At 67.7% G+C, this 57,671-nt stretch carries 41 protein-coding genes, 1 tRNA gene and 1 pseudogene (2 of these 43 cut by a window edge); 24 read left to right on the top strand and 19 right to left on the bottom strand.

Annotated features, from left to right (window positions below; all coding sequences use genetic code 11):
- Positions 1 to 615, top strand: partial view of an NAD(+) diphosphatase gene (nudC, locus tag ACIA76_RS11235; RefSeq protein ID WP_397151122.1) — the 3' portion only. Its footprint begins 297 nt before the window's first position; the window shows 615 of its 912 coding nt (coding positions 298-912); its start codon lies beyond the left edge, outside the window; the stop codon is at positions 613 to 615.
- A gap of 115 nt (positions 616 to 730) precedes the next feature.
- Positions 731 to 2,788, top strand: a complete 2,058-nt coding sequence (locus ACIA76_RS11230; RefSeq protein WP_397151120.1) for a CocE/NonD family hydrolase — start codon at positions 731 to 733, stop codon at positions 2,786 to 2,788.
- Here the strand turns inward: ACIA76_RS11230 and ACIA76_RS11225 are convergent, their stop codons facing one another.
- Positions 2,789 to 3,019 carry a mycoredoxin gene (locus ACIA76_RS11225; RefSeq protein ID WP_397151922.1) on the bottom strand — a complete coding sequence of 77 codons (231 nt, stop codon included), beginning with the start codon at positions 3,017 to 3,019 and terminating at the stop codon, positions 2,789 to 2,791.
- Between the two features lie 179 nt (positions 3,020 to 3,198).
- Here ACIA76_RS11225 and ACIA76_RS11220 point away from each other — a divergent pair, with 179 nt between their 5' ends.
- The 3 genes from ACIA76_RS11220 to ACIA76_RS11210 all read left to right on the top strand — a co-directional run bounded on the left by ACIA76_RS11220 (position 3,199) and on the right by ACIA76_RS11210 (position 6,253).
- Positions 3,199 to 5,343: an ATP-dependent DNA helicase UvrD2 gene (locus tag ACIA76_RS11220; protein ID WP_397151118.1), complete on the top strand. Its 2,145-nt coding sequence runs from the start codon at positions 3,199 to 3,201 to the stop codon at positions 5,341 to 5,343.
- Positions 5,344 to 5,503: 160 nt separating this feature from the next.
- Entirely contained in the window at positions 5,504 to 5,815 is a 312-nt protein-coding gene (locus tag ACIA76_RS11215) for a hypothetical protein (protein WP_397151116.1), read from the top strand.
- Positions 5,816 to 5,986: 171 nt separating this feature from the next.
- Positions 5,987 to 6,253 carry a WhiB family transcriptional regulator gene (locus ACIA76_RS11210; RefSeq protein WP_397151920.1) on the top strand — a complete coding sequence of 89 codons (267 nt, stop codon included), beginning with the start codon at positions 5,987 to 5,989 and terminating at the stop codon, positions 6,251 to 6,253.
- A gap of 270 nt (positions 6,254 to 6,523) precedes the next feature.
- Here ACIA76_RS11210 and ACIA76_RS11205 read toward each other — a convergent pair whose 3' ends face one another.
- Positions 6,524 to 7,132 (bottom strand): helix-turn-helix domain-containing protein, encoded by a 609-nt coding sequence (locus ACIA76_RS11205; protein WP_397151114.1) that lies wholly within the window; start codon positions 7,130 to 7,132, stop codon positions 6,524 to 6,526.
- Between the two features lie 138 nt (positions 7,133 to 7,270).
- Between ACIA76_RS11205 and ACIA76_RS11200 the strand changes: the two genes are divergently transcribed.
- Positions 7,271 to 8,380: an aryl-sulfate sulfotransferase gene (locus ACIA76_RS11200; protein WP_397151112.1), complete on the top strand. Its 1,110-nt coding sequence runs from the start codon at positions 7,271 to 7,273 to the stop codon at positions 8,378 to 8,380.
- 52 nt (positions 8,381 to 8,432) lie between these two features.
- Here the strand turns inward: ACIA76_RS11200 and ACIA76_RS11195 are convergent, their stop codons facing one another.
- The 3 genes from ACIA76_RS11195 to ACIA76_RS11185 all read right to left on the bottom strand — a co-directional run bounded on the left by ACIA76_RS11195 (position 8,433) and on the right by ACIA76_RS11185 (position 12,619).
- Entirely contained in the window at positions 8,433 to 9,776 is a 1,344-nt protein-coding gene (locus ACIA76_RS11195) for an ABC1 kinase family protein (RefSeq protein ID WP_397151918.1), read from the bottom strand.
- A gap of 74 nt (positions 9,777 to 9,850) precedes the next feature.
- A complete protein-coding gene (locus tag ACIA76_RS11190; protein WP_397151110.1) occupies positions 9,851 to 10,753 on the bottom strand; it encodes a hypothetical protein in 903 nt (300 codons plus the stop codon).
- 465 nt (positions 10,754 to 11,218) lie between these two features.
- Entirely contained in the window at positions 11,219 to 12,619 is a 1,401-nt protein-coding gene (locus ACIA76_RS11185; protein ID WP_397151108.1) for a zinc-dependent metalloprotease, read from the bottom strand.
- Positions 12,620 to 12,669: 50 nt separating this feature from the next.
- Here ACIA76_RS11185 and ACIA76_RS11180 point away from each other — a divergent pair, with 50 nt between their 5' ends.
- Entirely contained in the window at positions 12,670 to 13,695 is a 1,026-nt protein-coding gene (locus ACIA76_RS11180; RefSeq protein WP_397151105.1) for a PDZ domain-containing protein, read from the top strand.
- A gap of 6 nt (positions 13,696 to 13,701) precedes the next feature.
- On the opposite strand, the gene ACIA76_RS11175 is transcribed toward ACIA76_RS11180, so the two are convergent.
- Positions 13,702 to 14,298: a PPA1309 family protein gene (locus ACIA76_RS11175; RefSeq protein ID WP_397151103.1), complete on the bottom strand. Its 597-nt coding sequence runs from the start codon at positions 14,296 to 14,298 to the stop codon at positions 13,702 to 13,704.
- Positions 14,299 to 14,421: 123 nt separating this feature from the next.
- Between ACIA76_RS11175 and ACIA76_RS11170 the strand changes: the two genes are divergently transcribed.
- Positions 14,422 to 17,436 carry a UPF0182 family protein gene (locus tag ACIA76_RS11170; protein ID WP_397151101.1) on the top strand — a complete coding sequence of 1,005 codons (3,015 nt, stop codon included), beginning with the start codon at positions 14,422 to 14,424 and terminating at the stop codon, positions 17,434 to 17,436.
- A gap of 87 nt (positions 17,437 to 17,523) precedes the next feature.
- On the opposite strand, the gene ACIA76_RS11165 is transcribed toward ACIA76_RS11170, so the two are convergent.
- Complete coding sequence (locus ACIA76_RS11165) at positions 17,524 to 18,072, bottom strand: transglycosylase family protein (protein ID WP_397151099.1); 549 nt, start codon at positions 18,070 to 18,072, stop codon at positions 17,524 to 17,526.
- A 713-nt stretch (positions 18,073 to 18,785) separates the two neighbouring features.
- Here ACIA76_RS11165 and ACIA76_RS11160 point away from each other — a divergent pair.
- The 6 genes from ACIA76_RS11160 to ACIA76_RS11135 all read left to right on the top strand — a co-directional run bounded on the left by ACIA76_RS11160 (position 18,786) and on the right by ACIA76_RS11135 (position 28,635).
- Positions 18,786 to 18,859, top strand: a tRNA-Met gene (locus ACIA76_RS11160).
- 583 nt (positions 18,860 to 19,442) lie between these two features.
- A complete protein-coding gene (locus tag ACIA76_RS11155) occupies positions 19,443 to 20,000 on the top strand; it encodes an EF-hand domain-containing protein (protein ID WP_397151097.1) in 558 nt (185 codons plus the stop codon).
- 116 nt (positions 20,001 to 20,116) lie between these two features.
- The gene (locus tag ACIA76_RS11150) at positions 20,117 to 21,634 is read left to right on the top strand and encodes a PfaD family polyunsaturated fatty acid/polyketide biosynthesis protein (RefSeq protein WP_397151095.1); all 1,518 of its coding nucleotides are present in this window, start codon (positions 20,117 to 20,119) and stop codon (positions 21,632 to 21,634) included.
- Positions 21,635 to 21,647: 13 nt separating this feature from the next.
- Entirely contained in the window at positions 21,648 to 26,576 is a 4,929-nt protein-coding gene (locus ACIA76_RS11145) for an SDR family NAD(P)-dependent oxidoreductase (RefSeq protein ID WP_397151093.1), read from the top strand.
- Entirely contained in the window at positions 26,573 to 27,601 is a 1,029-nt protein-coding gene (locus tag ACIA76_RS11140; RefSeq protein WP_397151091.1) for a hypothetical protein, read from the top strand. The genes ACIA76_RS11145 and ACIA76_RS11140 overlap by 4 nt, the downstream gene beginning before the upstream one ends.
- Positions 27,598 to 28,635, top strand: coding sequence for an SDR family oxidoreductase (locus ACIA76_RS11135; RefSeq protein WP_397151089.1), 1,038 nt, complete (start codon positions 27,598 to 27,600; stop codon positions 28,633 to 28,635). Before ACIA76_RS11140 ends, ACIA76_RS11135 begins: the two co-directional genes overlap by 4 nt.
- A gap of 16 nt (positions 28,636 to 28,651) precedes the next feature.
- Here the strand turns inward: ACIA76_RS11135 and ACIA76_RS11130 are convergent, their stop codons facing one another.
- On the bottom strand, positions 28,652 to 28,819 hold the full coding sequence (locus ACIA76_RS11130) for a hypothetical protein (protein ID WP_397151087.1): 168 nt from the start codon (positions 28,817 to 28,819) through the stop codon (positions 28,652 to 28,654).
- Between the two features lie 61 nt (positions 28,820 to 28,880).
- Positions 28,881 to 29,306 (bottom strand): MarR family winged helix-turn-helix transcriptional regulator, encoded by a 426-nt coding sequence (locus ACIA76_RS11125; RefSeq protein ID WP_397151085.1) that lies wholly within the window; start codon positions 29,304 to 29,306, stop codon positions 28,881 to 28,883.
- 89 nt (positions 29,307 to 29,395) lie between these two features.
- Between ACIA76_RS11125 and ACIA76_RS11120 the strand changes: the two genes are divergently transcribed.
- On the top strand, positions 29,396 to 30,046 hold the full coding sequence (locus ACIA76_RS11120; RefSeq protein WP_397151083.1) for an MBL fold metallo-hydrolase: 651 nt from the start codon (positions 29,396 to 29,398) through the stop codon (positions 30,044 to 30,046).
- Positions 30,047 to 30,096: 50 nt separating this feature from the next.
- On the opposite strand, the gene ACIA76_RS11115 is transcribed toward ACIA76_RS11120, so the two are convergent.
- Entirely contained in the window at positions 30,097 to 30,795 is a 699-nt protein-coding gene (locus tag ACIA76_RS11115; RefSeq protein WP_397151081.1) for a class I SAM-dependent methyltransferase, read from the bottom strand.
- 93 nt (positions 30,796 to 30,888) lie between these two features.
- On the opposite strand from ACIA76_RS11115, the gene ACIA76_RS11110 reads away from it, so the two are divergent.
- Positions 30,889 to 31,536 carry a TetR/AcrR family transcriptional regulator gene (locus tag ACIA76_RS11110; protein ID WP_397151079.1) on the top strand — a complete coding sequence of 216 codons (648 nt, stop codon included), beginning with the start codon at positions 30,889 to 30,891 and terminating at the stop codon, positions 31,534 to 31,536.
- A 108-nt stretch (positions 31,537 to 31,644) separates the two neighbouring features.
- Here the strand turns inward: ACIA76_RS11110 and ACIA76_RS11105 are convergent.
- The 4 genes and pseudogenes from ACIA76_RS11105 to ACIA76_RS11090 all read right to left on the bottom strand — a co-directional run.
- Positions 31,645 to 31,986 (bottom strand): annotated as a pseudogene (locus tag ACIA76_RS11105) (Rrf2 family transcriptional regulator); the annotation flags it as partial.
- 203 nt (positions 31,987 to 32,189) lie between these two features.
- Complete coding sequence (locus ACIA76_RS11100; protein ID WP_397151077.1) at positions 32,190 to 35,492, bottom strand: hypothetical protein; 3,303 nt, start codon at positions 35,490 to 35,492, stop codon at positions 32,190 to 32,192.
- Between the two features lie 55 nt (positions 35,493 to 35,547).
- Positions 35,548 to 37,005, bottom strand: coding sequence for a carboxylesterase family protein (locus ACIA76_RS11095; protein WP_397151075.1), 1,458 nt, complete (start codon positions 37,003 to 37,005; stop codon positions 35,548 to 35,550).
- Positions 37,006 to 37,095: 90 nt separating this feature from the next.
- Positions 37,096 to 38,061 carry an Lrp/AsnC family transcriptional regulator gene (locus tag ACIA76_RS11090; RefSeq protein WP_397151073.1) on the bottom strand — a complete coding sequence of 322 codons (966 nt, stop codon included), beginning with the start codon at positions 38,059 to 38,061 and terminating at the stop codon, positions 37,096 to 37,098.
- A 156-nt stretch (positions 38,062 to 38,217) separates the two neighbouring features.
- Here ACIA76_RS11090 and ACIA76_RS11085 point away from each other — a divergent pair, with 156 nt between their 5' ends.
- Positions 38,218 to 39,189, top strand: a complete 972-nt coding sequence (locus tag ACIA76_RS11085) for an alpha/beta fold hydrolase (protein WP_397151071.1) — start codon at positions 38,218 to 38,220, stop codon at positions 39,187 to 39,189.
- On the opposite strand, the gene ACIA76_RS11080 is transcribed toward ACIA76_RS11085, so the two are convergent.
- Positions 39,186 to 39,554: a nuclear transport factor 2 family protein gene (locus tag ACIA76_RS11080; RefSeq protein ID WP_397151069.1), complete on the bottom strand. Its 369-nt coding sequence runs from the start codon at positions 39,552 to 39,554 to the stop codon at positions 39,186 to 39,188. The two genes, ACIA76_RS11085 and ACIA76_RS11080, sit on opposite strands and share 4 nt — an antisense overlap.
- Positions 39,555 to 39,981: 427 nt before the next feature.
- On the opposite strand from ACIA76_RS11080, the gene ACIA76_RS11075 reads away from it, so the two are divergent.
- A complete protein-coding gene (locus ACIA76_RS11075; RefSeq protein WP_397151067.1) occupies positions 39,982 to 40,740 on the top strand; it encodes a TetR/AcrR family transcriptional regulator in 759 nt (252 codons plus the stop codon).
- Here ACIA76_RS11075 and ACIA76_RS11070 read toward each other — a convergent pair.
- Positions 40,707 to 41,579 (bottom strand): NAD-dependent protein deacetylase, encoded by an 873-nt coding sequence (locus tag ACIA76_RS11070; RefSeq protein WP_397151065.1) that lies wholly within the window; start codon positions 41,577 to 41,579, stop codon positions 40,707 to 40,709. The genes ACIA76_RS11075 and ACIA76_RS11070 overlap by 34 nt on opposite strands.
- Before the next feature lie 97 nt (positions 41,580 to 41,676).
- On the opposite strand from ACIA76_RS11070, the gene ACIA76_RS11065 reads away from it, so the two are divergent.
- The gene (locus ACIA76_RS11065) at positions 41,677 to 43,158 is read left to right on the top strand and encodes a bifunctional phosphatase PAP2/diacylglycerol kinase family protein (protein WP_397151063.1); all 1,482 of its coding nucleotides are present in this window, start codon (positions 41,677 to 41,679) and stop codon (positions 43,156 to 43,158) included.
- Positions 43,159 to 43,207: 49 nt separating this feature from the next.
- Here the strand turns inward: ACIA76_RS11065 and ACIA76_RS11060 are convergent, their stop codons facing one another.
- Both ACIA76_RS11060 and ACIA76_RS11055 read right to left on the bottom strand, forming a co-directional pair.
- Positions 43,208 to 45,046, bottom strand: a complete 1,839-nt coding sequence (locus ACIA76_RS11060; protein WP_397151061.1) for an Hsp70 family protein — start codon at positions 45,044 to 45,046, stop codon at positions 43,208 to 43,210.
- A 55-nt stretch (positions 45,047 to 45,101) separates the two neighbouring features.
- Positions 45,102 to 46,025, bottom strand: a complete 924-nt coding sequence (locus tag ACIA76_RS11055) for a LysR family transcriptional regulator (RefSeq protein ID WP_397151059.1) — start codon at positions 46,023 to 46,025, stop codon at positions 45,102 to 45,104.
- Between the two features lie 486 nt (positions 46,026 to 46,511).
- Here ACIA76_RS11055 and ACIA76_RS11050 point away from each other — a divergent pair, with 486 nt between their 5' ends.
- Both ACIA76_RS11050 and ald read left to right on the top strand, forming a co-directional pair.
- Positions 46,512 to 46,952: a hypothetical protein gene (locus ACIA76_RS11050; protein WP_397151057.1), complete on the top strand. Its 441-nt coding sequence runs from the start codon at positions 46,512 to 46,514 to the stop codon at positions 46,950 to 46,952.
- A gap of 176 nt (positions 46,953 to 47,128) precedes the next feature.
- On the top strand, positions 47,129 to 48,238 hold the full coding sequence (gene ald / locus ACIA76_RS11045) for an alanine dehydrogenase (RefSeq protein ID WP_397151055.1): 1,110 nt from the start codon (positions 47,129 to 47,131) through the stop codon (positions 48,236 to 48,238).
- A gap of 67 nt (positions 48,239 to 48,305) precedes the next feature.
- On the opposite strand, the gene ACIA76_RS11040 is transcribed toward ald, so the two are convergent.
- Positions 48,306 to 48,803, bottom strand: coding sequence for an Lrp/AsnC family transcriptional regulator (locus ACIA76_RS11040; protein ID WP_397151916.1), 498 nt, complete (start codon positions 48,801 to 48,803; stop codon positions 48,306 to 48,308).
- A gap of 506 nt (positions 48,804 to 49,309) precedes the next feature.
- On the opposite strand from ACIA76_RS11040, the gene ACIA76_RS11035 reads away from it, so the two are divergent.
- The 3 genes in view from ACIA76_RS11035 to ACIA76_RS11025 are tightly spaced (at most 18 nt apart) and all read left to right on the top strand, a layout consistent with a single transcriptional unit that may run on beyond the window.
- Entirely contained in the window at positions 49,310 to 50,131 is an 822-nt protein-coding gene (locus tag ACIA76_RS11035; RefSeq protein WP_397151052.1) for a lysostaphin resistance A-like protein, read from the top strand.
- 18 nt (positions 50,132 to 50,149) lie between these two features.
- Complete coding sequence (locus ACIA76_RS11030; RefSeq protein ID WP_397151050.1) at positions 50,150 to 53,446, top strand: beta-ketoacyl synthase N-terminal-like domain-containing protein; 3,297 nt, start codon at positions 50,150 to 50,152, stop codon at positions 53,444 to 53,446.
- A protein-coding gene (locus tag ACIA76_RS11025; RefSeq protein ID WP_397151048.1) for an amino acid adenylation domain-containing protein crosses the window boundary here: on the top strand, positions 53,430 to 57,671 show its 5' portion. It continues 1,140 nt past the right edge of the window; the window shows 4,242 of its 5,382 coding nt (coding positions 1-4,242); it begins with the start codon at positions 53,430 to 53,432; its stop codon lies off the right edge, out of view. Before ACIA76_RS11030 ends, ACIA76_RS11025 begins: the two co-directional genes overlap by 17 nt.

The following is a 57,671-nucleotide window of genomic DNA, read 5'->3' as shown; positions in this document are numbered from 1 at the left end:
GTCGGCATCGCACTCGAACTCGACGATCTGACCCTGGGCGTGCTGTCCACCGCACTGGCCCTGCTGAACTGGCACGACAGGGCGAAGTTCAGCGCGATCGACGGCACCCCGACCCGACCCGCCACCGCCGGGTGGACGCGGGTCTCCGAGGCCGGGCACGAGGAGTTCCCGCGGATCGATCCCGCGGTGATCTGCCTGGTGCACGACGGCGGCGACCGCGTGCTGCTGGCCCGCCAGCACACCTGGCCCGAGGGCATGTTCTCGCTGCTGGCCGGCTTCGTGGAGGCGGGCGAATCGCTGGAGCGCTGCGTGGAACGCGAGATTCGCGAGGAGGTCGGCGTCGAGGTGCGCGAGATCCGCTATCTCGGCAGTCAGCCCTGGCCGCTGCCGCGCTCGCTGATGCTCGGCTTCGCCGCCGTCGCCGATCCGGAGCAGCCGCTGGTCTTCTCCGACGGCGAGATCGCCGAGGGGCACTGGTTCACCCGCGCGGAGGTGCGCGAGGCCCTGGCCCGCGGCGCCTGGGGTTCGAAGGGATCCGAGGGCGCGCGTTTGATGCTGCCGGGCTCCATTTCCATCGCCCGCACGATTATCGAATCCTGGGCTGTCCCGAACTGATCGGGTGTGTTGGCCGCCATTTCGGTGCATCCGACCGTAATCTGTAACCCCGCCAGGGCATTTCGCCCGACCATTTCGAGAGATCGACGATCATTTCGAGAGGTGGGTCACGGATATGCGGTGCGCGCTTCGTCTTGTCGCGACGGCGGCCGTCGCCGCGATGATTCTCCCGCTCTTGGTCGCGACCCCGGCGAACGCGTCACCGGTCGCGACCGGCCCCGACGGCGGCGCGGCCGGAGCCGCATGGACCGTCGCCGAGGACGGACCGCAGCAATACCCGAACATCAATATCCAATGGGATGTACCGATCACGATGAGCGATGGCGTGGTGTTGAAGGCGAATGTCTATCGTCCCGCCGATGCCGCCATGCGCCCGATCGATATGCGGACACCGGTGATCGTCAATCTCACCCCGTACACCAAGTTGGTATCCGATCTCGCCGACCACGCGCTCTCGATTCCGTGGCTGTCGGATGCGGTGCTCGACCTGGTGCGGCAGATCGATTTCGGCGGCACACCGTTCTCGGGCATCACCGATATCACGAAGGCCCTCGCCGGTGGCGAGGTACGGAACTTCGCGGTCGACCGCCAACTGATCGAGAGCGGCTATTCCCAGGTCGTCGTCGACACCCGTGGCACCGGCTTTTCGCAGGGTGTCTGGGATGCGCTGGGCGAGCGCGAGCAACGGGACTCCGTCGAGGTGATCGACTGGGCGTCGACGCAGCCGTGGTCGGACGGCAATGTCGGCATGAGCGGCATGTCGTATTCGGCGATCAATCAGATGCAGGCCGCCGAATTGCATCCGCCCGCGCTGAAGGCGCTGTTCCCCATCGTGCCGGGCAGCGATCTGAACCAGGATGTGCTGGCGCCGGGCAACGGATTCGGCCTCACCTTCATCACGCTGTGGCTGTCGGCGATCAATCTCACCAAATGGCTGCCGAATGTGCAGTCGATCCTGACCGGAACCTTCGATATGACATGGTTGGAGGACCGCCTCGGCAGCCCGCTCACCATGATGGATGTCGAAGTCGACGCCTATGACAGCCCGCGGCCGGACGATCTGAATCCATTGACCAGAGAGGTGCTTACCGAATTCTCGCCGGTTCGCCGGGCGTGGCTGGGCGATCCGAGTCAGGTGCGGGTGCCGACCTTCGTCGTCGGCGGCTGGCACGACCTGTTCACGTATTCGGAATCCAAGATCTACAACCAGATTCCGCTGCCGCCCGGCCGGAAACAACTGCTGATGGGCAACACCTATCACATCAGTTCGGGCAGCGAATACGGTAAGCCGGGTCTGCCGCCGCGGCTGGATGTGTTGCAGCGGGCGTGGTTCGACAAGTGGCTCAAGGGAATCGATAACGGCATCGACGGCTACGGCCCGGTGACGCTGTATCAGCAGGGCACCGGCGGCTGGGCGACCCAGGACGGGTTCGGGACCGGCGCGCCCGCCGAGGAGGCGAGCGAGTATCGGCGGATGTACTTGTCCGCCAACCGAAGCGGCACCGCCAACAGCGTCTACGACGGCTCCCTGACCGCCGGACCGAACGACGATACCGCGCGGCTGACCGTCGCCCCGGGCCTGTCGACGGTGTGCTCCAACGATGCCGCACAGGCCACCGTGGGCGGACTGTCGATCATCAATGCCTGCGGTAAGGATTCGCGCATCGCCGAGCTGAACGGCCTGACCTTCACCAGTGCGCCGGTGGCCGGGGAGACCACGATCTCCGGCCCGATCGCGGTGCGGCTCAACACCGTTCAGGACGCCGCTGACGGCTACTGGACGGTGACGGTCAACGATGTCGCGCCCGACGGGCAGTCGACGGTACTGTCCTCGGGCCAGCTCCTGGCCTCGACCCGGCAGATCGACGACGCTCTCAGCGCGCGCTCGGCGGACGGCGACTACACCGACCCACGCCCCTACGCCTCCCTGGCCCTGCGCGAACCCACGGTCCCGGGCACTCCGACGACATTGGATATCGCTCTCGCGGCCACCCGGGCCGTCCTGAGTCCGGGGCACCGCCTGCGGGTCGACGTCTTCGCCGGGAACTTCCCCAAGGCGCTCCCGATCACGACCTATCTCATCGATACCGGTCTACGCCCGGAGCACGTCCAGTTGGACCCCGGCGCACCGAGCTTCGTCAACATCCCGGTGCGCGGTAATCCCGGCTGGTGATCAGGCGATCTGCGCCAACGCCTGCTTCACCTGCACCAGGCTGGGATTGGTGGCCACGGAGCCGTCGCGGTATTTCACGGTCGGCACGACCTGGTTGCCGCCGTTGACGTTGCCAACGAATTCGGCGGCCGCGGGATCCTGCTCGATGTCGACCTCGGCATAGGTGATGCCGGACTCGTCGAGCTGCTTCTTCAGGCGTCGGCAGTAGCCGCACCAGGTGGTCGAATACATGGTCAAGTCGATAGCGCTCACGGAGCGTTCAACACCGCGGCCGTCGGATCTGTTCCGGGGGCTTGCCCGGAGTTCAGTAAGCGGCCCCGGCCGCTGAGCCACGACGGGTCTCCCACAGGATCGCCCCGGCGATCGGGACTATCAGCGGGCGCGGCCCCGGCTTGTCGGAGCTCGCTGTCATGATGGAGCCCGTGCCCGCCCCGACCACCCCTCCCGCGTCTCGGCTCGACGGACTCGATCCCGAGCAGGCCGCCGCCGTGCGCGCACCGCGCGGTCCGGTCTGTGTGCTGGCCGGCGCCGGTACGGGTAAGACGCGAACGATCACGCATCGGATCGCCCATCTGGTGTCGGCGGGGCATGTGCGGGCCGATCAGGTACTGGCCGTGACGTTCACGGCGAGGGCGGCGGGGGAGCTGCGCAATCGGCTGCGCGGGCTCGGCCTCGGTGGCGAGGCGAATACGGTGCAGGCGCGCACCTTTCACGCGGCCGCGCTGCGGCAGCTCAAGTACTTCTGGCCGCAGATCGTGGGCGATGTGCCGTGGCGGTTGCTCGATGGCAAGTTCCCGATCGTCGCGCAGGCGGCGAGCCGGGCGGGCCTGCCCACCACCACCGAGAGCGTGCGCGATCTGCTGAGCGAGATCGAATGGTCCAAGGCCTCGCTGGTCGCCCCGGAGGACTATCCCGCCGCGGTGGCGCGCCAGCACCGCGAAACTCCCTACGATCCGCAGAAGGTCGCCGCCGTCTACAGCGGATACGAGGAGCTCAAGCAGACCCCCGACGGCCTGCTGCTGGATTTCGACGACCTGCTGCTGCACACCGCGGCCGCCCTCGAGGGCTATGCGGGCGTGGCCGAGGAGTTCCGCGGCCGCTACCGCTGTTTCGTGGTCGACGAGTATCAGGACGTCACCCCGCTGCAGCAGCGGGTACTCGACGCCTGGCTCGGCGACCGCGACGATCTGACCGTCGTCGGCGACGCCAACCAGACCATCTACTCCTTCACCGGTGCGAGTCCGAGCTTCCTGCTGGACTTCTCGCGGCGCTTCCCGGAGGCCGCGGTCGTGCGGCTCGAGCGCGACTATCGATCCACTCCGCAGGTGGTGTCGCTGGCCAATCAGGTGATCGGCGCCGCGCGCGGCCGGATCGCGGGCACCCGGCTGCAATTGATAGGACAGCGCCCCGACGGCCCCGAACCGACCTTCGCCGAATACGACGACGAGCCCGCCGAGGCCGCGGCCGTCGTCAAGGCCATCGCGCGCCTGGTCGGCAAGGGCGTCCCGGCCGCGGAGATCGCGGTGCTCTATCGCATCAACGCCCAGTCCGAGGCCTATGAGCAGGCGCTCGCCCAGGCCGAGATCCCCTATCAGGTGCGTGGCGGTGAGGGCTTCTTCCAGCGGGCCGAGGTCCGCCAGGCCGTGCAGGCGCTGCGCAAGACCGGCAACCGCGATGATCTGCCCGATGCCCGCGGGCCCGAACTCGTCAGCCTCGTCCGCGCGGCGCTGGCCCCGTTGGGCCTGACCGCCACCGAACCCATCGGCGTCCAGGCCCGCGAGCGCTGGGCCGCGCTGGTGGCGCTGGTGCAGCTCACCGAGGAGCTGACCGCGCACGAGGAGGAGCTGGATCTGTCCGGCCTGTTGCGCGAGTTCGCCGCCCGTGCCGAATCCAAGCATCCGCCGACCGTGCAGGGCGTCACCCTGGCCTCGCTGCATGCGGCCAAGGGCCTGGAATGGGATGCGGTATTCCTGGTCGGCCTCGCCGACGGCACGCTGCCGATCCAGCATGTCCTCGGCGAGGGCGGCACGGTCACCAGCGAGGCCGGTCTCGAAGAGGAACGACGGCTGCTCTACGTGGGAGTCACCCGGGCCAGGGAACATCTGCAGCTGTCGTGGGCGCTGTCGCGCACCGCGGGCGGGCGGCGGCCGCGTCGGCGCAGCCGCTTCCTCAACGGCCTGGTTCCGGAGGATTCCCCGGCCTCGCTGATCGCTCGCACCGCGGGTGGTCACGACAGCCGCACACGGAAGCTCCCGTCCTGCCGGGTCTGCGGTCGTTCCCTGCTGAATTCCAGCGATACGGTGCTGGGGCGCTGCGCCGGCTGCCCGGGAGAACCGGATACCGAACTCCTGAGCACCCTCCAGGATTGGCGCCGGGCGAAGGCGGAGGAGTTGGCGGTCAAGCCCTTTGCCGTGCTGAGCATCACCGTGCTCACCGCGATCGCGGAACAGACCCCGCGCGACCAGCGCGCCTTGGCGAAGATACCGGGCCTGGGCCCGCACAAGCTGCAGCGGTTCGGCGATGAGCTGCTGGCGATTGTGCGACGCCGCTACTAGCTGTAGTGCGTGCGGGACTCGGTGTGCAAGACCCTGAAAACTCCAGGTAGAAAATAGGTTGTGCGGTTGTGAGTGACAGCCGTAGGGTGGGAATCACGCACCGGGAGGTCATTCCGGCGCGCACAGTAACCAACGGATACGAGTACGGAAGGAGGCACCGGTGAACGTGATTATCAAGATCGCACCGATCGGCGTTGCGGCGTCGACCGTTTCGTGTGTGCCTGCTTCCCGGGGGGTCCTCGCCATGCAGGGGACCGGTCTGTCCGCCGTCGGCATCTTCGGCACCGAACACAAAGCGCCGAAGTACGCCCACACGACGGATAAGTCCATGCGGAGCTGGCACCCGATCTATGCCCAGGCATTTACCGGCGCCAATCAGGCAGTCGTCAGCCCGACGGCTGACCGCCAGGCAGCACATCTCCGCGACGCACACCCAGCGACCGTGATCAGGAGTCGACACCGACTCAGGTAGGGATCATCTCCCCAAGCCTTCTGGCCACGGATCGCACGAAGCGAAACCGTGGCCACAGTTTTATCGGCTCTCAGCCACCGGCACCGGTTTCGCGACAACCAACCGCTGCACGAGCTGAAGGAGCTAGACGTGTCCACCGCGACAGTTACTCGCGCGACATGCCATTCGACCGTGGCCTCGACCTCCCGCACCCGCGGAGTCGCGCTCACCCTGCCCTGCCGGGTCGGTGACCCCGACCTCTGGTTCGCCGAGAGCCCCACCCAGTTGGAGGAGGCCAAGACGCTGTGCGCGTCCTGCCCGATCCGCAAGGGCTGCTTGGCGGCCGCGCTGGATCGTGCCGAGCCCTGGGGGGTTTGGGGTGGGGAGATCTTCGATCAGGGTGCGGTCATCGCCCGCAAGCGGCCTCGCGGCCGCCCGCGCAAGGTGACAGTGGCGTAAATGGTCACCGCACACGATCGGGAAGGTAATCGGGCCCCGCATCTCTGTCGAGATGCGGGGCTCGTCCGCATTTCCGGTCGAGGGCGTACCGGAGCGACGTGGATCTCCGCGTCGCTGCGGTATGTCCTCGGCGGCGTCGGGCGGCGGGTGCCCCGGCGGTGAGCCGTTGTCCGGCAGGAGTTCTCACCCGGGCGCCGGTGGCGGCGGGACGGCCTCGCGTGGCGCTGGACGGCCTGCGCGCCGCCCGGCGAATGACCGGAGCCCCGGGCCTCAGCGGCGGCGGTGGGGTGGGTGGCGCACGATCAGGCCGTCGGCGACGGCCAGCAGCAGGGTCACGGTGTCGTGGGTGTGGGCCCACCAGCGATGCCGGACCCCGGCCGTGCAGTAGTACGTATCGCCGGTGGACAGTTCGATTTCCGTGCCGTCGGCGATCAGGGTGATCGTGCCGCGGACCACGTAGATCAATTCATCGTTCTCATGGGTGAATTCGCGCCCGCCTCGGCCGGTGCCGCCGGTGAACTCCAGGGCACGCAGGTCGCGGCGGCCGTGGATCAGGGCGCGGACCGAACCGTCGTCGCCCGGCTCCGCTTGGGCGAGAACGGGATCGGCACCCGCGCGGACCACCGGTTCGTCGGGGGTGGGGTCGGCGGCGCCCAGTAGTTCGGTGGCGGTGGTGCCCAGGGCGTCGGCGATGCGTTGCAGCGAGCGCAGACTGGTGTTGGTCCGGCCGTTCTCGAATTGGCTCAGGAACGAGGGGGACAGATCCGTGCGCTCGGCCAGCTGGGCGAGCGTCAGTCGTGCCGCGAGCCGCCGATTGTGCACGACATCGGCCAGGCTGAGTCGGCGTGCCTCGTCGGTGACCACCTTGTCCGCGTGCACAGATTCACCTCTCGACGTTTCGCCTCATTGTCGGTGCTGCACCGACGTAGCCCAGTTTTTACCTCACGATGATCGCAAGTATTCAACGATCCCGTGCAGTACTGAATATTCAGTAAAACTGGATTTTCAGGAGAGACAGTGGAACAGAACACGCTGAAACGCCGCGGAACGGGACTGATCGGGCTGGATTCGGAACTGTCGTGGCCGGGATACACGCTCTACGCGCCGCTGGCCGGGAACGGCATCGTGGACCTGGTCGACCCGAGGGGCGATCTCGCGCACCGCTGGACCCTGCCGTATCGCCCCGGCCGCCATGCCCGGCTGCTCCCCGACGGGCGGCTGGCCTACAACGGCGCGACGCTGGCGATCGAGGCCCCTTTCGCCATGTGGCGCAAGTACAGCGGTGGTTCGATGGCCACCTACGATCCGAACGGCGTGCCGCTCACCGAGTTTCGCGACGACTACCAGCATCACGACGCGCACCACTACGACGACGGCCGCATCCTCTACACCGCGGTGGAGCCGCTGACCGGCGCGGCCGCGCGCCGCATCGAGGGCGGCGTGCCCGATACCGAGGCCGACGGTGTCGTCTGGGCCGATGTCATCCGCGAGGTGGCCGCCGACGGCACGCGGCTGTGGGAATGGCGGGCCGTCGACCATCTCGATCCCGCCGAATTCGGTCTGCAGCCACACTATTGGCGCGAGCACTGGCCGCTGATCAACAGCGTCCACCCGCTCGACGAGCACACGGTGGTGGCCAGCCTGCGCAGCGTCTCGGCGGTGATCACGATCGATCGGCGCACCGGTGCGTATTCGACCCTGGCGGATCGGACCGTCGTGGCCCAGCAACACCATGCGACGCCGCTGGGCGACAACCGGATCCTCGTCTTCGACAACGGCACCTTCCGTACCGGCGAATCGGTCACTTTCAGCCGCATCGTCGAAATCGATATGCGCACAGGAGAACTCGGCTGGGTCTACCAGGACTCGCCACGCGAGGCCTTCTTCACCCCGTTCATGGGCGGCGCGCAGCGGCTGCCCAATGGCAACACCCTGATCACCGAGGCCGCCTTCGGCCGCATCTTCGAGGTGACGGCCCAGGGCCGCATCTGCTGGGAATACGTGGTCCCCTCGTTCACCACCTACCCGGATCCCGGCACCGCCGAGGTGTTCCCGAGCCTGTCGAACGCGATCTTCCGTGCCTATCGCTATACGGCACAGGAGATCCCGTGGCTGGAGTCGCTGTGATCGCCCGGAGTCCGCACACGGGCGATGCCGACACCGCCGCTATGGCGAGAACTCAACTGGCGCTTCGGTATTCGGCGTAGCCGGGTACCCAGTCGTGCATCAGCCGCATGAACGGGACCTCGGCGTCGAGCTGGGCGCAGATGCCGAGGGAACCCATCAGTACTCGGAACACCATGGCGTGTTCGGGCGGCAGCTGCAGCGACCATGAGGTCTTCATCTCCGGGCTGCCGATATCGGTGGCCTTACCCGCCACGCGCTGCATCCACTTGCGGGTGAAGTGGAACGTCTCGGTGCGGATGGGATCGGCGAACGGCCGCAGGAAATCGGCGATCTCCCGATGCGTGATGGATTTGCCCGGCAGGACGAAACCGTTGTCGTACATCAGGACGGTCAGTTCCTCGTACCGATCCTCGACCGCCAGCGCCACCATCCGGCCGAGGATCGGCGGGAAGCCGTCGGGCAGCGGTGCGCACGCGCCGTAGTCGATGACCGCGAGTCGGCCGTCGGACAGCATCATGAAGTTGCCCGGATGCGGATCGCCGTGCAGCAGCCCGGCCATCTCCGGTGCGGAGAAGTGGAATTCGGCCATCCGCTCGGCCGTCCGGTCGCGCAGCTCGCGGGTGCCGTCGGGATCGGCGTTGCCCTGGGTGATGATCGCCGAGACCGGGGTGGCGTCGACCCATTCGGTCACGATCACCTTGGGCGCGCTGGCCACCACCTTCGGGACCACGAAGCGCGGATGCCCGTCGTAGCCCTTGGCGAAGGCGCGCTGATTGCTCGCCTCGATGCGGTAGTCGAGTTCCTCCTCCATGCGCTCGGTGATCTCGGCCAGCACCGGCTTCACATCGGCGGCCTGCAGCAGGTTCGCGACCAGGCCGGACACCCGGTTCAGCGTCTTCAAATCCGCGCGCAACGCCTCGTCCGCGCCCGGATACTGCACCTTTACCGCGACCGCGCGCCCATCCGACCAGATCGCCCGGTGCACCTGGCCGATGCTGGCCGAGGCGGCGGGGGTGTCGTCGAATTCCAGAAACCGCTGCCGCCAGCCCGTGCCGAGCTGCTGATCGAGTACCCGGTGCACGGTCGCCGCAGGCATCGGCGGCGCGGCGGCCTGCAGTTTGGTCAGCGCCTCGCGGTAGTGCTCGCCGAACTGTTCGGGCACCGCGGCCTCCATGACTGATAGCGCCTGCCCGAATTTCATTGCGCCGCCCTTGAGTTCACCCAGCACGGTGAACAGCTGCTCGGCCGCCTTCTGGTTCAGCTGGGCGTTGATCTCGTTCTTATCGCCCCCGGCGAGTTTGCGGCCGAATCCCACGGCGGCACGGCCGGCGATGCCCAGCGGGATCTTGGCCAGCTTGGCATTACGGGACGAGCTGCGGCGCACAATGTCGGACACGTACCCATCATGGCGGACGTACCGCGCGGTGCGCCATGAGAATCGGGTGAACCAGACCGTCGCGGATGGGAGTGTCATCGGTCACACTCCTGCGGCGCCTTGTTCTCGGTGGCCGGGTCCTCGGCGTCCTGACACAGCGTGCGGCAGGCGCAGGCGGCGTGCGCGGTCCAGTGGCGGCGGTCGATGCGATGGGTATCCGGATCCAATTCCAAGGTGGTGTCGAGCGTCTCGGGCGGGCGGGCGGTATCGCCGGCGAGGATGAGTTCGAGGTCGCGCAGGACCAGGGCGGTCGTCGCGGCCACGGTCGCGGGGGAGGCGTGGCCGACCCGGCCGAGCAGCTGACCCGCCAGATGCGGCCAATCGGCGTCGCGATCGCGGCGCAGCAGATCGGCGCAGCGCAGACAGCTGGTGCCGCCGGGCAGCACCAGCGGGCCGACGATGCCGCGTCCGTCCCGGATGCGGACCTGCAGATGCGGGATTCGTTGCAGCACCAGATCGTTCACCAGATGTGGTTCGGGCACCTGAGCGTCGGCGAGGATTACCAGATCCGACGACCGGGCCGCGGCCTTGGCCGCCGGATCGGGATCACGGGAGCGGGTGGGCCGCAGGCCCAGCGTGCGCGCGCCCGTCGCGATCGCCTCCGACAGCGGTCCGCGCCCGTGCACATGCACCGCCCGCACCCGGGTGGCCCGGGGCCAGGGTGACAGCAGCAGCCCCGCCCGGTCCAGCGCCGCGAGCAAAGCCAGTGCCTCGGTGGCGGGGATGCCGACCCGGCCCGCCTGCCAGACGATCTGCGGATGGCTGCGCTCGCCGTCGAGCAGGCGCAGAAAACCCAGTACGGCATCGGGACTCGCGCCCGGTGGCCGCAGCACCATCGCGCGTTCGGGATCCCAACCCAACTGCACCTCTCCCGACGGGCGCCGCAGCACCGCCAGGCGTGGATGCAACATCGGCCCGCAGGGGCGAAATGTGGTCATGCGGGCAAGTATTGCGCCCGCGCCCTGCCTCACCGCCGCCGAAAGGCCTGGTTATCCACAGGAAATGTGCTCATCCACAGGGCATCTCATGAGGACATGGGGTTGTCCGGGCCCCGCTCGGGACCGCCTTCCGGACCGCCTGCGCGACGCCTCCGAACGCGCGCCGAAGAGAATCCCCAGTTTCGTCCACAGTGTTCAGAACCCGAAATCCGATGAGGGAAACAAACTTTCGTCCCCGTTCGAACCCTGACCGAAACTACCAGCAATGCGCGACAATCCGGACGAATCACGCGCCATGAACTTCTGGTAATCCAGACCGGTTGGTCCGGGTCGCCGGTGAACGAGATCTGCGCCCGAATGCGCGTGCCGTCCACGGGATTCAGCTCGATACGCTGCGCAGCCCAGTATCAGCACGCTTCCACGGTCGCGAAGCCCGCGGCGACACATACCGCTTACCCGCGAGGATCAGGCCTGTGCGCTGCCCTCGTCGCCGGGCTCATCGCCCGTGCGGCCCTCGCGCTCGCGCCGCTCGCGAGCCTCGGTCTCGGCCAGCTGCGCCAGCGGATCGTCGAAAACGGCTGTGCCGCCCCCGATCACGCCGTCGATGAAGCCCGCCGGATTATCCAGATCCTCGGAGCTGGGCAGCAGATCCGGATGCGCCCACACCGCGTCGCGGGCCTCGAGCCCGGCATCGGTGGTGAGGCGACGCCACAGCGTGGCCGCCTCGCGCAGCTTGCGCGGGCGCAGTTCCAGGCCGACCAGCGTCGCGAAGGTCTGTTCGGCCGGACCGCCGGTCGCGCGGCGGCGGCGCAGCGTCTCGGCCAGCGCGCCCGCTCCGGGCAGCCGGTCGCCGACGGCATCGGTCACCACGACCTCGACCCAGCCCTCGATCAGTGCGAGCAGGGTCTCGAGGCGTTCCAGCGCGGCCTTCTGTTCCGGTGTGGTCTGGGGCTCGAAGGTGCCCTGCGACAGCAGTTCCTCGAGCTTGGACGGATCGGTCAGCGACATCGGATCGATGTTCTGCGCGGCCTGCTCGATCGCGGAGAAGTCCATGCGGATGCCGCGGGCGTAGTCCTCGACCGCGCCCAGCACCTGGTGGCGCAGCCACGGCACATGCCCGAACAGACGCTGGTGGGCGGCCTCGCGCGCGGCCAGATACACCAGGATCTCGCTCTCGGGCCGTTCCAGGCCCTTGCTGAATTCGGTGATCGCCGCGGGCAGCAGCGCCGCGGTCCCGGCCGGGCCCAGCGGCAGGCCGATATCGGTGGAGGTCAGCACCTCCTGGGCCAGCTGGCCCAGGGCCTGGCCCAGCTGTGAGCCGAAGGCCAGGCCGCCCATCTGGCCCAGCATGCCGATCATCGGGGCTGCGAAGTCCTTGGCCTCGTCCGGCAGCGTGGTCGTCCACATGCCCGAAACCTGTTCGGCGACCGGATCGCACAGCCGCTTCCAGGTGGGCAGCGTCTCCTCGATCCAGTCGTTGGCCGTCCAGGCCACCGTCTTCGTCGCGCCCGCGGGCAGCGTGGTCGCCGCGTCGAGCCATAGTTCGGCCAGATGCGCGGCGTCGGTGACCGCGCGCTGCGCGCCCGAGGTGAGCGGGGTGACGGTCGAACCGAGCTGCTGGCGGGCCAGCCGCTTGGCGATGTCGTAGTTCACCGGGCCCGACTGCGAGCCGGGCTGGCCCATACTGCTGAACATCTGGCCCAGCGACGTCAGCATCTGCCCGAGTTGGGACGGATCGAATCCCGCGCCCGACCCGCCGATCGGGAACCCGAACGGGTTGTTCGCACCCGAACCGGACGGATCGTCCCGCTTGTTGCGGTCGTCATCGTCGTCGCGGTTCGAGAATCCGAAGGGCACGTCGCTCATACCCCAAACCTTACGCGGGTGCCACCGCAGCAACCGCTACTGTTGGCCGGGTGAACCGCCGGATCATGACTCTGTTGGCCGCCCTCGTCCCGGTGCTCGTGCTCGGTGTCGTGGGCAGTGCCGTGACGGTCCCATTCGTCGCACTCGGCCCTGGTCCGACGTTCAATACGCTCGGTGAGGTCGAGGGTAAACAGGTCGTCGACGTCCAGGGCGCACCGGTGGATCCGACCTCCGGCAACCTCAACATGACGACGGTGTCCGTTCGCGACGGGCTGAATATCTTCGAGGCGTTCGGGTTGTGGGCCGACGGGAACTATGGGCTGCGGCCGCGCTCGGAGGTGTACCCGCCCGGAGTGCCGCGTGAACAGGTCGACAAGTCCAATCAACAGGACTTCAAGGACTCCGAGGACAACGCTGAGCTGGCGGCGCTGCACTATCTGAAGTACCCCACGACGGTGAAACTGCGCACAGTCACTCCCGACGGACCGGCCAAGGATCAGCTGCGCGCCGGCGACGAACTCGTCTCGGTGGCAGGTAAACCCGTCACCACATCCTCCGACTTCATCGCCTCGGTGCAGGCCGATAAGCCCGACGAGGTCGTGCCGTTCGTTATCCGGCGCGACGGCGCCGAGCAGACCGTCCAGGTGAAACTCGGTGCGCGCCCGGAGGATGCGACCAAGGGCTATCTCGGCGTGACGCCGCAGGAGATCCCGGTCGGCCCGATCAAGGTGACCTTCAATCTGGCCGATATCGGCGGCCCGTCCGCGGGCCTGATGTTCAGCCTGGCCCTGATCGACAAGCTGTCGAGCGGAAATCTCAACGGCGGCAGATTCATCGCGGGCACCGGCACCATCGACCCCGACGGCAAGGTCGGCCCGATCGGCGGCATCCAATACAAGATGATCGCCGCGCGCGAGGCCGGCGCCGAGACCTTCCTGGTCCCCGCCGACAACTGCAACGAGGCCAAGGAGCGCACCCCGGCGGGCCTGAAGCTGGTCAAGATCGACACCCTGACCACCGCGGTGCACTCCCTGGAGGCCATCACCGCAGGCAAGGACACCCCTACCTGCGGTTAGCCGGAGCTACTGGTCGGGCTCGTTCTCGAGGGTGTTGCGCAGCGCCTCGACCAGGTTGGGGGCGAGGTTGGGCGCGGTGCGCAGGTCGATACCGCCGAAGGGGTCGGCCTCATCCTCGTCGGGGCGGATCTGCAACAGGCACAACGAGACACCGTCTCGCAATACGCCCGCGTACAGCCGTGCGTCGCGCCGGCCCGGATGGGTGACGGCGGCGTCGCGGGCCGCGGCATCGGCGGCGTCGCGGTCGGCCAGTAGCGGGGCGATGGCGTCGTCGAGGGTCTGCTCGGCATCGGGCGGCAGCACCACGATCTGCTGAACCAGTACGCAGCCCCGCACCGCGGGGGGCCAGCTGGTGGTGGCCAGGAATTCGTCGAGCGCCGGCGAGCCGCCGCCGATGTCCTCCGGAAACGGTTCCTGTGCAATCGGAGTCAGTTCGGCGCCATCGTCGAGTTCGTCCTGCAGGGTCGGCTCGGCCGCCACCAGATCCACGGTCGGAACCAGGGCGAACATCTGCGGCGGGCGATCCCACCCCTCCGCGTCGGCGAACTCCGCCACATCACGAATGCAGCGGTAGAGGGCGGAGGCGGGGTTGTCCAGAGTCACGCGCGCAGAGTCTAGGAGATGACGCGAACCGGCCAGTGCGGTCCCCGCCGTTCCCGTTTACGTAAAGTGGGGCGCGAACGGTCCGCAGGGATCATCCGCAATTCGAATTGGGAGTGTGGCACCGTGGGCATGCGCCCCCCGACAGGCTTACCTTCGCTGTCCCGCCGCAGCCGAGTGCTGCTGGTGACGGCCCTTGTCATCGCGGCACTGCTGCTGATCGGGCCCAGGCTGACCGACGCGTACACCAATTGGCTGTGGTTCGGGGAGGTCGGCTTCCGCCGCGTCTACGCCACCGTGTTGTTCACCCGGATCCTGCTGTTCCTGGTGGTGGCCGTGGTGGTCGGCGCCCTGATCTGGCTGTCGCTGCTGGCGGCCTATCGCTCGCGGCCGGTGTTCATCCCGGTCTCCGGGCCCAACGATCCGATCGCGCGCTATCGGACCACGGTCATGGGGCGGCTGCGGCTGTTCGGGATCGGAATTCCGGCGCTGGTCGGCGTGCTGTCGGGTCTGGTGGCGCAATCGAGCTGGGTGACGGTGCAGCTGTTCCTGCACGGCGGCTCCTTCAATATCAAGGATCCGCAGTTCCATCTGGACGTCGGCTTCTACGCCTTCGATCTGCCGTTCTACAAGATGCTGCTGAATTGGCTGTTCGTCGCCGTGGTCATCGCCTTCTTCGCGAATCTGGTGGCGCACTACATCTTCGGTGGGCTGCGGCTGTCGGGCCGCGAGGGCAATCTGACCCGCCCGGCCCGCATCCAGCTCGCCGTGATCGCGGGACTGTTCGTCCTGCTCAAGGCGATCGCGTACTGGTTCGATCGGTATTCACTGCTGTCGAGCACGCGTGAGGAGCCGACCTTCACCGGCGGTTCCTATACCGATATCAATGCGGTGCTGCCCGCCAAGCTGATCCTGATGTCGATCGCGATCATCTGCGCGATCGCCTTCTTCGCCGGAATCGTGCTGCGGGATCTGCGGGTTCCGGCGATGGCGGCGGCGCTGCTGGTGCTGTCGTCGATTCTGGTGGGCGCGGTGTGGCCGCTGATCGTCGAGCAGTTCGAGGTGCGCCCGAACGCGGCGACCAAGGAGTCGGCCTATATCGAGCGCAATATGGAGGCCACCCGGAAGGCGTACGGGCTCACCGATGTCCAGTACATCGATTACAAGGGCGGCAATGCCGGCGGTAACGCCGCCGATCTCTCCCCGGCCGATCAGCAGACCATCCGCAATCTGCGGCTGCTGGATCCGAATCTGCTGACCCAGACGTTCATCCAGCGTCAGCAGCTGCAGAACTTCTACGGCTTCCCCGATCCGCTGGACATCGACCGCTACTTGGTCAACGGCGAGACCCAGGACTACATCGTCGCCGCGCGCGAGCTCGTGCCGCAGAACCTGTCCGGTAACCAGACCAACTGGATCAACAAGCACACCGTCTACACCCACGGCGACGGCTTCGTCGCCTCCCCGGCCAACCGCGTCAACGTCGCGCCGCCCAAGGAGACCGATAAGGCCGCCTCGGCGTCCGGCGCTGCGGCCAACAGCAATTCGGCGGGCGGTTACGGCTATCCGGTCTTCAACATCGGTGATCAGCAGACCGTCAGCGATCTGTTCACGCCGAAGGATAAGCAGGCCATCAAGGTTGATCAGCCGCGCATCTACTTCGGCGAGATGATCTCCAAATCCGATGCCGACTACGCGATCGTCGGCGGCAACAGCCAGCCCGCGCGCGAATACGACACGCCCACCGATCAGTTCACCTACAACGGCAAGGGTGGCGTGTCGATCGGCAACTGGTTCAACCGGCTCGCCTTCGCCGCCAAGTACGCCGAGCGCAACATCCTGTTCTCCGGTGCGATCGGCTCGGATTCCAAGCTCATCTTCAATCGCAATCCGCGCGACCGGGTGCAGCAGGTGGCGCCGTGGCTGACCGCCGACGGCAATGTCTATCCGGCGGTGGTGAACGGCAGGATCCAGTGGATCGTGGACGCCTACACCACGCTCGACAACTACCCCTACGCCCAGCACAGCTCGCTGGACGGCCTGGTCGCCGACAGCATCGACCAGAACACCAACCGGATGCTGCCGCGCAAGGAGGTCAGCTACATCCGCAACTCGGTCAAGGCGACCGTCGACGCCTATGACGGCACCGTGACCCTCTACGAGGCGGATCCGTCCGATCCGGTGCTCAAGGCGTGGGAGGGCGTGTTCCCGAATGCGGTCAAGCCGCAGAGCGCGATCACCCCGGAGCTGCGGGCGCACTTCCGCTATCCCGAGGATCTGTTCAAGGTGCAGCGGGAGATGCTGGCCAAGTACCACGTCAACGATTCGCGAGAGTTCTTCACCAACAACGCCTTCTGGTCGGTGCCCAGCGATCCGACCTCGGATACGCCGACCAACGCCAATCAGCCGCCGTACTACGTGCTGATCGGCGATCCGAAGACCGGTAAGGCGTCGTTCAAGCTGACCAGCGCGATGGTCGGCTACAAGCGCCAGTTCCTGGCGGCCTATATCTCGGTCGGCTCGGATCCGGACAACTACGGCAAGTTCACGGTGCTACAGCTGCCGACGGATTCGCAGACACCGGGTCCACAGCAGGTGCAGACATCGATGACCACCGATGCGCGAGTCTCCAACGAGCGCACGACATTGACCGGTGGCAATACAAACAAGATCAAATATGGGAATCTGCTGACGCTGCCGATCGGACAGGGCGGCATCCTCTATGTCGAACCCTGGTACCTGGAACGCAACGCCGGACCGAACACCGCATCGTTCCCGCAGCTGGTGCGCGTATTGGCCAGCTACGGCGACAAGGTCGGCTATCAGCCCACCCTCGGCGACGCGCTGAACGATGTCTGGGACGGGCTCGGCAGTTCGGCGACCCAGCAGCCGGGTCAGGCGGCGATCAATCCGCCGGGCCAGAACAGTACGAATCCGCCACCGGCGAATCCGGGGAACGTCCCGCCGCCGGTGCTCCCGCCCCCGGCCGGATCGTCCGGTCGGGACGCGGCGGTCAGATCGCTCAACGATGCGCTGAAGAGCGTGCAGGACGCGCAGCACTCCGGTGATCTCGGTCAGCTGGGTAAGGCGCTGGAGAACCTGCAGAAGGCGATCGACGATTACAACAAGGCGGGCGGATAGCCTTCCGAACACGAACGGCGCTGCCATCTTTCACGATGGCAGCGCCGTTCGGTTCCGCGCCTGATATGTCGTCCTGCGCGGGAGCTACTACCGGCCCAGCGAGTCGATGATGCCGCTGTTCTGCTGCACCAGCTGCTGGAACTGATCGCCGAAGCCGAACTGCTTGGCGACCTGGTCGGCGGTGGCCTTGGCCTGGTCGATCAGAGCCTGCCGGTCGGTGGGAGCCGGAGCCGGGGCGGCCTGGACGGGCTCGGGGGCGGGCGCGGGCTGGGAGTCCGCGACATCGTCGGAAGACGCACCCCAGCGCAGGTATCGACCGCATACCGGCCAGGCGCCGGCGCCCTGGGTGTTGAGCACGTTCTCCGCGACGCGGATCTGCTCCTCCTTGCTCGCGTTGGCGGGGCTGCCGCTGCCACCGTTGGCGCGCCAGGTGCTCTGCGTGAACTGCAGACCACCCTCGTAGCCGTTACCGGTGTTGATGTGCCAGTCACCGCCGCTCTCGCATTGAGCGACGCCATCCCAGTCGTGGGCGGCGGCGGAGGCGGTGCTGGACAAGGCGAACGGGACGGCAACAAGAGCACCGGTGACGGCGACGAGGCCGAGGGTGCGACTGCTGAACTTCCGGTTCTGGTTCATGGTGGTTTCCCTCCCTGCGCCCACCGACACGCCGGCGTCTCGCCGAAGCGAGCCTCCCGTCGTGGCCCTGACCTCGAAAGGTCCGGTTCCAACGTCCGGTTTCCCGTCGTGACCCTGTCCCCAGGAGGTCGGGGTTATCCGAACCGCGGGACAGGGTCGCCGGAGTGCAGCAGTTCGGATCGGATGCCCATCACGGTTTGATCCGGGCCGAGACAGACCATAACGAATCAATCTCAACAGATCACGTCTTGATAACAGAGAGAATTGCATGAAACGAATAACTGCCGAAACCGCGTTGATGCAGGTTGGCTATGCTGAATTTCGATAATCCGAACGGTCTGTTATGCACCCGTGATGTGTTCTATATCACTCCGGGATAGTGATATGTATCACGTTTTATGCCACTTGCGCTGGCGACGCGCGCATGTATCGCGCGGATTTCCGGCTCCGCGCCCACGTGACCAGCGCCGACGTACCCGCCCACCCCCGCGGGTGGCGTGTCGCGCCCCGCGCGCGGCCGCCCTGCCCGCCGACCCGACTGCCCCGGTCCCTTAGCCCGCACTAAAGGTGACTCTCGTCACAAACCCCCCTGCAACTCTGGGTTCACCCCGCCTTCATGATCATCCCTGAACCCCTCCCGCGAACCCGAAAACCGGGACTGAGCAGCCGATTTGGTATTCCCCCGAACCCGTGTGTAATGTTGTGTTCACCGACGCGGGGTGGAGCAGCTCGGTAGCTCGCTGGGCTCATAACCCAGAGGTCGCAGGTTCAAATCCTGTCCCCGCTACTAGGGAAAACGGCCCCGGAACTATTGGTTCCGGGGCCGTTTCTATTTGTCTCAGCATCATTCGCGAATCTAAGTTTCTTGCGCGCGGTGGCGTCCACGATGCGTGGTGATGTCCCGCGCCAGGAAGTGCCCGGCTGGTGCGTGGCGGCCGACCGCGCGCAGCCCAGGTTCCGCTCAGCGTCCGATGATCTCGATCAGGTGCTCGTGAACGACGATCGAGGCGTAACGATCGCATCGCGTGCCAGGGGTGCACATCAGGTGTCCCCGTAGGAATCGCGGACCACTTGGTTTATCGCCGTGCGGATCTGGTGGATTTGGTCGTCGGTTCTGCGATCAGGGTGATTGTCGGTGAGAGTGTACCGGGCCGGCGCGGATTCATGGCTGGATTCGTATGCGCGAAATAGTCTGTCGTAGTGAGGGTTTCGCCGTACGGGGTGACGTAGACTGGGATGCGGTGGACTCATCGACGCATCCGCTGGTTCCGCTCGTCGCCTCTGGGTGTGGTGTGCGGGGCTGGTAATCGACCATGAACATCGCGTCTGGTTGTTCCGTTCGCGGTGGGCGAAATCCAAGGGGTTGGACGATGACTGAAACGCTTGGTGATCTGCGCAACCGGAAGTTGGCGAAGCTGTTCGAGATTTTGGATTCGAATGGTGATGGCGTTGTGTCGCTGGATGATTTCGAGGAGTTCGGCGGGCGTGTGGCGACGGTCGCCGGTCAGCGGGATGCGGCCAAGATCGCCGAGATGAAGAATACGCTGAAGATGATTTGGGACGAGTTCGAGTCGGGCGCCGATGGGGATAACGACCGGCGCGTGACCGAGCAGGAGTTCATCGGGTCGCTCCTGACCCCGCAGGCAACCGATCCGGCCAAGTTCATCCAGTTCGTCGGGTTGACTTGCAATCTCTTGTTCGGCATTGCCGATACCGACGGCGACGGCCGAATCAGCGAGGCGGAACATATGCTCGTCGGGCGGGAAGTCATGCGCTTGAGCGATACCGAGACGGCGGAATCGTTCGACAAACTCGACTTCTGGAAGAGGGGCTATCTGACGATGGATCAGTATGTCGTGGCGTACACCGAGTTTCTCACCAGCTCATCATCCGATTCGAACGGGAATTGGCTGCTGGGGAAGTATTGAGTTTCCCAGGCGATACCTCGGTGCGGACTTCGGTCGATCGATCCAATTCTGCCACACCGGTTTTCGCGGGCGAACGGTTGGCTGGTCTGGCGGCTGACGTCCGGCAACGTCTTCACTTGATCGAGCGCGACACCGATGGGTTGCGAGGTGTGGTGGCCGGAGAGAGTGATCCTGCCGGACTCGGTGCTGGATACACGAGTATCGGCATTCTGCCGGAGATGTTTCCCGAATGGCTGGGGGATCGGTCGTTCGGCGAAACCCACGGCGTCCGATTCCCCTATGTCGCAGGTGAAATGGCGTTCGGCATCTCGACCACCCGGCTGGTCATCGCGATGGCCCGCGCGGGAATGCTCGGTTTCTTCGGGGCCGGCGGGGTCGACGTCGTGGCGCTCGACCGCGCGCTGGGAGAGTTGTCCCGGGTGCTCGGCGGCAGGCGGAATTGGGGTGTGAATCTGATTCACACCCCCCGCGGTGTTCCCGACGAAGACCGGGTCGCCGATATGCTGCTGGCTCGGCGAGTGCCCTGTATCTCGTTGTCCGCCTTCTCCGATGTGACCGCCGCGGTTGTCCGGTGCGCCGTATCGGGACTGCGGCAGGATCGAACCGGCGCGATCGTGCGTCCGATTGCCCTGTTCGCCAAGGTGTCTCGGCCCGACGTCGCCGAGCGGTTCATGTCCCCGCCGCCTGCCGCGCTGGTCCGGGTGCTGGTCGAGCGTGGCCTGCTCACCGAGCAGGAGGCGGCGCTCGCGGCCCGGGTGCCGGTGGCGGAGGACATCACCGTCGAGGCGGACAGCGCCGGACATACCGACAATCAGCCGTTGCTGGCGGTACTGCCGGCTGTCTTGGCGGCCCGGAAGGCATTGTGGCGCTCCGGCAATGGGAATGGGGCGGCACGTTCGATCAGGATCGGCGCGGCGGGCGGCCTCGGTGACCCGGCCGCGGTCGCGGCGGCGTTCGCCCTGGGGGCGGCCTATGTACTCACGGGTTCGGTGAATCAGATGTCTGTCGAGGCCGGTGTGTCCGATCGGGCCAAGGCGATGCTGGCCGGGGCGGATATCTCGGACGTCGCGATGGCGCCGTCGCCGGGCATGTTCGAGAAAGGTGTCCGGACACAGGTGTTGCGCCGCGGCACACTGTTCTCGGTGCGCGCCGCGCAGCTGTATCGCGCGTATCGCGCGCACCATTCGCTGGACGATATTCCCGACGGTGAGCGCGCACGCCTGGAAGGCGAGGTCTTCGGTGTGTCCCTGGATCAGGTGTGGCGAGAAACGCAAACACATTGGCGCCATCGTGATCCGGTGACCGCGGACCGCGCACACTCCGATCCGAAGCTCAGGATGGAGCTGGTATTCCGCTGGTACATGTCCCAGTCGGTGCGGTGGGCCGTATCCGGCGCGCCCGATCGGGTCGCGGACTATCAGTTGTGGTGCGGTCCGGCCGCGGGCAGTTTCAACCGGTGGACGACGGGCTCTTTCCTCGCCGATCCCGCGGAGCGCGGTGTCGTGCAGATCGCACTGAATCTGATGGAGGGTGCGGCCGTGCTGACCCGGGCGCACCAGTTGCGCAGTTTCGGTATTGCGCTGCCGGATACGGCATGCGAGTACGTTCCACGCCGCTTGCGGCTGTCATCGTAATTCCGGAGGAGCCATGACCACCGACCCGCGGCGCACGCCGCCGATTGCGATCGTCGGCCTCGGCGCGATCATGCCCGGCGCTCCCGATGTCGATACGTTCTGGCGCAATGTCATCGAGGGCCGCGACCTGATCACCGATGTGCCCGCCGACCGATGGCTCATCGAGGATTACTACGACCCCGATCCCGAGGCGCCCGACAAGACGTATTGCACACGCGGCGGCTTTCTTCCCGATATCGCCTTCGATCCGCTGCGGTACGGTCTGCCGCCGAAGAATCTGTCGTCGACCGATTCCTCACAACTGCTCGCACTCACGGTGGCCGACCGAGTACTCAGCGACGCGGGAAGAGGCGAGGGCCGAATCGACCACGAGCGCGTCTCGGTGGTGCTGGGTAGCGGGATGCTGAAGCTGGGCGGCGAACTCGGTGCCCGGATGAATCGGCCCGTCCTACGGAAAGTCTTGCGCGAGCGCGGTATAGCGGAGGACGAGGTGCGGGCGATCTGCGACGCCGTCGCCGGCCATTCGGTGGGGTTTCAGGAGGCGAGTCTCCCGGGCGTCCTCGCGAATGTGGTCGCGGGCAGGATCGCCAACACCTTCGATCTACACGGTGCGAACTGTACGGTAGACGCCGCGTGCGCGAGTTCGCTGGCCGCGATATCCGCCTCGATCGATGAACTCGCCATGGGCCGAGCGGATCTGGTGATCACCGGGGGCGTGGATACGCTCAATGATCCGTTCATGTTCGTGTCGTTCAGCAAGACTCCGGCGTTGTCGCCGACGGGAGACTGCCGACCGTTCTCCGTCGACGCGGACGGCATCGTTCTCGGCGAAGGGTTGGCGATGTTCGCATTGAAACGACTCTCCGACGCCGAACGCGAGGGGGACCAGATCTATGCGGTGATCACCGGAGTCGGGTCGTCCTCGGACGGCCGGGGCACCTCCATCTACAGCCCACTGGCCAGTGGCCAGGAGCGGGCATTGCGCCGGGCGTATGCCAGCGCGGGGTACGGGCCGGAAACGGTCGGGCTGATCGAGGCTCATGGCACCGGAACCGCGGCGGGGGACAAAGCCGAGGTCGCGGCGCTGCGGGCAGTATTCGGCGAGGCGGCACCGGGCGCGCGGCAGTGGTGTGCGCTCGGATCGGTCAAATCGCAGATCGGTCATACCAAGACCGCGGCAGGCGCCGCGGGCGTACTCAAAGCCGCACTCGCCCTGCATCATCGCGTGTTGCCGCCGACGATCAAGATCGGGGAACCCGATCCGGCGCTGGGACTGGACTCGGGCCCGTTCTACCTGAACACCGTCGCCCGGCCCTGGGTGCACGGTGTCGAGCATCCCCGGCGCGCCTCGGTGTCGAGCTTCGGCTTCGGCGGCACCAACTATCACGTCACACTCGAGGAGTATGTACCCGGCAAAAGCTCTGGGGCACAGGCGATTCGGGGTCCACGATCGCTGTCCCGCCCGACCGAGCTGCTGTTGGTGTCCGCCGATTCCCCGAAGGAGCTCCTCGCCCGTTGCTCGCGGCTCGCCGAGGAGCTGGATCGGCCGCCGTCGGCCGACTCGCTTCTCCGCGCCCAGCAACAGTTCAGGGCGGTCGATACGGTCCGGCTCGCGATGTGCGCAGGACCCGGCGAGCTGGCCGATCGACTCGATGAGGCGATGAGACAGATACGCGCACAACCTGATTCGGACTTCTCGACTCCCGCGGGGACCCATTACGCGGTGGGTAGGCATGATTACGGCCGGATCGCATTCCTGTTCCCCGGCCAGGGCTCCCAGTACCCCGGCATGGGCGCGGACGTGGCCATGCACCTGCCGGTCGCACAGGAGGTGTGGGACCGGCTGGCCGGACCGGAATTGGCCGCGGTCGTATTTCCGCGCCCTGTGTTCGGCGATGCGGAGCGTGCCGGTCAGCGAATGCGGCTGGCTGCGACCGAATCGGCCCAACCGGCGCTGGCCGCGACGAGTCTCGCGTTGCTCGCGGTGCTCGAGACGTTCGGTATCCGCCCGGACTGTGTGGGCGGGCACAGCCTCGGTGAGCTGACCGCTTTACATGCCGCGGGAGCCTTCGACGCGGAGAGCCTGCTGCGGTTGGCATTTCGACGCGGCGAGCTGATGCGCGACGCCGACTCCGACGGCGGTGCGATGCTGGCGGTCGGCATGGCCTATGCCGATGTGGCCAGGCTGATCGAGGAACGCGGCGTCCACGATCTGTGGATCGCCAACGACAACGGTCCTACCCAGGTCGTGCTCGCCGGATCAACGGAAGCTGTCGCCAAGTTCGAGATCGAGCTGGGTGGCGAGGTGCCGACCACTCGGATGGCGACTCTCGGCGCCTTCCACAGCCCTCGCATGGCCTCGGTGGCTGCCCCGATGCGTGATTTCGTGCGCCACATGCGGATTCGGGCACCGCTGCTGGACGTGTATCGCAACGTCGACGGTGCGTGCGCGCCGATCGAACCGGACCTGATACGCCGGTCGCTGGTCGACCATGTGACCGACCGGGTGCGGTTCACCACGATGATCTCCACCATGTACGACGACGGTGTTCGCACGTTCATCGAGGTCGGGCCCGGCTCGGTGCTGACGGGCCTGGTCGGCGCCATCCTGACCGAACGGCCGCATCATCGAATCGCGGTGGACCGTAAGGACCGCAACGGAATCACCAGCCTTTTCAGCGCACTCGCTCAGCTGGCGGCACTCGGCGTGCCGATCACCTGCGACGCGTTATGGGACGGGCACCGGCCCAGCCGCCCTCGCGAACCGGGGATGGGCGTGGCGATCAACGGCGGCAACTACGGTCGCCCGTATCCACCCCCGGATGACACAGTCGGATTGCCGGTGCCGAATCCCACCGACCGCGGTTCCCGGTCGGCGGGGACGATCCGGCCACTGCCGGGGCCGATCCGGACCGCGCGGTTCACAGCGGACCAAGGCATGGTGGAATCGCTGCTCGAGGTGCAGCGCCAGACCGCGCAGGCGCACGCCGCGTATCTGGCGACCGCGGAGAAAGCGCTTGCCGCACTGATGGGTACCGCCGCGTCACCGGACGCCGTCCTGCGCAGTTCCGAGACCGCCCTCGTGGACTCACCGGTCGCGTCGGAGTTCGAACCGGAATCCGAGCTCGCCGTGCGCAGTTCGGAGACTGCCCGCGCCGACCCACCGGTCGCGCCGGAGCTCGGACCGGAATCCGAGCTCGCCGTGCGCGATCCGGCTGCCGCGGAGGATATGACAGCTTTGGTGCTGTCCGTGATCGCGGACAAGACCGGCTATCCGGTGGATATGCTCGCACCGCATATGGAGTTGGAGGCCGACCTCGGGCTCGATTCCATCACCCGCGCGCAGATCGGCGTCGCGCTGCGTTCGCGATTCCCGACACTGGAGCGGCGTGCGGAGTCGATCGACCTGGGTGCCGTGCAGACGGTAGACGATATAGCGACGGCTCTACGGGATCTCACCGCGCCGAAGACTGCTGCCCTGACGGCAGGGCCGCCCTTGCGCCGGTGGCAGACCGTGGCAGTACCCGCGCAGGCGGGCGGCGCGCCGATGGCGGGACTGGAGTCGGGTGTGCTGATCATCACCGATGACGGTCACGGAGTTGCCGCTCACTTGGCCGCAGCGCTCGCGGAGCGGGGAGTCGCCGCGAGAGTGAGTGAGACGGTGCCCGCGGATGCCGCCGGGGTGGTGTTCCTCGGTGGCCTCGCCGACGTGTCCACGGTCGACGAAGCGCTCGTGGTGGCACGCCGCGCGTTCGACACCGCTCGTGCGTTCGCCGGTAGCGGAAGGGTTTTCGTCACAGTGCAGGACACCGGCGGCTCGTTCGGGCCGTGTGTGACCGATCCGGTGCGGGCCTGGCTGGGCGGGATCGCCGCGGTGGCGCGCACCGCGGCCGCGGAGTGGCCGTCGGTGCGGGTGAAGGCGATCGACTGTGAACGCCGAGGACGCGATGCCGTTGCTACAGCACAGGCGATCGCGACCGAATTGCTGTGTGGCGGTGCCGATCTCGATGTCGGACTCGACGGCGACGGCACTCGCCGAATACTCGATCTCACCGAAATCCGTGGACTGCCACCGGAAGACGCCGAAATCGGGCCGAATGATGTCGTCGTCGTCAGCGGTGGCGCCCGGGGCGTCACCGCGACGGCGATCCACGAACTCGCGCGCACCTACCGACCCAAGTTCGTCCTGATCGGACGGACACGGTTGGATGTGGAACCCGCGCTGGCGGAGATCCACACCGAGGAGGATCTGCTGCGGGCACTCGGGGGTCCGGGCATCGCGCTTACCGAGGCCCGGGCACGGGCGCGGGAAGTGCTTGCCGCACGAGAGATCCGCGCGAACCTGGCCGCGCTCGACGAGGCGGGCTCGCTCGCACGCTACGTCGAGATGGATGTGCGCGACCGGGCGGGTGTGACGTCGGCGCTGGACGGGATCCGCGCCGAATGGGGTCCGATCACGGGCGTCGTGCACGGGGCCGGAATCCTCGCGGGGGAGCAGATCACGGACAAGTCCGATGCGCAGTTCGATCTCTGCTTCGGCACGAAGGTCACCGGGCTGCGCGTGCTGCTCGAGGCCACCCGTGCCGATCCACTCCGGTTGCTGTGCGCGTTCTCCTCGGTTGCGGGGCGCTTCGGGTATGCGGGCCAGTGCGACTACGCGATGGGCAACGAAACCCTCGACCACGTGCTGGCCACCGAGCAGGCGGCCAGGCCCGACTGTCTGGTGCGGTCGATCCAGTGGGGGCCGTGGCAGCGTGGCATGGTCACGCCGTTGCTGAAGGAGAGTCTGCTCGCGGCAGGTATCGACTTGATCGAACCGGCGGTCGGCGCGTCGGCCTTTGTCGCCGAACTGGGTTATGCGGCAACCGATCCCCGAGTCCTGGTCGCCGCCGATCCGGCGATTCTGGGGCTGCGATCCGCCGCGGAAGCGATCCCGCGGTGAACGAAAGCCCGGCGTTCGAGGTGATGGCTGCCGCCCCACGCCTGCCGCCGGTGACCGCATCCGCTGCCGACATCGTCTCGGACACCGTGACTCCGATCGATCCCGGCGCGGACAGATCACGCGCGGCATTCGTCGACGCGGTGGTGGAACTACACGCCACTACCACGGCCTTGCACGAGCGATTCCTGCGTAACCAGGCGGACTTCCACGAGAATCTGTGCCGCTTGTTCGCCGCACCGTCGTCTCGCCCGGCGGCCGTCGAGCGGATACTCGACCCGGCCGAACACCCGTGGTTGGCCGACCACCGCCCGAGTGGGACGGTCCCGGTGCTGCCGGGCACGGCAACCGCCGACCTCCTGGCCGGGGCTGCCGCGACCCGAACCGGTTGTGCCGTCACAGGACTCCGCGATGTCACCTTCCGCGACTGGATCACCGTCGTCGAGCCGGTCCGATTGCGGACCGAGGTCAGCGGGTCGCCGAGCGAACCTTTCGTCACCCTGTCGGTCTGGCGGACGTCGCGATATACCCCGGTTGCCACCGGATACGTGGTCTTCGGTGAACAGGCCCGTCCGGTCAGATTCGCACCGTTGGCGGACGCCGGCCCGGTACCCAGCCCGTACGTCGACGGGAGGTTGTTCCACGGACCACGAATGCAGTACCTGAAGACGGTGCGCGCCAACGCATCCGGGACTTCCGGAGTTCTCGACTGTCAGCATGGCAGCGTGCCGGTCGGCACACTGCACCACGGACTGCTCGATGCCGCGATGCACACCATCGCGGCACTACCGCGGCGAAACGACGGCGGATTTCTCTTCCCGTATCGGCTGGACTCCCTGGCGATGTTCGATCCACTGCCGACCACCGGCACCGTGGACGTCGAGAGCCGTTACGCGGGATCGGTCGACGGCCCCTCGGAGCTTCCGATATTCGACCTCCAGTTGTGTTCCGGCGCCGATGTTTTGGCGGCGTTTCGTATGGTTTTCGCACCGCGGCAATCGGGACAGCAGCTTCGGAGGATGCGATGACCGCGCGGACGATCCTGGTGACCGGTGCCTCCGGCGTCGTGGGATCGGCGCTGCTTCGCGTGCTCGACGCACAGGGTCATCGGGTCATCGCACTGGTCCATCACAAGCCGGTCGAGGTCGAATCGGCGCGCGGCGATATCACCCGGCCGTGGCTCGGGCTCGATCCCCGTGACTATCGCGACCTCGCGGCGCGCGTCGACGTCGTGGTGCACTGCGCCGCATCGGTGAACTTCGGGGCGGCACCGAAGACTCTGCACGGGCTCAATGTCGCTGGTGTCGGCAAGGTTTTGCGGTTCGTATCTGATGCCCGTGCCCGACTGGTCCACGCATCGTCGGCCTATGTCAGGCATGCCGATGACGAGACGGTCGCCCTCGGCGCCTACGCCTCGTCGAAGCGCCAAGGCGAAATCCTGGTTCGTGAGTCCGGGCTGCCCGCGGCCACTGCCAGAATCTCAACGGTCATCGGCGACTCCGTTACCGGCCACATCGCGCGGTTACAGGCCTTTCACCACATACTCGGCGCGGCTATGGCGGGTCTGATCCCGTTCGTGCCCAGGGAGCCGGGTATGCGGGCCGATCTGGTGCCTGCCGATCTGGTCGCCGAGGCGCTGGCCGCCATGGCGACCACCGAGCTCACCGATGGCATGTATTGGATCACCGCGGGCGAAGCCGCTGTCACATTCGATCGGATTATCGATATCGCCTTCGCCGTCGCGGTGCAGCGGCATCGGGCCGACGATACGCAACCGAACCTCTACGTCGAGGCATTGAAGCCTCGGATCGTCACTCCCGACACCTACCGGCAGGTGATCGCGATGGTCCGAGCCAACGCCAACCCGGATATCGGATTGGGCAGACTGGCCGATCTGGACAGACTGATCGGCGCGCAGCAGTCGGCGCGATACTTCCCCACCTCGCTCGGTGTACTTCCCGGAAGTCCGCCGCCACCAACCGAATCCGCTATCGAAAAGGCCCTGATCGCCACCTGCCGCTACTTGGCGAGTTTCCCGAAGGAGTACTGGAACGGGCGTTGATCGACGAGTGCCGCGCTCACGAACCTTTCAAGAACCGGAAATAGAACGCCCCGAACACCAGAACGATGCCGACGTTCACCGCCAGCCGCTCCCAGAAGTGGTTCCTGAAGAACAAGACGTCCACGCCGACCACGACGACTATCAGCGCGAGCACGTAGAGCACGATCGCTGTTTGTCTTCCCATGCCCTTGTTCTACTCCCGCGCACAGCCAGCGGTGGGAGCTTTCGTGGTGGCCTCGGTGATTTCACTTCCCTGTCATATGTGCGGTCAGGCGTGTCAGTAGCGAAACGCAATCGCGGAGTCGTCGCTGTTCGTCGGTGTCGAGGGTGTCGTGGATGGCGGTGTCGAGGGAGTCGGCGCGCTGTGCGCGCAGCTGTCGAAGGTGAGCGCGGCCGGTACTTGTGATGTGCAGCAGAACCTTTCGGCCGTCGTCGGGATGGGGCTCGGCGCGGATCAGGCCGGCGCCGAGGAGTTCCTTGACGGACTTGGCCGCCGACTGATGGGTCACCTTGCGACGGTGCGCGAGGTCGGCGGTGGTGTGGGGGCCGCTGCGGTCGAGGTGGCCGAGAATGGCCGCTTCGCCGGGTGCCATGGTGTCGGCGGTTCGCACGGTACGAACCAGTTCCCCGATCGCTTGGCGCAGGTCCTCGGCGAGGGTGTCGTCTGCCATGGCCGCGACTCTACCCGAATCATGCATACCAATTGTACAATTCAGTTGTACAATCTAGCTGTATAGATTGACTGCTGGAGGAGACCCGCATGCAACTCGCCAAGTTCGGCCACGCCTGCGTACGTATCGACAAGCCCGATTGCCGCCTGGTCGTCGATCCCGGCGGGCTCACCGAGCCGCAGGCCCTGGCCGATGTCGATGCGGTCCTGGTCACCCACGAACACTTCGACCATTTCTCCGAGGAGGCATTGCGCCGGGCCGCCGAACGCAATCGCGCCCTGCGGATCTGGACCAACACCGCTGTCGCCGCGCGGTTGACCGGTCTGGGCGACCGGGTGACCGTCGTCGGTGCGGGCGAGGCATTCACCGCGGCCGGTTTCGAGGTGAAGGTCTACGGCACCTGGCATGCGGTCATCCACCGCGATATCCCGCCGGTAGGCAATATCGGTTTCCTCGTCGACGACACCGTGTTCCATCCCGGAGATGCGTTCACCGTCCCGGATACCCCGGTCGACACCCTGCTACTGCCCGTGCACGGTCCCTGGTCCACCACCGGACAACTGATCGACTACGTCCGCGAAGTGGCCCCCGCACGGGCATATGCCATCCATGACGGCGCTCTCAACGACATCGGAACCGCAATGGTCGGCGGCCTGCTGGGCGACAGCGGTCCCGGCACCGGGGCCCCGTACCGGCGCTTGACCACGGGTACTTCGATCGACATCGCCGCCGCGGAGTGACGGCCGAACCCGCTGCGCCCGAGGCATATCCGGTGGCGGCCCCGGTCGCGTTATCGCACGGTGGCGCGACCGACCAGGTAGGGCGCGACGGGTACGGGTATCGGGAGTTGTCCGTCGGCCAGTAGTTCGACATTGAAACCCGCTGCTCGCAAGGCTTCTCGGGTACGTCGGTTGGGGTGGCATCCGTCGGCGCAGATCTGCCAGGGCCGGGAGGCGATGTCCTGGGCGGTGCCGAGCAGTGTGCCGTCGGTGGCGCGGACGTGTTCGAGGACGAGCAGTTCGCCGTCGGGACGCAGTACTCGTTTGAATTCGGCGAGCGCGGCGGGCACATCCTGGATGCTGCACAGCACGAAGGGCGACACCACGGTGTCGAAGGTGTTGTCGGGGAACGGGAGTGATTCGGCGACGCCGTCGAGGAGTTCCAGTTCCACGCCGAGTTCGACGGCCCGGCGGCGTGCCTGTCGGCGCATCAGCGGGTTGGGTTCCACCGCGGTCACCGATGTCACGGCGGATGGTAGGTAGCGCAGGTCGTGTCCTGGGCCGAGGCCGACGAACAGCAGCTTGCCACGTGCGGAGGCCAGGACCGTGACCCGCAGGGGTCGCAGGAACACCGGCTCGGCGGCCGCCATGAGCGCGCTGTACCAGGTGGCGAACAGCGCGCTGCGCACCGAGCGTTGCTTGCCGTGTCCTGTTGTGGCGGTTGAGGTTCCGGCGGTGTGTCGTGATGCGTGCCGGTGCTGGGTTGGCATGGCGCCTCCATGGGTCATATCCGATGACACCGTCAATCAGATGGTGTGCGTCATCAGATTGATCGTCCGCGGGCGCGCTGTCAAGATGTGGGTATGGAGTCGGACCAGGTGGACGGCGGTCGCGTGTACGGCGGCCGGAGTACCGAACAACGACGCGCGCAGCGGCGCGAGCAACTGGTGCGGGCGGCGCTCGAGATCTGGGGTGCGGGCGGCTGGGCGGCGGTCACGATCCGCGGTGTCTGTGCACGCGCGAACCTGATCGACCGCTACTTCTACGAGAACTTCGTCGACAAGGATGCGATCCTGGCCGCGGCGTGGGACCACATGATGGGGGTGCTGCTACAGGATCTGGCCGGCGCCCTGTCCGATACCGAAGCCGTTCCGCGGCACCAGATTCGGGCCGTGATCTCGATGATCGTGCGCAATGTGCAGACCGATCCGGTGAAGGCCAGAGTCGCGTTCGGCAGCGTGGCGGGTAACGACACGCTCGAACAGCGCCGCCGCGACAGCATCCATACCCTGGCCGCCCTGATCGCCTCCTACGGCCACTTCGCGGTCACGGCCCCGGTCGCCGAGTCCGAGCTGCAGATGACCGCGCTGGTGGCCATCGGAGGATGTTTCGAGTTGCTCGATACCTGGCTGGCTGGATCGCTGCCCGTCGAGGCCGAGCAGATCATCGACTTCTGCACCACGATGGCGATCTCGGTCCTCGACCGGTGGGAAACGACCGTGAATACGTGAACCTCACCCCTGCAGCAGGAAGTGCTTGCCGCTCAGTGCGCAACCGAGCTGCATCAGGGCCCCGCCCTCCCGCTGGTATGAACATGGACCGACAATCGACGGTCGAAGCTAGGCGGCCTTCAGGACATCCCGCAGCACGTCCTCGAGCGTGGTTTTGGCCAACTGTTCGCGGAGTGCGGCCTCGACTCCGCTGTAGACCTCGGTCATCGCGGGTCCGATGCCATGGCCCACAACGCATTCGGGGTCCGGCGTCGAGCGGTGCAGAGCGAAGATCGGCCCCGGCTCGATTGCCTCGTAGACATCGAGCAGGGTGATGGCCGCCAAGTCTCGCGACAGCGTCCAGCCGGCACCGGCACCGCGCCGAGAGTCGGTCAGGCCGGCCCTGCGCAGCTCTGCCAGCAGGCGTCGGATCACCACGGGGTTGGTATCGACGCTCGCCGCGATCTGCTCGGAGGTGGCGACCGCATTGCCTCAGCGCTGGTACAGCCCGATCCAGGTCAGGGCGTGCGCGGCGATGGTCAATCGGCTATTGGCACTCACATCGCCGCCTCCATATCGTCCGTTGTGTCGTAACCATGGCTGTTACGACACATTGATCGCAAGCTTCGAATCCTGTCCCCGCTTTCCTTCGATGTGAGGTTCTGATCGGGATGTCATTCGGGCGCTGTGTATATCGCGAGCGCGGCTCGGCGTACGTCGATGTCGGGGTGGGTGCGCAGGCCGGTCAGGAGGTCGGGCCAGGGTGCCGCCCAGCCGAATTCGGTTCCGCAGCGGGCGATCATGGCCACCGCGGCCAGGGCGGTGGGTACGGCCGGGGTCGCGGCCAGTCCGGTGGCGATCGATGCCAGGGCGTCGAGCGGGGTCCTGCCCAGATCGTGAGTGAGGCTGGTGACCAGACGGTCGGCCGGATGGTCGATGAGCGCCCCGATCGCCAGGACCGACAGCGCATCGATCGCGGCCACGGTCCGTTCGGGTTCGGTCCAGCGGATCGCGGCGAGGGTGAGTTCGATGACCTGCTCGTGCCACAGCGGGTCCTCGATGAGTCCGGCGATGACCGGTGCGGCCGCCGGGCGGGCGATGTCGTAGTCGCGCAGCGTGGGGGACAGCCACTGCACCGTGGTCGAAAGTCGTTGGCGAGCAGGCAGATCGCGGTCGGGCATGACGGTTGTCTCGGCGGCACGGAGCCGGTCGACGGCCGCGGTGAGCGCGGCCGGATCGCCGTTCACGGCGACGCCCGCGAGCAGGGTGCGCAGCGCGGTCGTCCACAGGCCGAGTTCGGACAGGTCGGTGAGCCGGGTGAGGAGAACCTCGCCGGTGTCGGGCGGGGCCCAGCGATACCAGCGGGCCAGGGCGTCCAGCGCCTGACCGGCCACCCGATGGTCGGGCGAGGCGGCGAGGTCGCGCAGGAAGATCGCGAAGCGCTCGCGCTGGGGGATGGGTAGCAGCGCGGGCGGGATATCGAGGATCGCCCCGGCCACCTCGGGGTCGGCGGCGGCCTCGCCGAGCAGCTGCCATGCCCCGTCGTGGTCGAGCAGCCAGCGCGTGGCGAAGACCGCGGCGCGGCGGATATCGCGATGCAGGTCCGGCCGGTTCCACAGCGCCCCGATGATCGGCATCGCATCGGGGGCGTGCAATGTCGCCAGCAATCGCACGCCCTCCTTCACCGCGGTGATCTTCGGCGAATCGAGCAGTGGTCCCAGCGTTGTGCCGAGACGAGTCGGCGATATCGCGTAGGCGCAGGTGACGATGCTGCTCACCGCGACCCGGGCGCGATCGTCGCCGACGTATCGGACCAGCACCGCGATCGCCCGCTCGGGTTCGTCGCTGCGCCCCAGCGCGGTCAGCGCGGCCTCGGCCACCGGGAGATCCGCGGTGTCGAGGTAGGGGAGCAGCCGTTCGACACCGCCGGGTAGCAGGCCCAGCTGGCGGACGGCGCTGGTGCGCTCGGAGACCGAGGCCCGCGGCGATCGGGCATAGCTGTCCAATAGCCGCGCGTATCGGTCGATATGCCGTGGCGACCAGCGGTCGAATCCGCCGGGGAACATCGGGACGAACCGAATCCTGGTCGACAGGAACCGTCCCGGTGTCGCCTCGCTGAGCACCGTATCGAGCAGATCGGTGCGGCGGCGCGCGATCTGGGCCTGCACCTGCGGCAGCACGATCAGCGATCGGTCGCGGCGCAGCATCTCGTCCAGATACGCGTCGCGGGTGGCGGGATTGTCGAGCGCGAGCCGTACCGCTCGGCGAACGGTCGAATCATTGTGTGCCGCACTGGCCCGCAGCACCAGCCGCTGCAGTTCCGGGATGTCGTAGGCGCGTCGCCAGAGACCGTCGGCGAGTTCCAGGCTCAGCTCCCAGCGGTCCCGGGCGGCATCGTCGATCAGCCGCGGGCGCAATGCGGCGAACAGCCGATGCTCCATACCAGGAGCCAGATTGCGGTGCAGCCCAGTGAGATTCACCGATATCGACGAATCGGCCAAGCGCGCCATGAGGAGCAGCGCGGTATCGGTGAACGCCGCATCGCCGGTCTGCGCGGCGCGCAACAGCAGCATGCGGGCGAGGACACCGACGGTCGACGCGGTCTGATACGACCGGTCGCGCGCCTGCAGCGCGTCGGTGGCCAGCTGCTCCAGCCCGGGTAGCTGAGCGTTCTCGAACAGGGTGACCGGGACGGTCGTGAGCGCGTGTAAGGCGGTGCGGCGCACTGGATCCTGTTCATTGCGCAACCGGCGCAGCAGATCGAGTAGTTCGCCGAGCACCGCCGGATCGCGGCCCCCGGCGGCCGCCGCCACCAGGAGCGGATAGGCCCGCGCCCGCTCCTCGGCGACGGGACGCCGGATCGCCTCGGCCAGTAGCGGTTTCGCCTCTGCCCAGGGCAGCCTGGCCGTCAGCCGATCGGCGACCTCGGGCACCTCCGCCCCACCCGGACGGGCCAGCAATTCCCGTGCGAGAGCGGCACGTTCGAGCCGCGGCAGCGCATCGAGTGCGAACATGTCGACCTCGCCGGGCGCGATACCGGGCCGCATCAGCACCGGACCGATGACCGCCGTGCGCCGCGACGGCGGCATGGCACGCAGGAACCGCCGCCGATCATGATGCCCGCAGGCGAGATAGAGCTCGGTGAGGCGATCATCGGATAACGTCCGCAGCGCCCGCCAGGCCGCGGGCCCGGCCATCCCGCGCCCGTTGCCGCTGGGATGGCGGATCAATGCGTCCACCGCGGCGGCATCGCCACGGGCCAGCACGCCCGCGACGGGCCGCAGGGACGAGATCGGCACATGCGCGACCGCCTGCGCGGCCAGCGCGAGCAGCCGCGCCGGATCGTGCCCCGCCGCGGCGGTCACATTCGCGGTCAGCCACGGCCACAGCTCGCGCCAGTCGTCGGTTCCGGCATCCGCGGCGCGCGAGCCGATATGGTCGAAGACCGCGTCGATATGCCTGCGCCCCAACGTCGCCCAGCTCGGCACCGCATACGCCAGCTCCGCAAGGACGTCGGTGACGACCGCGCTCGAACAGAACGGCAGCACCTGCGCCGCCTCGCCGTCGCCGAACAGTGCGCGCAGTCGCGGCAGCATCGCGTCGGCCAGCCGCGCTCGGTCGCCGTGGGCCAGGGCGCGGCGCACCGCCTGACGTGCCCGCCGCGACAGTCGCGGCAGTCGATCCACCACGACGCCCGGTTCGACGCCCAGCCGGATCAGCGCCGCGAGCGCCCGCCCCACATCGTCGGGATCCTCCGAATCTGCCTGTATCAGTAGATGATTCCGCTCCCCGGCGACTGTGGCCAGATATATCGCGGTCCGCCGCTCATAGCGGCCGCCGTCGCTCAGATCTCGCAGCAGCCGATCGAATTCGGGTGTTCCCGCCGAGCGCCGTGCCCGCAGCGCCAGCGCCGAAAGCCGTTGCGGCACCGACAGCCCCGCGACCGTCTCCATCAATCGAATTCCGGAGTCAGGCATGTCGGTCACCGTACCGCCGACCGGACGGCCCGCGACCGTTACACGCTGCGATTTCTCAGAAGTATCTGACCGACCGCGGTTGCCAGGACGGGAGTTCGGGCCCGTTCGGGGAGCCGGTGGCGACGAAGGCGGCCAGCGCTCCGCCGAAGAGTGCGGCGAGCTCGTCATCGCGGTCGTCGAGCTCGCCGAGCATGGGCGCGTGGGGATAGGCGTCGAATGTGCCGAACAGGTACGGCAGTTCGGCGCAATGGGTCGCTCCGAGGCCGTACGGATCGGGCCGCGCGCCACGCCCGAAGCGATAGACATAGGGCGAATTGCCCTGTGCCGTCAGCATTTCCGACATCGTGGCGATCGCGTCCGCGCTGAACAGATCGGTTCCCGCGGCGATGAGCACGGCGGCCGGTCCGGCATCCGGCCGCGCGGTCTCGTAGCGGTCGTACCACTGCGATCCGGCCCCGTCGGTCAGGGCGTCGAGCATGCGGATCACCTCGTCGCGAGTGGCCGTCTGGGTCATCGGATCGAACGCGTAGAAGGCGGACATCTCATGCTCGGTGGTCCCCAGCAGCACATCGGTGTTCGCCAGGGCACCGCGCGGCACCGCGTCCTGCCAGGCCTCGAGATGGTGCGCGCCGCCGAGCACGGGATAAAGGGCCGGGGCGATCGACCCCGGCCGGGCACCCTGCGCGGCGAGGCGGGCATTGGCGGCCAACAGCCGGGCCACCGGCAATTCCCGAAGTCGCGCACCAGGATCGGCGTCGGAGGCGATCCCCAGAATGTCCAGATAGGCCGTGGTCGCGCGGGCGGCCTCCGCATGATTCGGTGAGCGCAGGCCCCACGGGCCCGACTGCCCGATCACGCGGCGCACCAGCGGACCGATCGCGGGATCCAGCGCCAGCGCGAGCGCGGAGAACGCCCCGGCCGATTGACCGCCCACCGTGATCAGATCCGGATCACCGCCGAATCCGGCGATATTCGCCGCGACCCAGCGCAGTGCGGCGGCCTGATCCCGCAGACCCAGGTTGTCGCAACCGATTTCGGGCAGATGCAGAAAGCCCAGTGCGCCGAGCCGGTAGTTCGCGGTGACCACGACGATATCGCCGCGCGCGGCCAGCCGGGCGCCGTCGTACCAGTCCCAGCCGCCGCTGCCGCTGGTGAAGCCGCCGCCGTGGAACCACAGCAGGACCGGTCGCGGTGCGTCGGATGCCCCGCGGGGACTCCAGATGTTCAGGGTCAGACAGCCGTCCTCGTCCCAGTCCGGCACCCGGGTGCCCATCACCGCCTCGAGTCGCGAGGGCCACTGCGGCGCCGCCGGACCCGGCCGCCGCGCATCGCGGATCTCGGTCCAGCCCGAATGCTCCTGCGGCGCGGCGAATCTCAGCCGGCCCACCGGCGAGGCGGCGTACGGGATGCCGCGGAAGGCGACGGCGCCCGTCGCGCCGGAGCCGCCGCGAACCTTGCCCGAGGCGGTGTCGACAATGACCGAATCCTGTTCTCCGACAGTGTCTGTGCTCATGGTCAAGGTCTACGTCGCATCGGTCCGCATCGGACATGTTCGCGCGCAGCTGTTCGGGAAATCCGACAGATCAGGTCCATGATTTGCCGATCATGTGACATCGCGCCGCGTAATCCCGGTCCGTTTCACCGTCGACAGGATCGGGACCGTCTCGACGCTCACGATGCCGCTCAGCGGGCCGAGGGTCTCGGTGAGGAAGAGATACAGCGCGTTGGGATCGGTGGTCGCGACGGCGATGAGCAGATTGGTCGCGCCGGTCGTCGCCGCCGCGAACCGGACATGGGGATGGTCGCTGAGCGCACGGGCGGTGCCCTCCAGATCGCTGGGACGTACGGTCAGCCACAGCAGCGTCTCGACCCCGATGCCGAGCAGCGCGAGATCCATCTCGGTGGCGATCCGGATCATCCGAGCCCGCACGAGAGCCGCCAGATGCCGCCGCGCGGTGACGGCGGTGAGCCCCGCCTGCTCGGCCAGTTCGCCGTATCCGGCGCGGCCGTCCACGGTGAGGGCGTCGATGAGTCGATGATCGGCCGCCTGCGGCACGGGCGGATCCGCCGGTGGGAGAGCGGGATTCAGGCTCGCGGTCTCGTCGGCGGACAACAGCCCGCAGGCCCCGTCCAGGGTCGTCGTGAAGACCCGCAGCAGATGCTGCGCGGTCCACGATTCGATCGCCGAGGTGGCGGGCAGATCCCGCAGCAGCAGGCCGTTGCGCGCCTCAGGGCCGTCGAGGAACGCCACGATGCTGATTTCGTCACCGCCGCCGAGGATTTCGACCCAGACGGTATCGGGGCGGCGGGCCAGTGCCCGCGCGACCGCGCCGATCTTGGTGGGGCGGCACCGGATTCGCAGTGCGACCGGGGTGAGGGCCGGGAAACACATCGGATTGCGCACGATCGTGGCGCGCAGAGTGCCGTCGGCGTACAGCGGCGCGGCCCTGCGCAGCACGGTCCGTTCGGACAATCCCAGGCATCGGCCGATCGTGCGCCAGGATGCCCGCGGGGCCTCCAATAGCGCTGCGGCGATTCGCTGTTCGGTCGCGTCGAGACTGTGTCGCATATCCGGATTGTGCCGGGCCGCCGAAGCGGGATACTGAGTGTTAGCTGTGGCTCGAGACGACGATCGGTGATCCAAACGTAACCGACCGATCGGTCAGTTTAGTGTTAGGCTCGCTGTTTCGGCCGACGCACGGACCCGACTGTGGGAGGCGATGCGATGAAAAGGTCTTGGCACACCCTGGGACACGACGAATTGATGCGACTTCTCGATGACGTCGAGTTCCGGCGGTACAACGGTCGTCGCCTGGGTCGCGGCCTGGAGGTGATCTCGGCCGACGGCACGCGGCTGCACGTCGAGGTCTTCGGGCCCGAGGGCGGCTATCCGATCGTGCTGAGCCACGGTGTGGGCGGTTCCATCGACTTCTGGGTCAATCAGATCGAGGATCTGTCCCTGGAGTATCGGGTGATCGCCTACGACCAGCGCGGCCACGGTCGCAGTGAACGGACGCATCGAGGCGGCCACCTCGTCGACCAGGTCGGTGACGATCTCGAGGCCGTGCTGAGCGCGACCCTGCGGCCGGGCGAGCGCGCTCTGATCGCGGGACATTCCACGGGTGGCATCGCCATCCAGTCCTGGGCCCATCGCCATCCCGAACACGTGCGGCGCCGGGCCGACACGATCGCCCTGATCAACACGGTCGCGGGGGATGTCCTGGGGGAATGGGTCGTGCCGGGGCCCAGTTGGACACGATCGCTGCGGACCTGGAGCGGATCCGTCGCGGTCGGCCTGCTCGGTGGGATGCCCATACCGCCGCGGTTCCCCGGTCGGACCGCAATGTTGACCAAGTTCGCCATGTCGCGGTCGGCGACTCCGGCCGCTCGGGCCTTACTGCAGGAGCAGTTCCTGAGCACGGCCGCGACCACCCGCCGGCGCTTCGGCCGCGATCTGGTGGTGCTGCGGTCCGGCAGCATGGATCCGGCCGTGCTGACGGTGCCGACGCTGATCATCACCAGCGCGGGCGATCGGGTGATGCCCGCTCGGCAGGCCTATGCCCTCGCCGAGCAGCTGCCCGAACTGATCGGCGTGGTCGAACTTCCCGGCGGTCACTGCTCGCCCCTGGAACAGCGCGTCGAGGTCAACCGGCATCTGCGCCGCCTGGCGAAGATGTCCTCGGCCGGCGCCCGTTAGGACGGCGGCCCGGCGCCGAGGCCGGGGGCGTTCACGCCGGGGATATCCGCGCCCAGGGAGATGATCTGGTCGAGCGGGCTGCAGATCTGCGTCATCCGCGCGATCCTGCCGTCTCGGATGTGCGGTAGCGGTTCCAGCGTCGCGAGCCGCACGGTGAACGGCGCTCGCTCGTAGCTGTCGAGCATTGTCAGCGCCTCGCGGATCTGTTCGTCTCCGATCATGTCCGTCGGGAATCCGGAGGGGTGATATGGCATCGTCACGCGCGCGTACGAGGCGAACATCGCCACCACACCGTCCACATCGCGGGCCGACAGCCGGGCGACGAACTCTTCGATCAGGCTGTGCGCGGAGAACGTTCCCGCCATCGTCGGGTCCCTTCTGCTATTCCCCGAGCGGAGGGGAAATCGTCTATGGCGAATAGTCCGCAAACCAGATGTTCGAAGTTCGGTGTCGTAGTGAGCGACAGGCCCGGGCCGGAGCCGCGGCCCGGGCCTGTAACGGTCAGAGCAGTATGTTGCGAGAAGTGCCCACCTCCCTTCATTCGTTGTAGGACCCCGGCCGCAACGATCCGACTTGTCAACGCGGCCCGAGAAGCTGTTTCGAGCTATTGGCTAGTAAATGACCAGAGCATTCCGAAACACAAGCATTTCGCACAATTCAGTGGCATGGATCACCGAGAGGACACGCCGGATGAATCGCAATCATCCGTTCGACCTGGGAATAACAACGGAAACGATGATTCGTTAGCGGCGGAATTAACGTTGCTAACGGGGTGGTGTTACCGTTGAAAACATGGACACCGTTCGGTCCGCTGCTGCGGATAACACCCGGGAGCGCATCATCGCGGCGGCTATCGAGCTGTTGGCGGAGGGCGGCCGCGATGCCGTCTCCACCCGGGCGGTCAGCGCGGCCGCGGGAGTGCAGGCGCCGACGATCTATCGGCTGTTCGGGGATAAGCAGGGTCTGCTGGATGCGGTGGCGTCACACGGTTTTCGGGCCTATCTGAACAGCAAGACCGCGGTGAACAAGGATATGGATCCGGTCGATGATCTGCGGGCCGGATGGGATGCGCATGTGGAGTTCGGGCTGGCCAATCCGGCCCTGTTCGCCCTGATGTACGGCGAGGCGCGGCCCGCGGCATCGCTGCCGCCCGCGGCCGTCGCGGCGCTGAAGGTCCTGGGCCGCAAGGTGAAACGGGTCGCCGAGGCAGGGCGACTACGGGTCGAGGAGGAGCGCGCCACCCATCTGGTCTACGCCGCCGGTCTCGGCACCACCCTCACCCTGATCTCGACGCCGCACGAGGCCCGCGATCCGGCCCTGTCCGAACTCACCCGCGAGGCCATCATGGCCGCGATCACCACCGACACCCCGGCGGCTCCGGTCGCGGGCCCGATCGGCGCCGCGGTGGCGCTGCGCGCCGTATTGCCCCAAACCAATTCCCTCACAACGGGAGAGCAGGCGCTCATGCAGGAATGGCTCGATCGCATCGCGGGCCGCCCCGATGCCGCCGTGGCCTTTCACCGCGCCGCGGGAACGCCTGCTTCGCACTGAGTCGGGTCCAGCCGATCCGCCAGCTCGGTGAGGGCGGGAGAGCAGCCGATATCCAGTTTCAGGGTGGCGTAGTCGTCGCCGCGGGTGGGCCCGCGGTTGACGATGACGATCGGGCGTGCGGTCTTGGCGGCATGGCGGACGAAACGCAGCCCGGACATGACGGTGAGCGAGGAGCCCGCCACCAGCAGGGCGTCGGCCCGGTCGACGATGTCGAAGGCGGCGGCCACGCGATCGGCAGGTACATTCTCGCCGAAGTACACGATGTCCGGCTTGAGCATTCCGCCGCAGCGCGCGCAGTCGACCATGCGGAAGGTATCGGTTTCGGTGATCACCGCGTCGGCGTCGGGGGCTACCTCGAGGCCGTCGGTGGTCGCGGCCTCGGCGAAGCCGGGATTGGCGGCCTCGAGCCGCTGCGCCAGCGTCATGCGGGAGATCAGCGATTCACAGGCCAGACAGCGGACACGGGCGTAGGTGCCGTGCAGATCGATCACCCGGCGGTGTCCGGCCTTGGTATGCAACAGATCCACGTTCTGAGTGATCAGACCGGTGACCACGCCGAGCCGCTCGAGCCGGGCCAGCGCGCGATGCCCGGCATTGGGCCGCGAACCGTCCATGCGCCGCCAGCCCACGTGGTTGCGGGCCCAATAGCGTTGCCGGAACACGGGATCCGCGACGAACTGCTGGTAGGTCATCGGGGTGCGCGGCGGTGAGCCGGGGCCCCGATAGTCGGGGATCCCGCTGTCGGTGGACAGACCGGCGCCGGTGAGCACCGCCACCCGTCGGCCCGCGACCAGCTCCGCGAGCCGGTCCGGCCCGATCGAGCGCGTGGGATCGGACATGAACTCAGCGTACGGCCGCCATACCCGCAGTGCCGCATTCCAATCCGCAATGCGCGTCACAGGGGGCGGTGCTGGTCGGGCCGGTACTGTCGGGGCGATGAGCGGGTGGTTGCGGCGCAGGGTTTTCGTGGTCGGACGATTCGATCGGGCAGTCAGCGGCACGGTGGCCCAGCTGCCGATCTCCGCGGTCGACACCGGTATGCGCGGGTTGACCCGGTCGGCGGATCACGGCCTGCTCTGGTTCACCGTGGCCGCGGTGCTCGCGAGCCGCAAGGGCGCACCGCGCCGGGCCGCGGTGCGCGGAGTGGCCTCGCTGACCGGGGCGAGCATTCTGGCCAATATCGTGTTGAAGGCGGTATTCGCACGCCGCCGCCCGGCTGCCGAACTGCTGCCGCCGTATCGCCGCCTGGTCCGCCGCCCCGCCTCCTCGTCGTTTCCGTCCGGGCATGCCGCCTCGGCGGCGGCGTTCGCGACGGCGGTCGCGCTGGAATCGCCGCGTACCGGTCTCGCGCTGGCGCCGCTGGCCGCCACCGTCGCCTATTCGCGCGTGCACACCGGCGTGCACTGGAGTTCGGATGTGCTCGTCGGCGCCTCGGTCGGCGCGGGGGTCGCGCTGGCGACCCGGCGCTGGTGGCCGGTGCGCGAATCGCCGATACATTCCCGTCCGGTGCGCGAGGCGCCGCGGCTCGTCGACGGCAAAGGCCTTGTGCTGCTGGTGAATCCGGCCTCCGGCGATGCGGGATACGATCCGGCCGACGATATCGCCGCGGTGTTACCGGCCGCGCGGCTGCTGCGCACCGAACCCGGCGGGGACCCTGTCGAACAGCTGGAACGGGCGCTGGCCGAACGCACCCAGGACACCGCGGCGGTCGGTGTCGCCGGGGGCGACGGCACGGTGGCGGCGGTGGCCCGGGTGGCGCTGCGGCACGGCCTGCCGCTGGTGGTGGTCCCGACCGGAACCCTGAATCACTTCGCCCGCGATGTCGGGGTGCGCGGCCTGGCCGGGCTGGCCGAATCCCTCGAGGCCGGCGAGGCGGTCGCGGTGGATGTGGCCAGCGTGCGGCTCGGCGACGGCGAACCCCACTATCTGATCAATACCGCCAGTGTGGGCGCCTATCCGGAGCTGGTGCGGCGGCGGGAGCAATGGGAGGGCCGCTGGGGTAAGTGGCCCGCCTTCGCGGCGGCGCTGCTGGTGACGTTGCGGCGGGCCGAACCGATCCGGATCCACTTCGACGGCCGCTGGCACGAGGTCTGGTTCCTGTTCGTCGGCAACGGTCCGTACCACCCGCACGGTGCGATCCCCGCGTTCCGGCCGCGCATGGACAGCGGGCTGCTCGATATCCGTTGGCTGCGAGCCGATCTGCGATTGTCGCGAACCCGGGCGATGATCGCGCTGCTGCTGGCCGCCCTCGGGCACAGCAAGGTCTACGGCGAGCGGATCGTCAGCGAGCTGACCGTGGAACTACCCGATGCCGAGGCCCTGGCCACCGACGGCGAGGTGATCGGGGAGGCGAACCGGCTGCGGTTCGCCGTGGCGGGCCGGATCGCGGTGTATCACCGTCACCTGGCCGGTGAATGAGGGCCGTCGCTGATCCTGTTGTGCAGCCGAGGTTTTCGCGGTCGGCCGATCAGTGGCCGAAGCCCCCCATCGAATGCGCCCCACCGCCACCGCCGAAACCGCCCGCACCGCCGAGGGAGCCGCCCACCGAGCCGTGGACCGATGCGGCGCCGCCCGCCGCGGGCGCGGAGTGATCGGTCGAGGTGGATCCGCCGGTGGTGGATCCACCCGTGGTCGCCGTGCCGCCGCCGCTGGCACCACCGCTGACATCGCCTGCGCCCGAACGAGTATCGCCACCCGCGCCGCCGGTGCCGGAGATATTGCCCGCCTCACCCGTCCCGGATGAGGCAGAACCGGAGGTCGACGTATCGCCGCCGCCGGTAGTGGCGCTGCCACCGGTGGTGGTGCCGCCGCCGGTAGTAGCGCCGCCGCCGGTAGTGATCTCACCACCGGAATGACCGGTCGGCGATGAACCGCCTTGTCCCGCAGTGGAAGTCGACCCACCCTGACCCGAAGTCTGGTCAGTGGAACGCGTATTCGGGATCGTCCCACTGAATCCCGTTGGCGGACCGAAGTTCTGAGAATGATCGGCCCCCGTATTCGCACCGCCCGACGAATCGAAGGGCAGCGGATTCTCGAACCGCGACGGATCGGAATACCCGCCCCCGGTCGCGGAATCCGGCGACGGCACGGGCGCGCTCGCCGCGGGAACCTTGGGAGCCACGGGAGAAGCCATGCCGGGCACCGGATTACGAGGCGCGGGCAACGCGACACCCGCCCCATTCACGGCCTCACCCATCGCGACCGACAGCACCGCATCCGGCGACACGGTCCGCGCCTGCGGCTCGTCGGCGGAATCCAGCGGCGACGACACGTTCGGCGCCCCGCCCGCCACCGGCGACTCCCGCCACATCTCACCCGAACCGGCCGTCGGCGTCAGCAACGCGGCCGTCGCGAGACCCAGCACCGACAGCGCGGCGACCGCCGACACCATCGAGGGGCCCGCGCGCACGATCGACAGGGGCAGTACCCGCGCCGACGGCCGCATCGCCGACCAGGCGGCGCCCGCGGCGACGCAGTGCGCCGGATCGGCCGACATCACGATCGGCGGACCGAGTTCGGCCAGCGCCCGTGCCACCTCCGGAGCCCGAGAAGCACCGCCCACCACCAGGATTCGGGCGATATCGCCGATGCCGAGCTCGGCCGCGCGCAGACAGTCCCACACCACGGCCAGCGAATCGCGCACATGCCAGGCCCGCAGCTCATCGCTGTCGGCGAGCGAGACGGGCAATCGCCGCCCCGGCGGCGACCCCAGCACATCGCCGACGTAGCGCACGATCATGGCGCCGAGCGGCCGGCCGCCGAAATCGTAGGAGCGCACCGGAGTGCCGATGATGCGCCGCTCGCCGTCGGCGTCCACCTCGACCACCGTGACGTCCAGGCTCGTCGCGCCGAGGTCGTAGACGAGTACGCGTCCCGGCGTGAGCGGACCGTGTTCGTGGTCGAGCCAGGTCAGCGCCGCCAGCGGCTCGGCCAGCAGCCGCACCTGGCGCGCACCGGACAGATCCAGCGCCTGACGCAACTGCGCCACCTGCTTATCGTCGTAGCACGCCGGATATGTGCACACCACCTGTGCGTCCGCGGGTGTCAGCTCGCGCACCCATTCGGCGACGAGTGTCGCGGGGGAGAAGATGCGGCCGCCGAGGGTCACGGTCTCCGGATACCGGGCCAGATCCGCGAAATCGGTGACCGCGCTCGAATCCGGATCGACCGTGACCGAGGTGGTCCGGGTCGTGACCGACAGCGGCTCGGATTCGCTCGCGGTCGCGTGGACCGTACTCACCGCCCCGATGCCCAGACCGATGCCGACGTTCTCGGATTCGCCGCGCCCGCGGTTCGGAATAATCATCTGAATTCACCTTGACAGGGAGTAGTAATACGAACCGCGGTGCGCCGAAAACGGGTCAGCGCACCTCGAGCAGGCCGGCGGCTCGGAATTTCCGAACCAATTCCATATCGCTGATTACACCCAGGAACTTTTCGATGTAAGGCGACATGTCCTTGACGTGTACTGACAGTTTTCTTTTGATGCGCGGAGCCGGTCGAGTAACGGACAACAAACGGGAGCAATTATGCAGAGCCATTTTCGGAACAAGGGCGATGCCGATCCCGTGTTCCACCAGGCTGAGCGCGGTGGGAACGTCCGGCGCGGTGACGACGTAACGGATCTCCACATTCGCCCGGCCCGATTCCTGAACCAGGGTCTTGGCGATATCGGAACTGTTGGTGTAGCCGATCCACGGCACCTCCGCGAGGCGTTGCCAGGTGCCGTCGAAGCGGCTCTCCTGACTGCGGTGGCAGGCGACGACGAGTTCCTCCTCGCCGATGGTGTGCACGAACTTCGCCGAGGATCGGGTGAGCGGTCCGATCGCCATATCGACTGTGCCGCGGTCGAGCGCCGCGCCCAGGTCGTACATGGTCCCGAACGAGCGCACCTCGATGTTGTCGATATCGCACTGCAGCCGCAGTCGATAGATCAACGGCGGCATGAGCTTATGGGCGATGGTCGAGGTGGTGCCGATCGTCAGCACGCCGTCGCTGAAGGATTGCCCGATGGCCAGCGCCTGATAGGCGTGGTCGACCACGGTCGAGGCCTGGGCGAAGAACTCGCGGCCGAACTTGGTGAGGCTGGAGCGGCGGGACTGCGGGTCGAACAGCTTGCGGCCCAACGCGACTTCCAGCGCCCCGATCTGCTGCGACATCGCCGAGGGGGTGACGCCGAACTTGCGGGCGGCGGCCGACATGGAACCCAGCCGGACCGTGCTGACGAAGTAGTCGAACTGACGGAGCGTGATGCTGTTGGGGGTCGAGAGCGTTTGTTCAGACATCGGTGGCCTTCGTGCGGGGCGATCGAATCATCGACCGTGTCCGGGGACCCGGCGGGGACGGCCGAGCAGGGTAGTGGTCACCGACTTCAGATGTGCTCCGATCGACAAGATCGGCAATATCGTGCTATCCATTGGTTCATTTCATGTTCATGGAGATCGATCCGGCACAAATGCAGAATAAGGGGTCCGTAAGAGAGGTGCCAGCTTGTGGGGCGATGGTATCCGTGAGGTAGTTCTAGCGTCAAACTTCCGTTTGTGATCTGGCTGTTATCTAGATCACGTTCAAGCCTGAAGTCCATTGCGGTAGAGCCTTCAACTGGGATCGAAAATTCAGTGAACAACCGTCCAGTAGGTGGCGCATCCTTCACCTGTGACTTAACTTTTGTGAAGTATCGCTAACGTTTCTGGACGGAAGTACTTGAGCAGCTTAATCTTTCGCGGCGAATCCCGCTCGGCGAAGCCGAGGATTTTCGAGGAAAGTAGCTGATGGGTAGACACAGTGCACAACCGAGCCTGGGCTTCACGCTACGAGTGCTGATGATCTCGGCGGCGGCGCTGCTCACGGCCTCGATCGCCGCCGACCACGGCTCGTCGTCGGGCCGGTTCAGTGCGATCCCGATTCCCGACAGCGACGCCTCGGGGGAGCTCGGCGGCCAGTGGGGCGGATGGCAGACCACGCCCGGCCCGGTCGCACCGGAGCCCACCCTCGCGGAAGCCGACACTCCTACCCATTCCCCCTCGCCCAGTCGCGGCGGTTCGGTGCTGGACGCCCACTCCGAGCCCCCGGCGCCCTCCGGCCCGCTCGATGCCCTGATGGCGGCCTGGGTCGCCGGTACGGCCCGCGGGTTCGATCTGCTGAAGGGGGTCGAGGAGGCCCTGTTCTCACATCTGCCCGGCATGCCCGATCCGGACCGCCCCGCGACCTGATCCGGACTCGAAGATGTTTCGGGTGCACGCCGGTCACGGGCCGTTCTTCCGATGTAGTGGATGAAACATGGGGGAAATAAAGAATTATCTTCAGGGAACTGGACCGATAAGCGCACGATCTTCATACTCGCTCCTGACGACCTTCCACAGGGAATATGGAACACAAAGGAGTGCAGGTGAAGATCGGAATCCCCCGCGAGGTGAAGAACCACGAGTACCGCGTGGCGTGTACCCCGGCGGGTGTGCGTGAGCTGGTGTCGCGCGGACACGAGGTGTTCATCGAGTCCGGTGCGGGTGCGGGTTCGGCCTTCGCCGACGATGCCTACACCCTGGTCGGTGCGCAGGTGCTGGAGACCGCCGATCAGGTGTGGGCCACCGCGGATCTGGTGTTGAAGGTGAAAGAGCCGGTCGCCGAGGAGTATTCGCGACTGCGCGAGGATCAGGTGCTGTTCACCTACCTGCACCTCGCCGCGTCCGCCGAATGCACCGATGCGCTGCTGAGCTCGGGTATCACCTCGATCGCCTACGAGACGGTCACCGGCCGTGACGGTTCGCTGCCGCTGCTGGCTCCGATGAGCGAGGTCGCCGGGCGGTTGGCCCCGCAGGCCGGCGCTTACCACCTGATGCGCTCCGGCGGTGGCCGCGGCGTGCTGATGGGCGGTGTGCCCGGTACCCGCCCGGCCAATGTCGTCGTCATCGGAGCCGGTGTGGCCGGGCGCAACGCCGCCGCCGTCGCCGTCGGTATGGGCGCCGATGTCACCGTGCTGGACCTGAACATCGCCCCGCTGCGCGAGCTGGACGCGCAGTACCAGGGCCGGATCCGCACGGTCATCTCCAACGCGCAGGAGGTGGAGAACTCGGTGCGCGAGGCCGATCTGGTGGTCGGCGCCGTGCTGGTGCCGGGTGCGAAGGCCCCCAAGCTGGTCTCCAATGAGCTTGTGGCGCAGATGAAGCCGGGCTCGGTGCTGGTCGACATCGCCATCGACCAGGGCGGCTGCTTCGCCGATTCGCATCCGACCACGCATGCCGATCCGACCTACCGGGTGCACGAGTCGGTGTTCTACTGCGTGGCCAATATGCCCGGCGCGGTGCCCTACACCTCGACCGTCGCGCTCACCAACGCCACGCTCCCGTACGTGATCTCACTGGCGGACAAGGGCTGGCGTGAGGCCACCGCCGCCGATCCGGGCCTGGCCGCGGGCCTGAGCACGCACCGGGGCATGCTGCTGTCCGAATCCGTCGCGGCCGCACACGGCTATACCGCGCAGTCGCTGTCGGCGGTCTGACGTTCGATTCGATTCGGTGCCGCGCGGGGGCGACCCCGCGCGGTTTCCGTATCGCACCGAGTGAAGGTCAGTCGCGGCCCGTGCGGATCCGCGGCCGCACATGTTCGAAGATCAGGATCGTCTCCGTGCGCGCCACCGCGGGATGCGCGCTCAGATGTTCCAGCACGAACAGGCGTAATCCCTCGGTGTCGGCCGTGGCGACGTGTACGAGGTAATCGTCGGCCCCGGCGATGAAGTACACGTTGAGTACCTCGTCGAGCGCGGACAGCTGCTCACCGAATTCGGCCAGCTGCGGGCGGGCGTTGGCGTGCACGCGCACCGAGATCATGGCCTGCAGGCTGCGACCCAGCGCCGCGGGATCGATATCGGCATGGAATCCGCGGATGACGCCGCGTTCGACCAGCGCGCGCACCCGGCCCAGACAGGTCGACGGCGCGATACCGGCCGCCGCGGCCAGGGCGTTGTTGGTCATACGACCGTCTCGGGCCAGCTCATCGAGCAGGATGTGGTCGATATCGTCGAGAACGACGCTATGCCGCTGGTTTGCCGGCGCCGCGGGAGCCATCGGGCGATCGTTCTTCTTCACGGAGCTCACGGTACCGAAGAGGATTCGCCGCGATCCGCGACCGAGGAACGATCTTCGGGGCTCGCGGTCTTCGCACCGGTGACGGGCGCGCCCGAAAGTGGAGCTAACGATCGGCTAACGAAGCATCAAAACATCACGATATGCGACCTAACATATCCCGAGTTAACGCCAGGCTATCCACTCTGAATTGGTGCAAATCGGACATTGAAACCTCCGGAAGCGTAGCTTGAAGCTGCAATTAACTGGTGCCTGACGTCACAGACCAGGGGCTATTTCATCGCTAGACATGTACTTCCACGTGGTAGTACTGTCCCTTCATGTCCACGACGGGCGGTAGTTGGTAGCACATTTCTGGCGCTATGTGCTCGAGCCACTGCACAACCGCCGCCGCGGCACAACTGAATGCGGTGGTGAACGGTCTCCAATGGTGTTGATCTGATTCGCCTGAAACTATTTTTCACCGAGACTTCGAGCGGATTCTGGCGATGAAACTCTTTTGCGTACTGTTCCTGGCCTATCTCATCCTGGCCGAGCCCTACTTCGAGATCAGCTCGGTGAAGAAATTCACCCAGCAGTTCGGCAACCGATCCGACGCGCGCATCAAGCTCTACCAGGGCGGCGTGTTCCGGACCTGGCTGACGCTCGCGGTCATCGTGGTGGCCTTCCTCATCAACGGCACCTCCCTGACCCAGCTGGGCCTCGGTGGCTTCGATGCCTCGGTCTTCCGGGCCTTCACGCCGGTCGAGAAGGTCATCAGCCTGGTCATCATCGCGGTGTACGTCGGCTACCTCACGGTCCCGGCCGTCCTCCCGCTCACCGGTAAGGCCGGTCGGGACTGGATCGCCGAGAAGATCGAGTACGTCGTCTTCATCACGCCGGCGAACTCCCGCGAGCGCTTCTGGTGGATCATGAACGCGCTCAGCACGCCGGCCGAGGAGATCGTCTACCGCGGCTTCACGATCTACGCGCTGGATCTCCTCTTCCCGCATTTGCCGTTCTGGGTTCTCATCATCCTCGCGGCCGGTGTGGTCGACGGACTGCGGCACGCATTCCGGCCGACGGTCTCTTTGCAGGTGATTTTCGGCGGTGTCGCGCTGGGTCTGCTCTATCAGCTCACCGGATCGCTGTGGCTCACAATTGCGGTCAAGCTCTTCCATGATTTCCGGGTACTGGCCTTCCCGTTGAAGCTTGCCCGGGCGAATCTGGAGGCAAAGGGGCTCTCCGAAATCCCGGGGCAGTCCGTCGAAGCGAATTCCGCTCATAATGCGTCGAATCCGTCCGAGGCCGGATCCGTAATCGCGCAGTAGCAGTAAAGGCGTTTGGCAATGTCTGCAGAGGTCGCTCGTCGCACCGCCGACGAGATCAGCACCTTCATGGTGCAAACACTCGGGGAGCTACTGGATCTGGCTCCGGATGACATCGCGATCACCGAGCCGTTCGCGAACTTCGGACTCACCTCCGCGGTAGCTGTCATCTTCATCGGTCGCCTGTCGTCCTGGATGGGACGCTCGCTGCCGCCGGATCTGCCGTGGGAGTACCCCACGGTCCGGGAGATGGCCCGGGGCCTGGCCACCGGCGCGGTCGTCGCCGCGCCGGAGGACCAGACGGTCGAGCCCCTGGCCGCGAATGTGCCCGCGCCGCGTCCGCGCGGTGCGCAGGAACCGGTCGCGATCGTCGGCATCGGCTGTGCGGTCGGCGATCGGCGCGGGCCCGAGCAGATGTGGGAGACCCTGTGGCGGGGCGACGAGCTGGTCGGACCGGCGCCGGCGCATCGCGGCGGGGGACCGGTCGGCGAGACCGACGGTCACCGCTCCCGGTTCGGCTCCTTCGTGCCCGACCCGTATGCCTTCGATGCCAAGTACTTCGGCATCTCCGCCGAGGAGGCCGCCTTCATGGACCCGCAGCAGCGGGTGCTCGCGGAGACGGTCGCCGACGCCCTGGCGGATGCGGGCCTGCCCACCGAAACCCTGACCGGGACCGCCACCGGCGTCTTCGTCGGGATCAGCTCCGGCGAGCACGCCCGCAATCTGGGCCGCGCCGAGGGCAGTTCGATCGCCGCGGTCACCGGGACGGCGAGCAGTATCGCCGCCAACCGGCTGTCCTATCACTACGATCTGCGCGGCCCGAGTGTCAGCGTGGATACCGCGTGCTCCTCGTCGCTGGTCGCGGTGCATATGGCACTGCGGGCGCTGCACGACGGCGACTGCGATCAGGCCATCGTCGGCGGTGTGCAGCTGACCCTGGAACCGCAGATCACCGATTCGCTGGCCGATGCGGGCATGCTCGCGCCCGACGGGCGCTGCAAGACCTTCGACGACCGCGCCGACGGCTATGTCCGCGGCGAGGGCAGTGCGGCGATCGTGCTCAAGCCGTTGGAGCAGGCGCAGCGCGATGGTGATCGCGTCTACGCCGTGCTGCTGGGCAGCGCGGTCAATCAGGACGGCCGCACCAACGGCTTGACCGCCCCCAACTACCGCTCCCAGGTCGAGGTCCTGCGCCGCGCCTATCAGCGGGCCGGGGTGAACCCGGGCGAGGTGCAGTACGTCGAGGCGCACGGCACCGGAACGGCCCTGGGCGATGCCGTGGAGGCGCGCGCGCTGGGCGCGGTGCTGGGCGAGGGGCGCGGCGAGGGCAAGGCCCTGGTCGGCTCGGTGAAGACCCTCGTCGGCCATCTCGAGGCCGCGGCCGGACTGATGGGCCTGATCAAGACGGCCCTGGCCGTGCATCATGCGCGGGTCCCGGCCAATCTGAACTTCGAAACACCCAATCGGCATCTGGATTTCGAGCAGCTGCCGTTCGCGGTGGCCGCGCAGAACATGCCGTGGCCCGCGCACGAGGGTCCCGCCCTGGCCGGGGTCAGCTCCTTCGGTATGGGCGGCACCAACGCCCATGTGGTGCTGACCGAGGGGCCCGTCGCGGCCCGGCCCAAGGCCGCCGCACCCCGGAAGCCCTCGGACAGAGCGCATCTGTTCGCGATCTCCGCGCGCGGCGAACAGGCCGCCCTGGATCTGGTCGACGACTGGACCGAGCGGCTCGCCGATCCGGCGGAACTCGATCTGGCCGCGCTGTCGCACGCCTCGACCGCGCGCAGCACCCAGCACCCGTACCGCGTGGCGGTCGTGGCGAGCAATGCCGAGGAGCTGCATCAGCGGCTCACGGCCGTCGCGAGCGGTTCGCTGCCGCTGGGTGCGGCCGCGGGCCGGGTGCCGCGCAGTGGCGCGGGATCGGTCGGATTCCTGTTCGCCGGGCAGGGTAATCAGTGGATCGGCATGGGCCGCACCCTGATTCGACGTCAGCCGGTGTTCCGCGACGCCCTGATGGCCGTCGATCGCGAGCTGCGTCCGCTGCTGGGCTGGTCGCCGTTCCAGATCGTCGACCGCGGTCGCGATGCCGATGAGCTCGCCGATACCGCGATCGCGCAGCCGGTGATCTTCGCGGTGCAGATCGCGCTGGCCGAGCTGTGGCGTTCCTGGGGCATCACCCCGGCCGCGGTGGCCGGGCACAGCGTCGGCGAGGTGGCCGCGGCCTGCGTCAGCGGCGCCCTCGATCGTCCGACCGCCGCCCGCGTCATCGCCGCGCGCGCCAAGGCCACCGCCAAGGTGCGCGGCAACGGGACCATGGCCGTGGTCAATCTGCCCGCGGCCGAACTGGCCCCGCAGCTGCCCGCCGACGTGCACGTGGCCGGGATCAACGCGCCGCGCTGGACCCTGATCGGCGGCGAGACCGAAGCGCTCGAGGCGTTGCTGGCCGGACTGGAGGCGGAATCCGTGCTGACCCGGCGGCTGCCGGGCGAGCATGCGTTCCACACCCCGGCCATGGCCGACTGCCTGGAACACTTCGACGCCGATCTCGGCGAGATCACCGCGGCCGACGGGCAGATCCCGTTCTATTCCACCGTCACCGGCGATCTGATCCCCGGTTCGCGCCTGGGCAAGCAGTATTGGCTCGACGAGGTCGTGACCCCGGTGGCCTTCGCCGACGCCGTCGGCGCGATGATCGGTGCGGGCGTGCAGACCTTCGTCGAGCTCGGCCCGCATCCGGTGCTCGGCAGCATGGTGAAAAGCCTGCTGCGCCACCATGATCGGTCCGGTATCGCGGTGCCGTCACTGGCGCGTGAGCTCGACGATCTGACCGTCATGCTGTCCTCGGCGGCCGAACTGCATGTGCGCGGCCACGAATTGTGCTGGGATGCACTGGGTTCCGCCGTCAAGACGCCGGTTCGGTTGCCGCTCTACCCCTTCGAGCGCGGCAGCTATCGGGTGATCGACGGACAGCCGCGCCTCGAGGCGCCCGCGGGTGATACGCCGCACAGCCCGCTGTTCGCCGACGACGCCGACTTCGTCGCCCCCCGTACCGAATACGAGCAGTTCGTCGCCGAGATGTGGGCCGAACTGCTGGGTCTCGAGCGCATCGGAGTGTTCGAGAACTTCTTCCGCATCGGCGGGCATTCGCTGCTCGCCACCCGGTTCGCTCGCCGGGTCCGCGAACTGTTCGACATCGAGTTCCCCCTGCGCGCCATGTTCGAGGAGCCCACCGTGGCCCGCGTGGCGGCAGCACTGGAGCAACTGCTGGTCGATCAGGCAAATGCGTTGTTGGAGAACGAACATGAACTCACCAGCTAGCAACCTGGCACTGGCGCGGCTGCGCGAAAAGCGCGCCGCGGGCCTGGGCGGCACCGGAATTCCGGTGCGCACCGCCACCGGTCCGTTCGCCGCGACACCCGCCCAGCGCGGGATCTGGCTGCACGAGCAGCTTGCCGACAACGACGCGCTCTATCACGTGCCGATCGGTCTGACGATCAACGGCAGCCTGGACCCGCAGGCGCTGCGGGCGGCCGCGGCGGCGGTGGTCGATCAGCAGCACGCCCTGCGCACGATCTTCGCCGCCACCCCGGAGCTACGGGCCGAGGTGCGCGCGGATCTCGAACTCGATTGGCAGCTGCACGATCTGCGCCTGGTGCCCCAGTCGGCGCGTGCCGACGCGGCGCGGCAGCTGCTGGCCTCGCGCGCGACCGCCCGCTTCGACCTGCTGACCGGGCCGCCGGTGCGCTGGACGCTGCTGCGGCTGGCCGAGGCCGAATGGATGCTGGCGATCGTCGCCCACCACCTGGTGCTCGACGGTCTGTCGATGACGCTGCTCGTCGAGCAGCTGTGGGCGGCGTACGACGGACGGCCGGTCACCCCGGCGCGTCACTACGCCGACTTCGCGGAATGGGATGCGGGCCAACCTCCCCGCACCACCGCGATCGAGCGGCGCGCGACTCGTCTGCGGGGCGCGCCGCCGCTGGATGTGGCGGTCGGCCGCCCGCGCCCGCCCCGGGTGCGTAACGACGGCGTTCGCCTGCACGAGCCGGTGCCGTCCGCGCTGGCCGCCACTATCCGGGACGCCGCCGCGGCACATGGCGTGCCGCCCTTCGTCTTCCTGCTGGCCTGCTATCAGCTGACCCTGACCGCGCATACCGGCCGCTACGACTTCGGCATCGGCATTCCGATGGCCGCCCGGCCGCAGGACGAATTGGCCCGCACCATCGGGCATTTCGTCAACACCGTGCCGGTGCGCTCGGATATCGCCGCCGGACAGTCCTTCGCCGAACTGCTGCGACTGGTCCGCGATACCGCGATGTCCGCCTACGAGGACGAGACGGTGCCCTTCGAGAGCATCGTGGAATCCGTGGGCGGCCCGTGGGATCCGCGGTTCAGCCCGGTGTTCCAGGTGCTGTTCGTGCAGCAGCGGCTGCAGCGCCCCGATCTGAGCAAATGGGATCTCGAGGTCGACTGGCAGACCATCGAGACCGGGGCGACCCTGTACGACCTCGTGCTGCATATCGCCGAGGCGGGCGCCGAACTCATCTGCGAGGTCACCTACAACACCGCACTGCTCGACGCACGAGCCGCGGGACATCTGGTGCAGGACTTCCTGTCCGTCGCCCGGGCCGCGGCCGCCGATCCGGACGCGTCGGTGGCGCAGCTGGTGGGCGCCCTGCCCCGGCACCACCTGGTGATCCGCGTCGCGGGCGAATCCGCTGCTCTCGCAGCGGGTGTGGCCGAGGCCCTGCACCGCGGCGGCATTCCCGCGCGGGTGGTCGCGGCCGCCGCCAACGAGCCCGTCGACGCCCGCGCCGATCTGCTCGTCGCGGCCAACGGATTCGGCCATGCCGACGAGGCGGGCGCGCTGGCGCTGGCCGAGGCCGCCGCCCGGGCGGGTATCGGCGTCCTCGCCCTGGCCCCCGTGGGCCACGCGCTGCCCGAAACCGTCTCCACCCGAGCGGTTCTCATCCCCGCGACCGCCCCGGACTCCTACGAGACCGGCTGGGAACTCGGCCGCCGCCTCCTGTCGTGGACCACCGAATCCGCCCCCGCGCAACTACATCCGGCCGTCGCGGTCTGGCTGGCCGAGCGCACCGCGCACCTCATCCCCGAAACCCCGGAATACTCGGCGGCGCAGGCGGAGTCATCGATCGAGGCCGACGGCCCCAGCGAACCCGAGGGCCCGCTGGAGATCCGCCTCGCCGAACTGTGGTCCCACGCCCTGGACGCCCCCGCGGTGGGCCGCAACGATGACTTCTTCCTGCTCGGCGGCACCTCGCTGGCGGCCACGCGACTGCTGTCGCAGCTGCTCGACGAATTCGGCGTGCAGATCTCCCTGCGCGACCTGTTCGAGCGCCCCACCGTCGCCCAGGCCGCGCGACTGCTGGAATCGGCGCTGGCCGAGGGCGATTCGGTGGTGGCGCTGCGCCCCGCCGAACGCGCCGAGGGCGATCTGCTGCCGGTGTCCTACGCCCAGGAGCGGCTGTGGTTCCTGGAGACCTTCGCCCCGGGCAGCAGCACCTACATCATGCCGGGCGGACTTCGCCTGCGCGGCACGGTGGACGCGGCCGCGATCGAGTCGGCGCTGGGCCGCGTCGAGGAGCGACACGAGGCGCTGCGCACGGTCTATCTGACCACCGAGGACGGCCAGCTGCGCCAGCGGGTGCTGCCCTTCGCCCCGCGCACCCTGCCCGTCACCGATCTGACCGGCCTCGCGCCCGCCGAGCGGGACCGGGTCGAAAACGACGTCGCCGCAGGCGTGTACAGCGCGCCGTTCGATCTGGCCGAGGGTCCGGTCTGGCGCTACCACCTGCTGGTGACCGGCCCCGACGAGTATCTGCTGATGATCGCGCTGCACCACATCGTCTGCGACGGCTGGTCGATCGCGGTGCTGAGCCAGGAGATCTCGGCACACTACCGGTCGCTGCAGTCCGGTGTCACCGCCGAATTGCCGCCGCTGACTGTGCAATACGCCGACTACGCCATCTGGCAGCGCGATAACGCCGACCATCTCGATGCCCAGCTCGACTACTGGCGCGGCGCGCTGACCGGCGCGCTGACCACCGAGGTCACCGGCGACTTCCGCCGCCCGCCCCGGCGCAGCTCGAACGGTGCGGTGGAGTACGCCACCGTCGATCCGGACGTGATGGCGCAGGTGCGGAAAATCGCTGCGGCACAGGGCGTGACGACCTTCGCGGTGCTGCTGTCGGCCTTCTACACCATGCTGCACCGCTACACCCGGCAGTACGACCTCACGGTCGCCTCGCCGATCGCGGGCCGCACCCGCTCGGCCACCGAGCCACTGGTCGGCTGCTTCCTCAACACCCTCGCCCTGCGCGCCGAGGTGGATCCGGACGAGTCGTTCAGCGATCTGGTGGGCCGCGTCGGCACGGTGGTGCTCGAGGCGCACGCCAATCAGGACTGCCCCTTCGAGAAGGTGATCGCCGCGCTGGTCCCGCAGCGCGATCTGAGCCGAACCCCGTTGGCGCAGGTCATGTTCAACTATCTGAACACCCCGCCGCCCGCGCTGGCCATGGCCGGTCTGGACATGGCGATGGTGGACGCGCCGCGCCGCACGGCCAAGCTGGATCTCGATCTGACCGTGGACGAGACCGGCGGCGATATCAAGCTGAGCCTGGAGTACAGCACCGACCTCTACGAGGCCGAGACCGCGCGCCGCTTCCTGCGGCACTACGCCGGAGCGCTGGCCGCCATCGCCGCGGATCCGGCGCGACCGGTCGGCGAGATCACCCTCGGCGAGCCGGCTCGTTCGACCACTCCGGTCGCCTGGGCGCTGCCCGGACTGCCCTCGGTGCCCGAGCCCGAGCCCGGCGAGACGCTGGCCGACCGGCTCGCGCATATCGCCCGAACCCGTGCTGGGGCACAGGCTCTGAGCAACGACGAGCGCAGCACCACCTACGCGGAACTGGACGCGCTCGCCGACGACGCGGCCCGCCAGGTGCTGCGGGTGGGGGAGCCGGGCGGCCGAGTGGCGCTGCTCTACGACCACTCCCCGGAGAGCTTCGTCGCGGTGTGGGCCGCACTGCGCGCGGGTGTCACCTATGTGCCCCTGGATCCGCGCGCACCGCAGGCCCGCCTGATCGAAATCCTCGAGGAGGCGAAAGTCTCCGCGCTGCTGTGTGATCCGGCCCGGATCGATATCGCGCGCGCCATCGCGGGCGGGGTGCGCATCCTGCCGGTGTCGGCGCGGCCGGGTGAGGCGCATCTGTCGCCGGGCCCGATCCATCACGTCGAGCACGCCCTCGAGGCGGATGATCCGGCCTACATCACCTACACCTCCGGCTCCACCGGCCGGCCCAAGGGTGTCGCGCAGAGCTCGGAAAACGCTCTGGCCCATGCGGTCTGCTACGCCCGGCGGCTGCGTATCGCCCCCGGCGACGTGGTGGCCGCGCCCGCCCGCTACACCTTCGACGCGGGCATCCTGAACTCCTTCGGCGCCGCGGTGGCCGGTGCGGAACTGCATGTCATCGATCCGCATCTGTTCACCCCGGCGGCGCTGCGCGCGGAGATCGAAAGCGCC

Origin of the sequence: Nocardia sp. NPDC051570 (genome assembly GCF_044454005.1) — a bacterium.
Lineage (GTDB): Bacteria > Actinomycetota > Actinomycetes > Mycobacteriales > Mycobacteriaceae > Nocardia.
Note: the sequence above shows the minus strand (reverse complement) of the source record. Positions and strands in the feature narration are given on the sequence as shown.

Bases quoted from the DNA above. Each gene is read 5' to 3' on its own strand.
- ACIA76_RS11230 (WP_397151120.1), top strand. From the start codon at position 731: ATGCGGTGCGCGCTTCGTCTTGTCGCGACGGCGGCCGTCGCCGCGATG.
- ACIA76_RS11225 (WP_397151922.1), bottom strand. From the start codon at position 3,019: ATGTATTCGACCACCTGGTGCGGCTACTGCCGACGCCTGAAGAAGCAG.
- ACIA76_RS11220 (WP_397151118.1), top strand. From the start codon at position 3,199: ATGATGGAGCCCGTGCCCGCCCCGACCACCCCTCCCGCGTCTCGGCTC.
- ACIA76_RS11190 (WP_397151110.1), bottom strand. From the start codon at position 10,753: ATGACCACATTTCGCCCCTGCGGGCCGATGTTGCATCCACGCCTGGCG.
- ACIA76_RS11185 (WP_397151108.1), bottom strand. From the start codon at position 12,619: ATGAGCGACGTGCCCTTCGGATTCTCGAACCGCGACGACGATGACGAC.
- ACIA76_RS11165 (WP_397151099.1), bottom strand. From the start codon at position 18,072: ATGAACCAGAACCGGAAGTTCAGCAGTCGCACCCTCGGCCTCGTCGCC.
- ACIA76_RS11155 (WP_397151097.1), top strand. From the start codon at position 19,443: ATGACTGAAACGCTTGGTGATCTGCGCAACCGGAAGTTGGCGAAGCTG.
- ACIA76_RS11145 (WP_397151093.1), top strand. From the start codon at position 21,648: ATGACCACCGACCCGCGGCGCACGCCGCCGATTGCGATCGTCGGCCTC.
- ACIA76_RS11135 (WP_397151089.1), top strand. From the start codon at position 27,598: ATGACCGCGCGGACGATCCTGGTGACCGGTGCCTCCGGCGTCGTGGGA.
- ACIA76_RS11130 (WP_397151087.1), bottom strand. From the start codon at position 28,819: ATGGGAAGACAAACAGCGATCGTGCTCTACGTGCTCGCGCTGATAGTC.
- ACIA76_RS11125 (WP_397151085.1), bottom strand. From the start codon at position 29,306: ATGGCAGACGACACCCTCGCCGAGGACCTGCGCCAAGCGATCGGGGAA.
- ACIA76_RS11120 (WP_397151083.1), top strand. From the start codon at position 29,396: ATGCAACTCGCCAAGTTCGGCCACGCCTGCGTACGTATCGACAAGCCC.
- ACIA76_RS11115 (WP_397151081.1), bottom strand. From the start codon at position 30,795: ATGCCAACCCAGCACCGGCACGCATCACGACACACCGCCGGAACCTCA.
- ACIA76_RS11110 (WP_397151079.1), top strand. From the start codon at position 30,889: ATGGAGTCGGACCAGGTGGACGGCGGTCGCGTGTACGGCGGCCGGAGT.
- ACIA76_RS11100 (WP_397151077.1), bottom strand. From the start codon at position 35,492: ATGCCTGACTCCGGAATTCGATTGATGGAGACGGTCGCGGGGCTGTCG.
- ACIA76_RS11095 (WP_397151075.1), bottom strand. From the start codon at position 37,005: ATGAGCACAGACACTGTCGGAGAACAGGATTCGGTCATTGTCGACACC.
- ACIA76_RS11090 (WP_397151073.1), bottom strand. From the start codon at position 38,061: ATGCGACACAGTCTCGACGCGACCGAACAGCGAATCGCCGCAGCGCTA.
- ACIA76_RS11085 (WP_397151071.1), top strand. From the start codon at position 38,218: ATGAAAAGGTCTTGGCACACCCTGGGACACGACGAATTGATGCGACTT.
- ACIA76_RS11080 (WP_397151069.1), bottom strand. From the start codon at position 39,554: ATGGCGGGAACGTTCTCCGCGCACAGCCTGATCGAAGAGTTCGTCGCC.
- ACIA76_RS11075 (WP_397151067.1), top strand. From the start codon at position 39,982: ATGGACACCGTTCGGTCCGCTGCTGCGGATAACACCCGGGAGCGCATC.
- ACIA76_RS11070 (WP_397151065.1), bottom strand. From the start codon at position 41,579: ATGTCCGATCCCACGCGCTCGATCGGGCCGGACCGGCTCGCGGAGCTG.
- ACIA76_RS11065 (WP_397151063.1), top strand. From the start codon at position 41,677: ATGAGCGGGTGGTTGCGGCGCAGGGTTTTCGTGGTCGGACGATTCGAT.
- ACIA76_RS11060 (WP_397151061.1), bottom strand. From the start codon at position 45,046: ATGATTATTCCGAACCGCGGGCGCGGCGAATCCGAGAACGTCGGCATC.
- ACIA76_RS11055 (WP_397151059.1), bottom strand. From the start codon at position 46,025: ATGTCTGAACAAACGCTCTCGACCCCCAACAGCATCACGCTCCGTCAG.
- ACIA76_RS11050 (WP_397151057.1), top strand. From the start codon at position 46,512: ATGGGTAGACACAGTGCACAACCGAGCCTGGGCTTCACGCTACGAGTG.
- ACIA76_RS11040 (WP_397151916.1), bottom strand. From the start codon at position 48,803: ATGGCTCCCGCGGCGCCGGCAAACCAGCGGCATAGCGTCGTTCTCGAC.
- ACIA76_RS11035 (WP_397151052.1), top strand. From the start codon at position 49,310: ATGAAACTCTTTTGCGTACTGTTCCTGGCCTATCTCATCCTGGCCGAG.
- ACIA76_RS11030 (WP_397151050.1), top strand. From the start codon at position 50,150: ATGTCTGCAGAGGTCGCTCGTCGCACCGCCGACGAGATCAGCACCTTC.